This is a genomic window from Herbaspirillum sp. GW821-FHT09A12 (assembly GCF_059418325.1).
In genome coordinates this window covers 403,352-458,832 of the sequence record NZ_JBWKPR010000003.1, presented here as the reverse complement: position 1 = coordinate 458,832, position 55,481 = coordinate 403,352, and the positions used below count along the sequence as shown (strand labels likewise).

Below are 55,481 nucleotides of genomic sequence, written 5' to 3'. Positions count from 1 at the left end.
AGGCAGAGTCGCTTCGCTCCGACTGCCTTGCTGATCCATTTTTTCGGCGACTCCAGCGGCTGGTCAGAAGCGGACTTCTTGTCCGGCTCGCCTTCGGCTTTGCCTTGTCTCATGCTCGCCTTCGGCCTCGCGGTGCTTGCTGCTCGCCTGCGGCTTCGGTGCGGTGTATCGCTATCGCTGCCGTCTTGGCCAAAGTCTGGCTCCTGTGTCGTTCAGCGGCTTACATGATTCCATTCGGAATTTCGCGTATTCTCCATCGCTCTGTTCTCAATCGTTCTATGGATTCTGCATGACCCATCCTCGCATCTACATGGCCGGCCCCGACGTCTTCCAGCGCGACTATGCGCAGCACAAGGAACGTATCCGGCAGTGGTGCGCCGAACTCGGTTTGGCGGCGCTGTGTCCGGGGGATGATGAAGTTACGGGGCAGAGCAAGGCGGAGGTGTCGCGCGCTATCTTCGATCTCAACATGGCGTTGATCGATTCGGCGGATTATGTGGTGGCGAACGTGTCCAATTTTCGCGGCCATGAGCCGGATTCGGGAACCGTGTTCGAGATCGGTTATGCCGTCGGCCGTGGCAAGAAGGTGTGGTGCTACAACACGCCGCAGGCCGATCTGTTGAGCCAGATACCGCATGCCGAGCCCGGTTATTGCCGTGACGGCATGTTGATCGAGGACTTCGGCTTGCCGCGCAATTTGATGCTGGCGCATGCCTGCGAGCTGGTGCATGGCGATTTGCGCGAGTGCCTGGCGCTGGTGGCGCGCTGGCATGGCGGCGTGCGCTGACAGGCCTTATTGCACCGGTACCCGTCCCAGCAGGTAGAACTCGTCGTTGGGCCGCATGCTGGTGACGTTGGCCAGGCGGTTGGACATGCCGAAGAAGGCTGCGATGGCGGCGATGTCCCAAGCCTCTTCTTCTCCGAATCCGTGCCGTTTGAGTTCGGTGAAATCCTCGTCGTTGACGGCCCAGGCGCTGGCTGAGACCTTCATGGCGAAGTCCAGCATGGCTTTTTGCTTGTCCGTGATGTCGGCCTTGCGGTAGTTGATGGCGACCTGGTCGGCCAGCAGCGGGTCTTTGGCGCGGATACGCAGGATCGCGCCGTGGGCGACGACGCAATATTGGCATTGGTTGGCGTTGCTGGTGGCGACCACGATCATCTCGCGCTCGGCTTTGGTCAGTTTGCCGGGTTTGTCCATCAACGCATCGTGGTAGGCGAAGAAGGCGCGGAATTCGTCGGGACGGTGCGCCAGCACCAGGAAGACGTTGGGGATGAAGCCGGACTTTTCCTGCACGGCCAGGATGCGCGCACGGATATCTTCGGGCAGGTCTTTCAGTTCAGGAACGGGAAAGCGGCCAATGGGCGGTTGGGGCATGGTGGTCTCCTTGTCGATGTCTTTTTTTGCCGGGTGCGTGTGCGCCCGATACGCGCCAACTTACCACTTCTGGCGGGGAGCAAGTGTCGCCGGACTGACGATGGGGCATTCCCTGTTTTGATATTTCCTTTTCGATAATAAAAAATATTATTAAGATATATCTTGATTTTGGTATTTCTAAGATATATCTTATGTTCATCGATCGATAAGGGCTTCAAGCAAGCCCGTCCCCGGGCGCCATTCAGGCGCAACACCAGATGAACACGACAGATGAAAAGGAAACACCATGTTCAGACATTTGATGGCACGTGCAGGCCACGGCCCCAAGCATCACCGTTTTGACCGTCCGCATCATGGCGCAGGCGGCATGTTCGATGAGGGCGGCCCGCGCGGCCGCGAAGGCGGCGGCCGCGGCGCGCGCATGTTCGAGCAGGGCGCATTGCGCATCGTGATGCTGCACCTGCTGCAGGAGAAGCCGCGCCACGGCTATGAAATCATCAAGGCCATCGAGCAGATGGTCGGCGGCGGCTACAGCCCGAGCCCGGGCGTGGTCTATCCCACGCTGACGTTGCTGGAAGAGATGGGTTGTGCCACGGTGGAGGCGGAAGAGGGCGGCAAGAAACTGTATCGCATCAGCGCCGCAGGCGAGGCCGAGCTCAAGCAAAATGAAGCCTTGCTGCAGCAGGTGTTGCGCAAGTTCGAGATGCGCCGGCAGGAGCGTCCGGATGCCGACTCGCCCGAACTGCGCCGCGCGGTGCAGAACTTTCGCATGGCGCTGCATACGCGCCTGGCCAAGGGGGCGTTGAGCAAGGAAGAACTGCACGCGGTGGTCGATATCATCGACCAGGCTGCGGTGGCGGTGGAGCGGGTTTGAGCGGATCGGCCGCGCTGAGCGGCCGGTTCGCCTCTTAGCCGTTGGCGGGCGCGATCATCTCCGCATAGTCGTACAGTGCGCCGAGGATATCCTGGGCGCGTTCGTCGTCGGCCTGCTCTTGCAGCGTGTCGATCTGTTCGAACAGTTGGGCGATGGTGCGGGCTCCGCCTTTGCCTTCGAACAGGCGCGCCGCGCGGTGTTCTTCCCAGTGCTGGGTTTCTTCGGCGCTGAGCGTCTCGGGGAAATTGCGCGCGCGGTAGCGGAACAGGATCTCGTCCAGGCGCGCGTCGTCGAAGGAGACGCTGGCGCGCGCCAGCTCCTGCGGCGGCATGGCGCGCAACAGCGCCAGTTGGCGCCGGTCGCCATTGCCGATGAAGCCGCCGTAGAGGTCTTCGTCGACATCGGGCGCGCCATCGCTTTCGCGGTGGAAGACGTCCTGCCACAGTGCCCCCAGGTCGGGGAGCGCGGCGGCGCTATCGGCATTGCGCAGGGCGGCGTCGATGTCGATGCCCAGTTCGGCCGCGCGGGCCGGGGCGAGCGTCTTGAGGCTGCCGACCACCATCGGCGACTTGTTCAGGTGGATGCTCTTGATCGGCAGGCGCGTGACGCCTTCGGGCAAGGCGTCGGCCTTGCTGAACATGCGTTCGCGCACGGTGGCCGCGTCCAGCGTGGACAGTTCGGCCGGGTCGCTGGCCAGGTCCCAGGCGATCACTTCATTCTTGTTGGTCGGATGCATGCCGAGCGGCCACATCAGCGCCAGGCAGCCGCGCGTCGCCGGGAACATGCCCGACACGTGCAGGAAGGGCTTGTTCTGCGGCAGGCCGATCTCGGCCGCGGCCTTGTCCTTCTTGTGCAGCGCCAGCGCGAAGTCGAACAGGCGCGGGTTCTTCTCACGGATCAGGCGCGCCAGCGCGATGGTGGCGCGCACGTCGGACAGCGCGTCGTGCGCCGCTTCGTGCAGCAGGCCGTTGGCCTTGGAGAGATGTTCCAGCTTGAAGCTGATGCTGCCGTCTTCCCTGGTCGGCCAGACGATGCCGTCCGGGCGCAGCGCGTAGCACAGGCGCACCACGTCCAGCAGGTCCCAGCGGCCGCAGCCGTTTTGCCATTCGCGCGCATAGGGATCGATCAGGTTGCGCCAGAACATGAAGCGCGTGACCTCGTCGTCGAAGCGGATGGTGTTGTAGCCCACGCCGATGGTGCCGGGTTCGGCCAGTGCGCGTTCAATCTGCGCGGCGAACTCGTGCTCGGGCAGGCCGCGTTCCAGGCAGGTCTGCGGCGTGATGCCGGTGATCAGGCAGGAGACCGGATCGGGCAAATAGTCCGGCGCCGGTTTGCAGTAGACCATGAGCGGTTCGCCGATCTCGTTGAGTTCGGCGTCGGTGCGCACGGCGGCGAACTGCGCCGGGCGGTCGCGGCGCGGGACTACGCCGAAGGTTTCATAGTCGTGCCAGAGGAAGGTGTGGTTGGACATCGCGGTATTAGAACTCATTTCATCAATAGGCGTGAGTGCGAGCTTACCCCGTTTGGGATGAAGTGCAAGGCGCGAACTTGGGGCAAGACTGGGTGTCTTGCCCCAAGTTCGTAACGCGGCAATTCGCCCAAACGGGCCGCTCCCTCCGGGTTCTGCTCAGAAAGGGCGCTGGCCGCGTTGCACTCCTTGCGTGTGGCACCGCCACACGACGCGTCGCGCGCCTTGCCAGCGCCCTTTCTGAGCAGAACGCATCTCACGCCTATTGATGAAATGAGTTCTAAAGTCGATCGCGCGATTATAGAGGGTGTTGGGGGGGGCTGACGCGCCGCAATGGCGCGTCAGCTGGAAGATTGGAGACTTTTCGAGTGATTGCGGCAGAGTTATTGCAGCGGTGCCGTGTCGCGCTTGAGCAGTTTGCGCAGCGTGTCTTGCAGGTTGCCGTTGCGCATGGGCGCCTGGCCGCCGGCGTATTGGATGTTGTCGATGATCCAGCCGCGCGCGTCGCGCGTGAGCAGTACCGTGTCGGTCCACTTGGAGGGCGCCTTGAGCTTGGCGTCGCTGTAGATCAGCTCGACCGAACATTCGCTTTCGCGCTCCCGCATGTCGCACTGGATGATGCGGAACGTGGAAGCGCCGCCGGGATTGGCGGTGAAGATATCGCCCTCGACCAGCGGCGACAACGGGGCGGCGGCAGACTGTGCGGTGCGCGCCTCTTCGGCGACCGAGACATCTTTGAGCAGGTCGAACAGCGGCACCGACAAGAAGTGGCGGAAGGTAATCAGTTCGTTCAGGGTAAGCGCGCCGGAGGGGCGGGCCGACTGGTGCATCTGGTAGAAGCTCGATACCAGTTCCTTGGCCTTGCTCTCGTCATTGCCCGTGCATGCGCCAAGCAAGAGGCTGGCTGCAACGATACATATTTTCCCGATCCGCTTCACGTTCCAATTCTCCCCTTGTGCCGCTTGTCCACGGTTCTGTTCTTGCGCGGCGGTACTGAGCCGGTGGCAAAACGACAAGTATTCTTGCAGGCAAGCTTACGCCTTTTCCGAACGGCCGGAGACCGAGAACACATCGTCAAAATGCCGCCAATTCCCGGCCATGTCTGACCGTTTCTGGTCAATTATCGGCACTTATATCGGCACTTATTCGGCTTCCTTGATGGCGTCGGCCAGGGTGTCGCTCAGGTATTCGCGTTGCGAGGACTGGTCATTGCCGATGAATTCGATATCGTCGATGCGCCAGCGCTGGTCTTCGCGCACCAGCAGGATCTTGTCGTTCCATGCTTCTGCGGCGCCGTCTTTCTTGTATTGGAAGGCGACCTGGCAGGAGGAGCGCCGGTCGTCGGTATCGCAGGACTTCACCGAGAACGATGTGGCGCCTTCATACAGCGAGGTGAACAGGTCGCCCTCGATGATAGGCGGCGCCTGGTTGCCGGCCATCGCATGGTAGCGGACGTCGGCCGCTTCGGCCTGGGTCAGCAGGGCGTACAGCTCGCGGCTCACCAGCGGCTGGTATTGCCGCAGCTCATCGGGCGGGGGCAGGCCGGGCGCGTTGGCCTTGAGGTGGAGGGTATAGAAAGCGCGGATGACTTCGGCTTGCCGCTGTTCTTCGCCGCTGAAGTTGTTGCAGCCGCCCAGCGCCAGCGCCGCGGCCAGGGCGGAGGCGCCTGCGAGAAAGCGGGACCGGCGGCGGGTGTGGACGGAAGGGAAATTCAAACGGGGTAATCTGGTCATCCGGCGGTTCCTGGCGCACGGGAAGCCGCGCGCCGGTCTTGTCATGGCAGTGTGTTGGCAGGCGGTGGCGGCCTGCCCGCGGTTTTTAGTCAGGTTTTGCGCGTAATCGTTCCGCAAACTGCCGGCGCATGGCCAACAGCGGGAACGGCTGCTTATGCCGATGCGCTCAGCAGCGAGAAGTGCTCGACTTGCGGCGGGCCGGCGAAGAATGGGCCGACGATGCCGCGCCATTCAGTAAAGGCGGGCGACTCGCGGAAGTCCACGGTATGGTTTTCCAGCGTGGCCCACTGCACCATCAGGAGGTAGCGCTCGGGCGACTCGACGCCTTTTTGCACCTGGTGGCCGAGATAGCCCTTGGCCTTGGCGATGGTCTGCGCCACGCCGCGCGCGATGGCTTCGTCGAATTCGGCTTGCTTGCCGGGTTGGATGCGGATGTCCGCCAGTTCCAGGATCATGTGGGTCTCCATAGTCGAATAGTCGAGCAAGTGGCGCCGGCGCAGGCCGTGGCAGCCTGGCGCGGCGCCAAGAACCCGTTTCATTGTGAAACGGGTTCTAAAGGATTATCACATCTTCCGACGGCGGGCGCGTTCAACAAAATTCGCGCGGCCGGTGAATTCGCTTCACGCGGCGGGTTTCTCATCGGCGATGGCGGCGCGCCGCGCGGCGGCCTGGCGCAGCTTCTGCTCCATGTCTTCCAGGCCGATCTCGATGGCGCGCGTGCTGATCATGATTTCCCACAGCGATACCAGCAGCGACAACACCAGCAAGAACAGGCTGATGCCGAAGAAGGCTTCGGCCAGGTGGCCGTGTTCGACAAAGATCAGGAACATCGAGACGGCGCACATGATGAAGCTGGACACGCCCAGCGCCTGCATGTAGCGGGTCAGCACGATGCGCTTGCGCAGGTTGAGGATCTGGCGGATCACCAGGTCGCGGCCGTCGTCCTTGTGCTGGGTCTGCAGGTTGCGGATCAGTTGCGCCAGCACCAGGAAGCGGTTGGTATAGGCCAGCAGCAGCAGCGAGGTGGCCGGAAACAGCAAGGCGGGCGTGGTCAGGTTCATCATGGACATCGGGAATAGGGCGGGCGGCGCCTGCGGGAGCGCGACGCTATCGTTACTTGTTTCGCAAGAAACATGCCCATGAGCAGGCGGCGGCCAGCCGCATCGGCATTCCCGCGCCAAGGCGTGTCGCCCTCGCCGTTTTGGGGCAGGCGGATGCACCACTGCCGGTTTTCTGCACCGCTGTGCGGCAGCATCTTCCGTCGCGCAAATCTTTTTGCATTTTTTATCGCGCCCGGCCTTGTAGCCAATTGTTATTTGAAGCGCCCCTCAATACACTACCCCACGATCCAATAACCCATAACGAAAGGATATCCATGTCGGGCTCTTATTTTCCCCAATGGCGGCTGCGCAGCGGCACCCATGACGGCCAGGGAGCCGTCATCGCCGCCGATGAACGCTTGCCCGCGCCGCAGACCGTGGCCATGGGCGTGCAGCACGTGGTGGCGATGTTCGGCTCCACGGTATTGGCGCCGCTGTTGATGGGGTTCGATCCCAACCTGGCGATCCTGATGTCGGGCGTGGGTACCTTGCTGTTTTTCCTGCTGGTGGGCGGCCGCGTGCCGAGTTACCTGGGTTCCAGTTTTTCCTTCATCGGCCTGGTGATCGCGGTGACCGGCTACGCCGGTTCCGGCCCCAATCCCAACCTCGGCGTGGCGCTGGGCGGCATCATCGCCTGCGGCGCGCTGTACATCGTGATCGGCCTGGTGGTGGGCTGGGTCGGCACGCGCTGGATCGAGAACCTGATGCCGCCGGTGGTGACCGGTTCGGTGGTGGCGGTGATCGGCCTGAACCTGGCGCCGATCGCGGTCAAGGGCGTATCGGGCAACAGCTTCGACTCCTGGATGGCGTTGGTCACAGTGCTGTGCGTGGGCTTCGTCGCGGTATTTACGCGCGGCATGCTGCAGCGCCTGCTGATCCTGGTCGGCCTGCTGCTGGCCTATGTCATCTACGCCATCCTGACCAATGGCGCCGGCCTGGGCAAGCCGATCGATTTTGCCAGCGTGGTCAATGCCGCCTGGTTCGGCGTGCCGCACTTCGCGACCCCGGTGTTCCAGGCCGGCGCGATGGCGCTACTGGCGCCGGTGGCCATCATCCTGGTGGCCGAGAACCTGGGCCATATCAAGGCGGTGTCGGCCATGACCGGCCAGAACCTGGACCGCTACATGGGCCGCGCCTTCGTCGGCGACGGCCTGGCGACCATGCTCTCGGGCAGCGTCGGCGGCACCGGCGTGACCACCTATGCCGAGAACATCGGCGTGATGGCGGTCACCAAGATCTATTCGACGCTGGTGTTCGTGGTGGCGGCGGCGATCGCCATCCTGCTGGGTTTCTCGCCCAAGTTCGGCGCGGTCATCCTGACCATTCCCGGCGCGGTGCTGGGCGGCGTGTCGATCGTGGTGTTCGGCCTGATCACCGTGTCCGGCGCGCGCATCTGGGTGGAGAACAAGGTCGACTTTTCCAGCAACACCAACCTGATCGTGGCCGCCGTGACGCTGGTGCTGGGCGCGGGCGACTTCACGTTGAAACTGGGCGGTTTCGCATTGGGCGGCATCGGTACCGCCACCTTCGGCGCCATCATCCTGTACGCATTGCTGAAGCGTCGCGGATGAGTTGGACAAGGCGGCGTGGGCGGCGCGGCGAAGGCCGCGCTTGCCGGAAATGAAACGGGCCGGTCAGGGCGACCGGCCCGTTTTTTGTGTCTCTTTCAAGTTTCATGGCGTGTTTGCCAATGATCCGTGGGCAATTTCGGGAGCGGGTGTCGCGTCGCATCAAATCGGCAAAAGATTTCCATTGAGCAATCCAATTTTGCTGTCTATACTTTGCGGCGTTGCAGCGCGATACGACTAGAACGCATTTCTATAATGCCGGCCCCGGGGAGGGCGCCGGACGCGGGCGACACCGGAGACGATCCGGGCAAGACGTCCACGCAGGGGCGAACGGTTTCATCAGATCCTGCGTTTTACAAGGGGAATTCCAATGAGCACCACCATCCGTCTGTCCGCACTGCTGTGCGTCATGTTGCCTTTGCTGTCGGCGTGCGATGCTTTCGCCGGCAAGAAGGACTACACCTATTTCCGCCAGCATCTGGACGAAGCCAAGTCGGTCGCCGACCAGTGTTCGATGAACGGCACCTCGGGCATGAACGCGGCCCAGATCAAAGTGTGCGACATCGCGCGCGAAGCCTACGCCAATCGCAACTTCAATTACTGATTGAGGCTCGCCGGCCGGTCATTTCCACTGGCGGATCGCGTGCGGGGCCCTGGGATGTGCAGGACAACAGGGCTGGTGCGGCTACGGCGATACGCAATCGCATGCCCCCTCAGTTCGCGTCGACGGTAGTCACCGGTCTGTCACAAATTTGTCAAAGTCGGCTTGTAGAATGCCTCGACTTTCACGCCGCCCAGCCCATCCATGCACAATCCGCCGGAAACACCGCAAGCCTTGCATCTGCTCTATGAGCCGGCCGGTTTCATTTGCGCCTTCCGCTTCGAAGACCGCTGCGCGCGCCAGATGAAGTGGAACGAGGTGATCGGCCATCGCCCCGTGGCGCCGGAGTTCACCTGGCTGCATGTCAAGACGGCCGATGTGAAGATCCAGCAATGGATGGAGCACCATAGCGGCGTGCCTGAACACATCTCCGAATTCCTCCTCAGCAACGATACCCATCCCGGCTTGCACATGACGGCCGACAGCGTCTACGGCACGCTTACCGACATGAAGATGGAGATCGGCGACACCGGCACCGAGAAGGGGGCGCTGCATTTCTACCTCGACTCCACACGCTTGCTGACGTTGCGCACGCAGCCGCTGTGCTCGACCAACCTGCTGCGCCAGACGGTGCTCGACGGCACCGGTTTCGACAACACCATGGACTTGTTCGCGGAGCTGTTGCGTTGCCTGGCCGACGGCTTCAATGCGCGGCTCGACGGCCTCAACGACAAGGTGGACGACATCGAGTTTTCGGTGCTCTCCGACCGCCGCTCGGAAGACCGCGCCGAACTGGGCAGCATACGGCGCCAGTTGGCCGAACTGCGCCGCTTCATCGCGCCGGAGCGCCGCATCCTGAGCCAGTTCAACCGCCTGCGGCCCTCCTGGGTCGCGCCGGAAGCGCTGGAGGACCTGACCCATGCGCTGGACGAACTCAATGAATTGCATTCGACCGTGGAGGCCGTGTACGAGCGCGCCAAGCTGCTGCAGGAAGAAATCGCGTCGCAGATGTCGGAGCAGATGAACCGCAACCTGATGGCGCTGTCGGTCCTGACCGCGCTGCTGATGCCGGCCACGCTGGTGTCGGGGATTTTCGGGATGAACGTGGCGGGTTTGCCGGGCCTGCATGACGAGGCTTCGTTCTGGATGGTGATGTCGGTGATGGTCGGCCTCGGCGTGGCCACCGTGGCCTTCCTCAAATGGATGAAGATCTGGTAAACGGGTTGCGGCAATCGGGTTCCGATCGCCAGCCGGCGACGGCCGGTCAGTCGCGTTCGGCCATGGCTTCTTCGTTCTCGCGGATCAGGCGGTCGATGTCGAGGTTGTCGACCGGTTCCACGCGCAGCGACAGCGGGCGCCACAGCGAATACAGCCATAGCCCGATGGTGCACAGCGTGCCCAGGAACAGGGTGATGAAGCCCGACAGGAACAGGCCGATGAAGGGCGAGGCGACCAGGCCGTCATAACCGATCAGGTGCTTGCCGTCCCAGGTGATGGTCTGCGCGCCGAACAGCGAGAGCACGCCCATCAGCACCGAAAACGGCACCAGCGAAAACGTGGTGCCGATAGCCAGCAGCTTGTAGATGGTGCCCATCGACATGCGCTGGATCTTGATCTGCTCGAACATGAGCTTGTTCCCCTCTTGCTTGCCCGGCCCGTGTGGTCGCCGGTGTGCCTGTGATGCCGCGCCGCGCGCCCCCGGAATCGATTGCGCGGCCCGCGTGCGGCGGGTGCTGGTGCACCCGCCTTCTTTGCTTCTTTGCTTACTTGCCCCAGCTGTCCTTGAGCGTCACGGCGCGGTTGAATACCGGCTTGCCTTCGGTGGAATCGACCCGGTCCGCGACGAAATAACCGTGGCGTTCGAACTGGTAGATGGCGCCCGGCAGGGCGCCCTTGAGCGTCGGTTCCAGGTAGGCGGTGATCACTTCCTTGGAGTTGGGGTTCAGCGCGGTCAGGAAATCCTTGCCGCCGGCGTCCGGATGAGGGTCGCTGAACAGGCGGTCGTACAGGCGCACTTCGGTGGCCAGCGCGTGCTCGGCGCTGACCCAGTGCAGGTTGCCCTTGACCTTGTAGTTGGAGCTGCCTTCGGTGCCGCTCTTGCTGTCTTCAAAGTAGTTGCAGTGCACGGCGATGACGTTGCCGTTCTCGTCCTTGTCGCAGCCGGTGCATTCGACCACGTAGCCGTAGCGCAGGCGCACCTTGTTGCCGGGGAACAGGCGGAAGTAGCCCTTGGTCGGCTCTTCCATGAAGTCCTCGCGCTCGATCCACAATTCACGGGTGATCGGGAAATGGCGGTGCTCGGTATCGTGCAGCGGATGGGCCGGCGGATAGACCGGCGCGCTGCAGGCGATGCTTTGGCCTTCGGGGAAGTTGTCGATGATCAGTTTGAGTGGACGCAGCACGGCCACGGCGCGCGGCGCCTTGGGGTCGAGGTCGTCGCGCAGCGCGCCTTCCAGGATGCTGTAGTCGATCCAGCTGTTGTTCTTGGAGGCGCCGGTGCGGTCGCACATCAGGCGGATCGCCTCGGGCGTATAGCCGCGGCGGCGCAGGCCGACGATGGTGGGCAGGCGCGGGTCGTCCCAGCCGGAGACGATCTTTTCGTCCACCAGCTGGCGCAGCTTGCGCTTGCTGGTGATGATGTAGGTCAGGTTCAGGCGCGCGAATTCGTACTGGCGCGGCAACGGCCGCGTGAAAAAGCCTTCCTCGGCCAGGCGCTCCAGCAGCCAGTCGTAGAACGGGCGCTGGTCTTCGAACTCCAGCGTGCAGATCGAGTGCGAGACGTTTTCCAGCGCATCTTCGATCGGGTGCGCATAGGTGTACATCGGGTACACGCACCATTTGTCGCCGGTGTTGTGGTGGGTGGCGTGGCGGATGCGGTAGATGGCCGGATCGCGCAGGTTCATGTTGGGGCTGGCCATGTCGATCCTGGCGCGCAGGATCAGCGAACCGTCGGCATGCTTGCCGTCGCGCATTTCCTCGAACAGGCGCAGCGATTCTTCGGCCGGTCGGTCGCGCCAGGGCGAGTTCTTGCCCGGCTCGGTGAGCGTGCCGCGGTTTTCGCGCATCTGCTCGGCGTTCTGCTCGTCCACGTAGGCCAGGCCGCGGCGGATCAGCGCCTGGGCGCCGGCGTACATCACGTCGAAATAGTTGCTGGCGTAGTACAGGTGCTGCTTGCCGTCATGCTCCCACGAGAAGCCCAGCCACTTGACCGAGTCGAGGATGGTGTCGACGTATTCCTGTTCTTCCTTCTCCGGGTTGGTGTCGTCGAAGCGCATGTGGCAGCGGCCGGCGTAATCGCGCGCCAGGCCGAAGTTCAGGCAGATCGACTTGGCGTGGCCGATGTGCAGGTAGCCGTTGGGTTCGGGCGGAAAACGGGTGATCACCTGGGGCAGCGCCTCGCCTTCCTTGCTGCTGCGCTCGGCATAGGTGCCGGAGACCAGGTCGGATTCGATGATGCCGCGCAGGAAATTGGTGGAAGGTGCCGCTGAATGTCCGTTTTTCAGTTCGTTGCTCATGGGATGAATCGGGAGAATGCCTATTTATGCAGATCAAGCATTCTACCGCAGCGCGCCTGCTTGCATCGGGCTTTGCGCCGGAGCAACGGTGAAATTTGCCGGCCCTGGACGAATCGGCCGCCGCTTTCTTGTTACAGATGATACGGCTGCGAATTACCTGTGACCGGCATCGGGTGGCAATCTGCCCGCATGGCCCGCACCGTTGCCGGGCCCGTTACGGGACAAAGGAGAGGGCATCATGAAACGACTCATCAAATTGCTGGTGGTCGCTGGCGTGGCGGCGGCCACCTTGTCGGCCTGCGTGGTGGTGCCGGTCGGCCCGCCGCAGCCGCATTACTACCGGCCGTATTACGGGCCGGGGTATTACTACGGGCGGTAAGCGGCCTGATCGGGATGGGGATGTCCGCCAGGCAATACAGGGCGGATTTGTCCCAATCCATTTGCATGACTGCGCATGGCGGCAGCCGGTATTCCGGTCGCCGCCATGTGTTTTTCACTGCTCGCTCATGACGCTTCGTCGCATGGCGCTGGCGCGGCGCCGGTTATGACGCGATATTGGCGCATTTCGATTTCTACGGACGAAAGTGAAACCGCCATGTCGCCGACAACCTTGAAGGCCATCCATCTGCTGGGGGCCGTGCTCTTCCTTGGAAACATCATCGTCACCGCCTTCTGGAAAACGCTGGCCGAGCGCACTGGCGAGCTGGCCGTGATCCGCTTCGCGGTGAAGGCGACCAACTGGGCGGATGTGGTTTTCACGCTGGGCGGCATCGTCTTGCTGGCTGCGGCGGGCCATATGATGGCGCCGGCGTTTGGCGGCGTCGCGGCCAGCTTCTGGCTGAAAACCGCTTATGCGCTGTTCGTCGCCACCGGCGTGCTGTGGCTGACGGTGCTCATTCCCGTGCAATGGAAGCAGGCGCGCCTGCTCAATGCCTTGCCGGCGGGGGCTGCGGTTCCGGCCGCCTATCGCGGGCTGGCGCGGGTATGGGCGGCGGCCGGATCGCTTGCGACCTTGATGCCGTTGGCGGCGGCCTGGCTGATGGTGGCCAAGCCGGGCTGAAAACCTGTTTACATTTGCTTGAAGAGGTGGGCGAACAGCCGGCTGACCGCCAGTTTTTCGGGGCGGTTGCGCAGCAGCAGCGATAACTTGCCGGTCTCGTCGCGCACCGCGGCCTGCACATGGCGCACCTGCACCACCGTGCCCCGGTGGACTTGCCAGAACCGCTGCGCATCGAGCTGGGGGATCAGTTCGCGCAGGCTGCTGCGGATCAGCGCTTCGCCGTCGGCGGTCACGACATTGACGTATTTGTCGGTGGCTTCGAAATACAGCACATCGTCGACCGGGATCATGCGCACCTGGTTGCCGACCGCGGCGCGGATGATGTCCAGGCGCGGCGCCGGCGGCGGTTCTTCCGCGTCGTGCGCAACCAGGCGCCGCAATTGCGCCAGCGCGCGCTCCAGGTGCTCGTCCGGGGCGCTGGCGGCGCGCTGTTGCAGCAAGGATTGCAGGCGCTGCACCGTGGTCGCCAGGCGCGCATCGTTGACCGGTTTCAGGAGGTAATCCACCGCGGCTTGCTCGAAGGCTTGCAGCGCATAGCTGTCGTAGGCGGTGACGAACACGATCAGCGGAAACGGGGTCGCCGGCGGCCAGGCGTCGGCCAGCTCGCGCGCCACCTCCAGCCCGCTGCGGCCCGGCATGCGGATATCCAGGAACAGTACATCCGGCAGCAGGGCCAGCGCCTGCTCCAGCGCCGCGATGCCATTGGCGGCGACCGGCACCGTGCCCAGTTCCGGCCAGGCGCGCGCCAGCGCCTGTTGCAGCGCCGCGGCCAGCAGCGGTTCGTCTTCGGCGATGAGGGCGGAGATGGATGGCATGGCGCTCGTCTTCAATGGCCGGCGATGCGCATGCCCTTGGCGGGGCGGTGCACCGCCTTGAGCGCCCTGAGCGGGATCGTGATTTGCGCCATGGTGCCGGCCGGCACGTTGTGGGTGAGGATCAGCTCGGCCAGCGGGCCGTAGAGCGTGGACAGGCGTTCGCGGATGTTGTCCAGGCCGAAGTGCAGGCCGATCTCCGGTTCTTTCCTGCCGGTCAGCGCCGCCAGCTCGGATTTGGGGGAAGGGCTGTTGAAGCTGATGCCGGTGGCCAGCCCGACGCCGGTGTCGAGCACGCTCAGCACCAGCATATCCTGGTGCAGGGCGGCGCGCACCGTGCAGTTGCCGCCCTCGATCTTGGGCTCCAGGCCGTGCTTGATGGCGTTTTCCACCAGCGGCTGCAGCAGCATCGGCGCCAGGCGCAGGCGCCCCAGTTCTTCCGGCAGTTGCAGCGTATAGGACAGGCGCATGCCCATGCGCAGCGACATCAGCCCGAGATAGGCCTTGATCAGGTCGAATTCCTTCTTCAGCGAAGTGCTGTCGGCGCGCGATGCCGATAGCGTGGTGCGCAGGTAGTGGATCAACTGGTCCAGCATCTGCTGCGCGCGCAATGGTTCGGAGCCGATCAGGGTTTGCAGCGTGGCCAGGGTGTTGAACAGCATGTGCGGTTCGATCTGCGCCTGCAGCATCTGCAATTGCGCCTGTACCGCCTGTTTTTCGACCTGGCTGGCATGGGCTTGCAGCGCGGTCATTTTTCCGCGATTCCAGAAGAAGATGGTCGCGCCGAAGCAGGCCAGGAAGGTCAGCACGATCACGCCGATGATGTTGTCGCTGCGCTCGGGCAGGAGGGACAGCACCGGTTGCCCAATCAGGTAGCTGGCCAGCAGGCGTCCCAGCAGCACCGACAGCGGCGCCAGCACGAGCAGCGAGAGGGCGAAGCCGAGCTTGTGCGGTTCGCCGGCGCCCCAGATCGCCAGCCGCGTGCCGTTGATCAGCAGCATCGCCAGGATGCCGATGCACATCGCCACTTGCAGGTTTTCGTAGAAACCGCCGCCGATGCGCATGAGATAAGTCACGGCCAGCGCGCACATCAGGTTGATGACGAGCGTGGGCACAAGCGATTTCACCAGTTCGCGCAATAGCAGGACCAGGCGGGGCGGGACGGAAGTGTCTTGTTGATTCATTCGTTCAGGCGGTTCGGGTAAGGCCGGTAAAGCGCGACGCCATCAGCCCCCGGGCAAGGATGTCAGCGATGGCGGCGCAATTCGCGCTCCACCATCGCCTGCTTCCAGCGGGCGGGGAAATCGGCGAAAACGCTCAGGGCGTGAAATAGTACCCCGATTCCCCATCCGAGTAGCGGTCCGAGGCTCCACAAGACGTGGCGCGAGGTGCCCAGGTTGAGTATGATCCGGGTCGCAGGCGCCAAGATGCGCCCGTGGCCGCGCCGGCGCCAGCGGCCGGCGACGAAATGCCGGAGCGATGGCGCAAAGCGCGGCCAGCGCGGCGCCATCTGCGCCATGCGCCGTATCGATAACGGAGAACGATCATGTGGCCCTATCCCAAGGTACTCGCCCATCGCGGCGGCGGCACGCTGGCGCCGGAAAACACGCTGGCCGGTTTTCGCGCCGGCCTGCAGTTCGGCTATCGGGCGGCGGAGTTCGATGTCATGCTGACCCGCGATGAAGTGCCGATCCTGATGCACGACCCCCAGCGCGGCCGCACGCTGCCGGGCGTCGGGCAGATCGCCGAGACCGACTGGGCGCAACTGCGCGAGCTCGACGCCGGCGCCTGGCATGGCGCGGCCTTCGTCGGCGAGCGCATCTGCACGCTGGAGCAGGGGCTGGATTTCTGCATCGGGCATGGTATCTGGATGAACGTCGAGATCAAGCCCGGCGCCCCGGCGCAGGCGGCGCGCACCGGTGAGCTGGCCGCGCTGGCGGTGGGGCGGCGCTTCAGCGCGGCGCTGGCAGCCTGGCGCGACGACCCGGCGTCGGCCCGGGCGGCCGCGTTGCCGGTGCTGTCTTCGTTTTCTTTCGACGCGCTGATGGCGGCCAAGGAGGCCGTGCCCGACCTGCCGCGCGGTTTTCTGGTGGACGCGATTGCCGACGACTGGCAAGCGCGCCTGCAGCAATTGCAGGCGATCGCCCTGCACACCAACCATCGCAACCTCACTCCGGACCTGGCGCGCCAGGTCAAGGAAGCCGGCTATGCCTTGTTCTGCTACACGGTCAATGACGCGGCGCGGGCGACGCAGATTCTGGGCTGGGGCGTGGATGCCTTCTGCACGGATCGTATCGACCTGATCCGCGCGGAGCCGGGGTGAAATGGACGGCAAATCCTGTTCTTACCGGAGGACTGGATGCGGGATGGGCTGGTTATGATCATCCTGCAGTTCGCATCAGGACGGAAGGGATGCCGACGTTGTCAACGTCCCGAAAAGAAAGTGCGTTAAGGGGACACAAGGCCGGCTAAAGAGCGCGCCGGTGGACTTGTGGAGAACATAACACTGAGATGAGGAAAACGATGAAGATCAATAAACTGCTGGCTGCCGTACTCGTTGCCGCCTTCGCCCTGCCGGTCATGGCACAGCCTGCACCGGCCCCGGTTCCAGCGCCGGCGGCCGAAGCGCCGGCAGCCAAACCTGCGCCGAAGCACAAGAAGCACGCGAAAAAGCACAAAAAGCATAAAAAGCACGCCAAGAAGGCGCAACCGGCGCTGCCCATCAACAAGGGCGCCTGATCGCGGCTTGGTCGCATTGATGCCGCACGGCCGGTATGCCGGCGGCAAGCAAGGATAGAAGGAAGGGGAAGGCTGGCTGTTAAGGATCCGGGTGGCGCAATGCAGCGCACCGTCCGGAGAGGCCGAACCTGTGACCCGCCGGGATTTTCCGGCGGGTTTTTTTTCGCCGGCGTGCTGCCCGGCATCCTTGCCTGGTGGCCCGGATCGTCCGCAGCCGTCGGCCGGGCAGTGTCTGGCGGGCAATGCCCCTGAGGGGCGGCGCGCTTGCCTGTTGCGTGCGGTATCGCGCGCAGTATCACGTATAATCGCCGATTCGCAATCACTTTTTGCACCGTTTTTTACCAGCCTTCGAACCATGAACTCAGCCGAAATTCGCGACAAGTTTCTGAAATTCTTTGAATCCCAAGGACACACCATCGTCCGCTCGTCCAGCCTGGTCCCGGGCAACGACCCGACCCTGCTGTTCACCAATTCCGGCATGGTTCAGTTCAAGGATGTGTTCCTCGGCACCGACAAGCGCAACTACGTGCGCGCCGTCTCGGTGCAGCGCTGCCTGCGCGCCGGCGGCAAGCACAACGACCTGGAAAACGTCGGCTATACCGCGCGCCACCATACTTTCTTCGAAATGCTGGGCAACTGGTCCTTCGGCGACTACTTCAAGCGCGAATCGCTGAAGTGGGCCTGGGAACTGCTGACCAAGGTCTACGGCCTGCCGGCCGACAAGCTGTGGGCTACCGTCTACGAGACCGACGACGAAGCCTACGACATCTGGACCAAGGAAATCGGCGTGCCGCCCGAGCGCGTGGTGCGCATCGGCGACAACAAGGGCGCGCCGTATGCCTCCGACAACTTCTGGCAGATGGCCGAGACCGGCCCCTGCGGCCCCTGCTCGGAAATCTTCTACGACCACGGCCCGGACATCTGGGGCGGCCCCCCGGGTAGCCCGGACGCCGACGGCGACCGCTACATCGAGATCTGGAACAACGTGTTCATGCAGTTCGACCGCCAGATCGATCCCAAGACCGGCGAATACGTGCTGACCCCGCTGCCGGCGCCTTGCGTCGACACCGGCATGGGCCTGGAGCGCCTCGCTGCGATCCTGCAGCATGTGCACAGCAACTATGAGATCGACCTGTTCCAGGCGCTGATCAAGGCTGCCGCGCGCGAGACCAATACCTCCGACCTGGCCAACAATTCGCTCAAGGTCATCGCCGACCACATCCGTGCGACTTCCTTCCTGATCGTCGATGGCGTCATTCCTGGCAACGAAGGCCGCGGCTACGTCCTGCGCCGCATCATCCGCCGCGCGCTGCGCCACGGTCACAAGCTGGGCCAGACCAAGCCGTTCTTCTACAAGCTGGTCAAGGACCTGGTGGCGCAGATGGGCGCGGCCTATCCGGAATTGCCGGAAGCCGCCGCGCGCGTCGAACAGGTCTTGCAGCAGGAAGAAGAACGTTTCGGCGAAACGCTGGAACACGGCATGAAGATCCTGGAAGCCGCGCTGGCCGCCAACACCGGCAAGCTGGACGGCGAGACCGCCTTCACCCTGTACGACACCTACGGTTTCCCGCTGGACCTGACCGCCGACATCTGCCGCGAGCGCGATGTCGCGCTGGACGAGGCCGGCTTCACGGCCGCCATGGAGCGCCAGAAGAGCACCGCGCGCGCGGCCGGCAAGTTCAAGATGGCGGCCGCCATCGACTACAGCGGCGACAAGACCAGGTTCGTCGGCTATGAGTCGCTGGCGCAACAAGCCAAGGTGATTGCGCTGTATGTGGCCGGCAGCCCGGTGCAGAAGCTCGAGGCCGGCCAGGACGCCATCGTGGTGCTTGATGCCACGCCGTTCTATGCCGAGTCCGGCGGCCAGAGCGGCGACGCCGGCGTGCTGGAAGCGTCGGGCGGCGCCCTGTTCGCCGTGGCCGATACGCAAAAGATCCAGGCCGACGTGTTCGGCCACCACGGCCAACTGGTCAAGGGCAGCCTGGCCGTGGGCGACACCGTCGCCGCCAGGGTCGACGCCGACCAGCGCGCGCGCACCATGCGCAACCACTCGGCCACTCACCTGATGCACAAGGCCTTGCGCGAAGTGCTGGGCAGCCATGTGTCGCAGAAGGGTTCGCTGGTCGATGCCGACAAGACCCGTTTCGACTTCAGCCACAACGCGCCGATGAGCGCCGAGGAAATCCGCCGGGTCGAAGAGATCGTCAACCGCGAGGTGCTGGCCAACGCCGCTACCAGCGCCAGGCTGATGGGCTATGACGACGCCATCGCCGCCGGCGCCATGGCGCTGTTCGGCGAGAAGTACGGCGACGAAGTGCGGGTGCTGTCCATCGGCACCTCCACCGAACTGTGCGGCGGCACCCACGTGGCGCGCACTGGCGATATCGGCCTGTTCAAGATCGTTTCCGAAGGCGGCGTCGCCGCCGGCATCCGCCGGGTCGAAGCCGTCACCGGCGAAGGCGCGCTGGCGCTGGTGCAGTCGCTGTCGAACCGCGTGGCCGAAGCCGCCGCGGCCCTGAAGACCCAGCCGGAAGAACTGCTGCCGCGCATCGGCCAGGTGCAGGACCAGGTCAAGGCGCTGGAAAAGGAACTGGCCGCGTTGAAATCCAAGCTGGCCTCCAGCCAGGGTGACGAACTGGTGAGCCAGGCCGTCGACATCAAGGGCATCAAGGTGCTGGCCGCGACGCTGGAAGGCGCCGATGTCGCCACCCTGCGCGAGGCGATGGACAAGTTGAAGGACAAGCTCAAGACCGCCGCCATCGTGCTGGCTTCGGTCAAGGACGGCAAGGTCAGCCTGATCGCCGGCGTCACCGCCGACGCCACCGCCAAGGTCAAGGCCGGCGAGCTGGTCAACTTCGTCGCCCAGCAGGTCGGCGGCAAGGGCGGCGGCCGTCCCGACATGGCGCAAGCCGGCGGCACCGATCCGTCCGGCCTGCCCGGCGCGCTCAAGGGCGTGGCCGACTGGGTCGGCGCCAAGCTTTGATCGATCACGGGGTGCGCGCATGAGCGATTTCAAATTCTGTCCGGTCTGCGCTGCCGACCTGGTGCTGCGCGCCGATGAGGGCGAAGCCGGCAAGGTGAGGTTGGGTTGCCCGCAGGGGCATTGGACCCATTGGGACAATCCCCTGCCGGTGCTGGCCGGGCTGGTTGAAATCGACGGCAAGATGCTCACCGCCCGCAATGCGGCCTGGGCCGAAGGGCGCTTCGCGCTGATCACCGGCTTCATGGAGCGCGGCGAGACGCCGGAAGAAGGCATCGCGCGCGAGATCAAGGAAGAGACCGATCTCGACGCCCGGGAGATCAGCCTGATCGGCGTCTATGAATTCATCCGCAAGAATGAGTTGATCATCGCCTATTACGTCAAGGCGACCGGGGTCATCAAGCTGTCGCCGGAACTGCTCGAATACCGCTTGTCGGATCCGGCCGATTTGCGCCCCTGGCCGGCCGGGACCGGGCATGCGGTGGCGGACTGGATGCGAGCGCGCCAGCTGCCGGTGCAATATGTGGAATTCGCCGGTTCGACGACGCCGATCGCTACGCCGGAAGTCTCGCACTGACGCGGTTTAGTTGCTTTTGCACAAGCTTAGTGCGGCGAATACAACAGTTCTTGTGCGATGCATCAACTCGGCGCATCTTTGCAGTAGAATCGCTTTCGTTGTGTTCCATATTGAGTCGCTGTAATGACCATAGAATTTCACCGGGAATTGGATGCGCGCGGTCTGAACTGTCCGCTGCCGATACTCAAGACCAAGAAGGCGCTGGCTGACATGTGCAGTGGCCAGGTATTGAGGGTTACCGCCACCGATACCGGTTCAGTGCGGGATTTCCAGGCCTTTGCCAAGCAAACGGGCAACGACCTGTTGTCGCAAGTGCAGAACGAAGACCACGAGTTCATCTTCTTCATGAAACGCAAGTGAGAGGCGGGCCGCTGGCTCGCCGGTGCGCTTGGCGTGGCTGATTTGAAAATGCCGCCCGATGCAGATCGGGCGGCATTTTTGTTTGTTGTCGCGAGTGCGCCAAACAGTTGCAATTCATCGCCGTCGCTTGCACGGCGACGCTAGCCAGGCGAACTACCTTCCGGGGCTTCAAAACTCCGGATGGAAGCTCTCCGCCCTGGCGATCGGCCAGAATTTCTCATACACCTGATACCGGTAGTTGCCATCCAGCAGATCGTTGGGTTGCAGGTACTTCAGCACGGTCGACATCAGCTGGACCTCGTGGTCGTTGATGCGCCGTACGATATGGTGCGGGCGCAGCGCCGAGGTATGCGGCAGGCCGGCGGCCTGCACCAGTTCCTGCAGCGCATGCAGTGTGCTCTGGTGGAAACGGTAGACGCGTTCGGCCTTGTCCGGCACCACCAGGGCGCGGGCGCGCGTGGCGTTTTGCGTGGCCACGCCGGTCGGGCAGCGGTCGGTGTGGCAGCTTTGCGACTGGATGCAGCCCAGGGCGAACATGAAGCCGCGCGCCGAATTGCACCAGTCCGCCCCCAGCGCCAGCGTGCGCGCCAGGTCGAAGGCGGTGATGATCTTGCCGGATGCGCCGATCTTCACCTGGTCGCGCAGGCCGATGCCCACCAGCGTGTTGTGCACCATCAGCAGGCCTTCCTGCAGCGGCATGCCGACGTGGTCGACGAACTCCAGGGGCGCGGCGCCGGTGCCGCCTTCGGAGCCGTCGACGGTGATGAAGTCGGGGACGATGCCGGTCTTGACCATGGCCTTGGCGATGCCGAAGAATTCCCAGGGATGGCCGATGCACAACTTGATGCCGACCGGCTTGCCGCCGCTGCGCAGGCGCAGCTTTTCGATGAATTGCAGCAGGCCGATGGGGGTGGAGAACGATGAATGGGTGGCCGGCGAGATGCAATCCACGCCCATCGGAATGCCGCGGGTGGCGGAGATTTCCGGGGTGATCTTGGCGGCCGGCAAGACGCCGCCGTGGCCGGGTTTGGCGCCCTGGGACAGCTTCACTTCGATCATCTTGATCTGCGGCGCCTGTGCCTGGGCCGCGAATTTCTCTTCGTCGAAGCTGCCATCGGCGTTGCGGCAGCCGAAGTAGCCGGAGGCGATCTGCCACACCAGGTCGCCGCCGAACTCGCGGTGGTAGGCCGAGACCGAACCTTCGCCGGTGTCGTGCGCGAAGTTGCCTTTCCTGGCGCCGTGGTTGAGCGCGCGGATGGCGTTGGCCGAGAGCGAGCCGAAACTCATGGCGGAAACGTTGAACACCGACATCGAATACGGTTGCGCGCGTCCGGCTCCGACCGTCACGCGGAAGTCGTGGCTGGCGATCTGCGTGGGTGACAGCGAATGGCCTATCCACTCGTGGCCGCCTTGCTGCATGTCGAGCTCGGTGCCGAAGGGGCGGCTGTCGACATCGGCCTTGGCGCGCTGGTAGACGATGCTGCGTTTCTTGCGCGAGAACGGCCGGCCGTCCATTTCGCCTTCAAAGAAGTACTGGCGAATCTCCGGCCGGATCGATTCGAATATGAAGCGGAAATGCCCGATCAGCGGATAGTTGCGCAAGACCGCGTGCTTGCGCTGGAGCAGGTCGCGGATGCCGATCCCGGAGAAAACCAGGGGCAGCAGCATCCAGCCCCAGCTGATGTACTGGCCCGCGGCCAGCAGCGCCAGGGCGGTGGTCAGGAGGATGGCCAGCCAGAATACGAAATAACGATTTGCCCACATGATGAAAGTCCGCTCGTTGTTGTCGTTGAGCCGATGCCGCCGGCGATGTTTGCAGGATTCTAACGCCGCTGCAGAGCTCCCGCTTGCCTCGAATTGAGGGGTCTTTCCGGCCGACTTGCCCAAGCGGTGGCGTTGAATGCCGCTGCCGCGCGGTGTTCAGGCTAATGGCATCTTTATTGCTTGGGTGAACCAGTACAACGAAGCCGCCTGGGGAAGGTGGGCAATTGATAACTTTTACTTGCGCTGCGGGATGAGACACGCAATGTTTTTATGAAAACAGCAGCTTCACCGGTTATTTCCGACCACGACAACACGCCTGTCCAATCGATTCCACGCTCACCGCGCCTGTTGGAGACCCTGCTCGCCAATCTGGACGGCGTGGTTTACCGCTGCCGCGACGATGCGCAATGGACCGTGGAATTCGTCAGCGAAGGCAGCCTGCCATTGACCGGGTATTTGCCTGAAGAGCTGTTGCTGAACCAGCGCATTTCCTTCTTTGAGCTGGTTCATCCCGATGACCGCCAGATGGTGCGCGCGCATGTCGACGATTGCGTGCGCTTGCGCCGTCGCTTCGATGTCGAGTACCGCATCGTGCATGCCGAAGGCGCCATCCGCTGGGTGTGGGGGCGCGGGGTCGGCATCTACAATGCCGCCGGCGAGGTCGAGGCCCTGGAGGGCTTCATGCAGGATGTGACCGAGCGCAAGGAGGCGGCGCAGGCGTTGCAGGAGGCCGAGCGGCGCTATCGCAGCATCTTCGAAAACGCCATCGAAGGCGTTTTCCAGACCACGCCCGATGGCACCTATATCGCCGTCAACCCGGCATTGGCGCGCATTTACGGCTATCGGTCGCCGGAAGACCTGATCGTCAGCCTGCGCGATATACGCCACCAGCTCTACGTCGAGCCCGATCGCCGCAGCGAGTTCATGCGCTTGATGGAAGAGCATGGTTCGGTCTCCAATTTCGAATCGCGGGTCTACCGGCGCGACGGCGACATTATCTGGATCTCCGAAAACGCCCGGGCCGTCTATGGCGACGCCGGCGCCCTGGTGTTCTACGAAGGCACGGTGGAAGCCATCACCGAGCGCAAGTTGTACGAGGCCGAGATGCGCCACCAGGCCACGCACGATGCGCTGACCGGGTTGCCCAACCGCAATATGCTGCATGACCACCTGCAGCGCGCCATCCAGAGCGCGCGCCAGAAGGGCGGCCTGACCGCGGTGGCGTTCGTCGACCTCGACCAGTTCAAGTACATCAACGACAGCCTGGGGCACCAGGTCGGCGACGAGTTGCTCAAGACGGTGGCGCAGCGCCTGCTGTCATGCCTGCGCGACAGCGATATGGTGGCGCGCCAGGGCGGCGATGAGTTCGTGCTGGTCTTGCAGAACCAGACCGAGGGCGAAGCGGGCATTGCCGAGGTCATGCAGCGCATCCTGGCGGCGGTGTCGCGCCCCTGGCAGGCGGGAGACCGCGAGTTCCACATCACCTCCAGTATTGGCGTGAGCCGCTATCCGGCCGACGGCAGGGATGTCGAAACGCTGCTCAAGAAGGCGGATTCGGCGATGTACAAGGCCAAGGAGCAGGGGCGCAACAACTTCCAGTTCTTTGCGCCATGGATGGATACCCAGGTCAGCAATCGCCTGGAAATGCTGATCAGCCTGCGCCGCGCACTGGACCAGCAGGAATTCAAGCTGTTCTACCAGCCCAAGTTGAGCCTGAAGGATGGCCGCATCATCGGCGCCGAGGCGCTGATCCGCTGGGAGTCGCCGGAGCAGGGCATGGTGGCGCCCGACCGCTTTATCCCGTTCGCCGAAGAGGCCGGGCTGATCGTGCCGATCGGGGAATGGGTGCTGCGCACGGCTTGCCGCCAGAACAAGGCCTGGCAGGACGCCGGCCTGCCGCCGATTCCGGTGGCGGTGAACCTGTCGCCGCGCCAGATGAACCACGCCTTGCCCGAATTCGTGGCCAACGTGCTGGCCGAGAGCGGCCTGTCGGCCTCCTGGCTGGAGCTGGAAATCACGGAAAACGTGGTCATGAAGGATGCCGAGAAGACCGTGGCCACCTTGAACACGCTCAAACGCCTTGGCCTGCAGATATCGGTGGACGATTTCGGCACCGGCTATTCCAGCTTGAGTTACCTGCGCCGTTTCCCGGTCGACGCCTTGAAGATCGACAAGTCCTTCGTGCGCGACATCGCCCGCGATGCCGATAGCGCGGCCATCGTCAAGGCGGTGATTTCGCTGGCGCATATCCTCAACCTGAGGGTGATCGCCGAAGGGGTGGAGGATGAGGAGCAGCATGCATTCCTGCGCGAGAACGGGTGCGACGAAGTGCAGGGTTATTACTTTGGCAAGCCGATGGCGGTAGCGGACTTCACCGAGCGCCTGCGCCAGGAAGCGTTGCGGCGGAGTGAAGGCGGCGATGCTGACGAAGCCCTGACGGGAGGCTGCAAATAATTGTGTAGGCGCAGCAACAAGCGCCATGCCCGGAAATCTTTGTGCTACACTCCACGCAGTACTTTTTCAACTTTGCGCCAGACCGCCGCAACCTGTGCGGCCAATAATGGCACCATGACGCAAAGTCGATAGTTGAAATGGCGCAGATCGGCCGTCAGCAATCAGCGACATGACGGCTTGGCAAAAGCGTGATACCCCCGCGATGCCGATTTGCCCGGGTCTTAATTTCCAGCTCATTCAATCTCCTATAAGTCGGGCACCGGAAAGCAGCACCAACAGCATCAAGCACAGCGCAGCAGGTTTGCGAGTGACGGTTCCTTGGGCGGCGCCGCGGATTGGCGCAACCATGCCGCCGGGCTCGGTGCAAGCCAAACTTTTGTTTAACAAGACGCACAAGAGTCGTACATGAATATTGCAGAGGCGAAGAAAGTCCTCGAAACCGCATTGCTTTGCACGCATGAGCCTTTATCGATCAATGACCTGAAAAAGCTGTACGCCGACCCGGATAGCGACCAAGCCAGCGAGATCACTGCTGATGTCATCCGGCAATTGCTCGAAGAGCTGCGTGCGGACTGGGCGGACAAAGGGGTGGAAGTGGCCGGCCTGTCGACCGGCTGGCGCTTCCAGAGCCGTCCGGAGATGAAGGTCTATCTGGAGCGACTGAATCCGGAAAAACCGCCGAAATACACGCGCGCCACGCTGGAAACGCTGGCCATCATCGCCTACCGCCAGCCGGTGACGCGCGGTGACATTGAAGAGATCCGTGGTGTCGCTGTCAATTCGCAAACCATCAAGATGCTGGAAGACCGCGGCTGGATCGAGTCGATCGGCCATCGCGACGTGCCGGGACGCCCGGCCCTGTTTGCCACGACCCGCAAGTTCCTGGACGACCTGGGATTGACTTCGCTGGAAGAGTTGCCGCCGTTGCAGTCGGTCGGCGGCGAAGCGGCGGTCCAGGGGGCGCTGCTGGAATTGCAGGCCTTGGAAGGCAGCGGGGCGGCCGCGCTGGAAAGCGCGGAAGAAAGCGCAGCGGGTGCGCTGGAGCAGGATGGTCAGCTGGAGCTGGGCGAGCAGTTGCCTGCCGAGGATGCCATCGACGCCGTCGCTGTCGCGCAGCCCGAAGCAAACGCCGAAGCCGTGCCGGAGGATGGGGAAATGGCCGGCCAGGCGTCGCATATGGAACAAACGGAACAAACGCAAGAACCTTTTGGACAAGACGTTGCCGTAACAGGCACAGACGCCCTCGAGACCGCCGATGAAGCGGCCGGCGTGCACATCGACACCACTGACCAGGCCGCTGAGCGGGAAGATAAAGCCGAGCCGGGTCTGCACAATCAAGATTCGAAGAATGAAACCAATTAGTCCCAAAGACGAGCAAAGCGCTGAGCTTGCCGCGGCTGATGCTGCCGCGACCGAAAAGCCGGTGAAAAAACGCACCCGCAAGGCTGCAGTCGCGGCGCCTGCCGAAGCCGGCGCGCCTGTGGCGGCGGTCGAAGCCGAGGCGCCGGCGCCCAAGAAGCGCGCTCCCCGAGCCAAGAAGGTCGTGAGTGAAGAGGCTGCTGCTCCGGCTGAGGTTGTTGCGGCGCCTGCCGACACGGCAGCGCCGGAGAAAAAGCCGCGCGCCGCCAAGCCGCGCGCGAAGAAGGCCGACAAGGCCGAAGAGCCGGCGCCGGCCAAGCCTGCCAAGCAACTGAGTCTGGCGATGGACGTGCCGGCCCAGGAGCCGCCCAAGGTCATCGTCACCGTCGGCGAAGAAGTCGTGGCGCCGCCGGTGTTGCTGGATGCCCCGACTGATCCGAACCGGACCAAGCCGGCCCGCCGCGGCGTGCGCGGTCCGCGCGCCCTGCGCAATAATCGTGCGGCCCAGCGTGCCGAAGCCAGTGCCCAGCAAAAAGGCGGCGTGCCCGAGGCAGGCGCTGTCCAGGAGCCGCGCGGCCAGTTCAAGGGGCCGAACCCAAACCACGGGCAGCAGCCAGGCAAGAAGGTTTTCGACAAAGGGCACAAGAAGCCCAAGGCGCCGCAGCTGGGCCTGCGCGCGGCCGAGCCGTCGGACGACATTTTTTCCTTCGTTACCTCGGAAGCCTACGACCGGGAAGACGGCGGCAAGAACCAGAACCGTCATCCGCACCAGTTGCGCGGCAAGAATGGCCGCCGCGACCTGACCGCCGAGGACGATGCGCCCAAGCTGCACAAGGTGCTGGCCGACGCCGGCCTCGGTTCCCGCCGCGACATGGAAGAGCTGATCGTCGCCGGCCGCGTATCGGTCAATGGCGAACCGGCCCATATCGGCCAGCGCATCCTGCCGACCGACCAGGTCCGCATCAATGGCAAGCTGCTGCAGCGCAAGGTCTCCAAGCGTCCGCCGCGCGTGCTGGTCTATCACAAGCCGGCCGGTGAAATCGTCAGCCATTCCGATCCGGAAGGCCGCAATTCGGTCTTCGACCGCCTGCCCACGATGAAGGCGGGCAAGTGGCTGGCCGTGGGCCGACTTGACTTCAATACCGAAGGCCTGCTGCTGTTTACAACCTCCGGCGATCTGGCCAACCGCCTGATGCACCCGCGCTACAACATCGAGCGCGAATACGCGGTGCGTACGCTGGGCGAGCTGGAAGAGGGCATGCGCCAGAAGCTGCTGCACGGCGTTGAGCTCGACGATGGCCTGGCGCAGTTCTCGCGCATCGCCGATGGCGGTGGCGAAGGCGTCAACAAGTGGTATCGGGTGACCATCGGCGAAGGCCGCAACCGTGAAGTGCGCCGCATGTTCGAAGCGGTCGGCCTGACCGTGTCGCGCCTGATCCGTACCCGTTACGGCGCGATGACGCTGCCGCAGACCTTGAAGCGCGGCCGCTGGGAAGAGCTGGAAGAAAACGCCGTGCGCGGTATGCTGGCCGCCTGTGGCCTGGAAAAGCCGGGCGGCGGCGAACAGCGGGCGGGCGGCAATCCCAAGAACGCCGGCCCGCGCGGTAACCAGATGCAAGGCAACAAGGGCGGCCCGCAACAGCGCGGCCGTGGCAATGGCGGTAACGGCAATGGCAATAGCAATAGCGGCAATGGTGGTAATGGCAACAGCGGCGGCGGCAACAAGGGCGGGCAGCAGAAGAGCCGCCAGCCTGATCCGCTGCAAACCGCGCTGGGTTTCCCGGACATCGGTGGCCAGCGTCGCCATAATCGTCCGCAGCGTGGCGGCGCCGGTAACTTCGCGTCGCCAGGCTTGTCTGGCATGGCGCGTCGCCGTACGCGCTGATGATCCTGTTCCGGGCGTTTTTGATTGCCGCAAGGTAATCGAGGCGCCTGGCGGGTTTGCGAGGCACCTTTTTCGGGCGTTTTTGTCGCGCCCGGCGCATTTCATCCCAATCTTGAATTGCTGCGCATACCGTAATCGAGTATAATGCGCAAGTTAAACGCAACCGCCGCGAATCGCATATGTGCTAATTCATTGAAAGATCCGCCTTTGCCATGAGTTAGATGGATGTAGGGACGGTTCGCGTGATGTGATCTCAGTGTTGCGTGAGAGATAACAAAAGATGGGCGGATGCCCATTTTTTTTTTGCTGAACAGATTCGACATCGGCGCCGCAGGGCGGATTGCGCCGGCGTCTACTACGGAGAAATAGTCTTGCAATTGCTGGAGTTGATTGAATCCACCCTGTCGGGTATGGGCTACGAGCTGGTCGAGTTCGAGAAGGCGGCGCGCGGTCTCGTGCGCGTCTATATCGACTTCCCGTTCGACCCCGCGGCCGAAGAGGCGCGTTCGATCACCGTCGAGGATTGCGAGAAGGTGACGCATCAGCTGGTGCACGTCTTCACTGTGGAGAACGTGGCCTATGAGCGTCTGGAGGTTTCCTCGCCAGGGCTGGACCGGCCCCTGAACAAGCAGGCGGACTTTGTCCGCTTTGTCGATTGCGAAGCGATCGTCAAGTTGCGTGTGCCGATGCCGGGCACGGCCAACCGCAAGAGCTACCAGGGCATGCTGCGCGAGCCCGAGGGCGGGAACCTGATGCTGGAATTTGAAGCAAACGATGGGTCGGCAGCCGTATTGAGTTTTACGCTGGCTGATGTGGATAAGGCACACCTGGTGCCACAGGTCGATTTTAGGAGTCGCAAAGGATGAGTCGCGAAATTTTGTTGTTGGTCGATGCACTGGCACGCGAAAAGAACGTCGATAAGGAAGTGGTCTTCGGAGCGCTGGAACACGCGCTGGCCCAGGCCACCAAGAAGCGCTATGAAGGCGAAGTCGACATTCGCGTATCGATCGATCGCGAGAGCGGTGAGTTCGAGTCGTTCCGCCGCTGGCACGTGGTGCCCGACGAGGCCGGCCTGCAACTGCCCGACCAGGAAGTGCTGCTGTTCGAAGCCAAGGACCAGTTCCCGGATATCGAAGTCGATGAATACATCGAAGACCCGATCGAATCGGTCGAGTTCGGCCGCCGCTTCGCGCAGGATACCAAGCAGGTGGTCTTGCAGCGTATCCGCGACGCCGAGCGCGAGCAGATCCTGGCCGATTTCCTGGCCCGCGGCGATGCCCTGGTGACCGGCACCATCAAGCGCATGGAGCGCGGCGATGCCATCATCGAATCGGGCAAGATCGAAGCGCGCCTGCCGCGCGACCAGATGATCCCGAAGGAAAACCTGCGTATCGGCGACCGTGTGCGCGCCTTCATCCTGCGCATCGACCGCAGCGCCCGCGGCCCGCAGGTGATCCTGTCGCGCACCGCGCCTGAATTCATCATGAAGCTGTTCGAGCTGGAAGTGCCGGAAATCGAACAAGGCTCGCTGGAAATCAAGTCCGCCGCGCGCGATGCCGGCGTGCGCGCCAAGATCGCGGTGTTTACCGCCGACAAGCGCATCGACCCGATCGGCACCTGCGTGGGCATGCGCGGTTCGCGCGTGCAGGCCGTGACCGGCGAACTGGGCGGCGAGCGCGTGGACATCGTGCTGTGGTCGGAAGACCCGGCGCAATTCGTCATCGGCGCACTGGCCCCGGCCAACGTCACCTCGATCGTGGTGGATGAAGAGAAGCACGCCATGGACGTGGTGGTCGACGAGGAAAACCTGGCCATCGCCATCGGCCGCGGCGGCCAGAACGTGCGCCTGGCGGCGGAACTGACCGGCTGGCAGATCAACATCATGACCGCCGAGGAATCGGCCGACAAGTCGGCGCTGGAAACCGCGTCGATCCGCGCGTTGTTCATGGAAAAGCTGGACGTCGACCAGGAAGTGGCCGACATCCTGGTCGAGGAAGGCTTCTCGACCCTGGAAGAAATCGCCTACGTGCCGATCAACGAGATGCTCGAGATCGAATCGTTCGACGAAGAAACCGTCAACGAACTGCGCAACCGCTCCCGCGATGCCCTGGTAACCGAAGCGATCGCTTCCGAAGAAGGCCTGGAAGGCATGGACGAGGAACTGATCAATTTCGACGGTCTGGACCGTGTGCTGGCCGGCAAGCTGGGCCTGGCCGGCGTGAAGACGCTGGCGGCCTTCGCCGGCCTGGCGTATGACGAGTTCGGCGCGATCCTGGCCCTGCCGTCCGAGCGCGCGCGCCAACTGATTGAAAATGCATTTGAAGATGTGACCGACGATGAAATGAAGCTCATCGATGCCAAATACGATGAGCGCGCCAAGGCGTTGCAGGCCAAGGCATGGAGTGCGACCGAAGCCAATTGAGGCTTCGCATCACTTCACATCATCTGCCGAGCCACATAGAAAAGAGGACTGAATGGCGAGTACCAACGTTGCCCAATTTGCCACCGAGCTGAAAATGCCCGCTGATCTGCTGTTGACCCAGCTGCGTTCGGCCGGGGTCGAAAAGAGCTCCGAATCCGACGCCCTGTCGAAGGAAGACAAGGACCGCCTGCTTGAACACCTGCGCCGTTCGCGTGGCGCCTCGCCGGAAGGCGAGAAGAAAAAGATCACGCTGACCCGCAAGGAAACGACCGAGATCAAGCAGGCCGATGCGACCGGCAAATCGCGCACGATCCAGGTGGAAGTGCGCAAGAAGCGCACCTTCATCAAACGCGACGAACCGACGCCGGAAGAAACTTCGGCGCGCGCCGCGGCGGTTCCGCACGAGCAGGCTGAAACCCCGGCCGAGGTGCAGGCGCGGCAGGAAGAGGAAGCTCGCCGTCAGGTCGAATTGAAGGCCCAGGAAGAGCGCCTGGCGCAACTGGAGGCCGAACGCGCCGCCCAGGCCCAGGCTGCCGAATTGGAGCAGCAGCGCGCGCGCGAAGCCGCCGAGGCGGAAGCCGCCCGTGCGGCCGCTGAGGCTGCGGTTGAAGCCGAGAAAGCCAAGGCTGGCGCGCAGGCCGCGCAGGCCGCGCCGAATCCGGCCGAGGAAGAAAAGAAGCGCGCCGCGGCCGAAGAAGCCAAGAAGAAGGCGGCCGAAGCCGCCAAGGTAGCCGCCGAACGCGTTGCCGCCGCCGAGCGCGCGCGCAAGGCGGTGGAAGACGAAGTGGCGCAGATCAAGGCCATGATGAATGCGCCGCGCCGGGTCGTGAAGGCGCCGGAACCGGCGCCGGCTGCGGCCAAGACCTCGGAAGGCACCTTGCACAAGCCGGCCGACAAGAAACCGGGCGACAAGCCGGCGGACAAGAAGCCGGCAGTCGTGGCGGACAAGAAGTCGATCAAGTCGGCCAATGTCTCCTCGACCTGGCAGGACGACGCCAAGAAGCGCGGCACCGGCATGAAGGCCCGCGGCGCGACTGGCGCCGGCGGTGGCCGCGACGGCTGGCGCTCGGGCCCCAAGGGCCGTCGCCATTCGCATAATGACGACCAGCGCGAAAGCAATTTCCAGGTGCCCACCGAAGCCGTGGTGCACGACGTGTACGTGCCGGAAACCATCACCGTGGCCGAAGTGGCGCACAAGATGGCGGTCAAGGCATCCGAGGTCATCAAGCACCTGATGAAGCTGGGCCAGATGGTCACCATCAACCAGGTGCTGGACCAGGAAACCGCGATGATCGTGGTCGAGGAAATGGGCCACCGCGCGCATGCCGCCAAGCTGGACGACCCGGAAGCATTGCTGGTCGAAGGCGAAGAGCATACCGACGCGGAAGCGCTGCCGCGCGCGCCGGTGGTGACCGTGATGGGCCACGTCGACCACGGCAAGACCTCGCTGCTGGACTACATCCGCCGCACCAAGGTGGCGTCGGGCGAAGCCGGCGGCATTACCCAGCACATCGGCGCATACCACGTGGAAACCCCGCGCGGCATGATCACCTTCCTGGATACCCCGGGCCACGAAGCGTTTACCGCGATGCGTGCCCGCGGCGCCAAGGCGACCGACATCGTCATCCTGGTGGTGGCGGCCGACGACGGCGTGATGCCGCAGACCAAGGAAGCGATTGCCCACGCCAAGGCCGGCGGCGTGCCGCTGGTGGTGGCGATCAACAAGATCGACAAGCCGGGCGCCAACCCCGACCGCGTCAAGCAGGAACTGATTGCCGAAGAAGTGGTGCCGGAAGAATACGGCGGCGACGCCCCGTTCATCACGGTATCGGCCAAGACCGGCGAAGGCATTGACTCGCTGCTGGAAAACGTCCTGCTGCAAGCCGAAGTGCTGGAACTGACCGCGCCGACCGACGTGCCGGCCCGTGGCCTGGTGATCGAAGCCAAGCTGGACAAGGGCCGCGGCCCGGTGGCGACGATCCTGGTGCAGTCCGGCACCTTGAAGCGCGGCGATGTCGTGCTGGCCGGTTCCGCCTATGGCCGCGTGCGCGCCATGCTGGACGAGAACGGCAAGAACATCAGCGAAGCCGGCCCGTCGATTCCGGTCGAGATCCAGGGCCTGACGGAAGTGCCGTCGGCCGGTGAAGAAGTGCTGGTCATGACCGACGAGCGCAAGGCGCGCGAAATCGGCCTGTTCCGCCAGGGCAAGTTCCGCGACGTCAAGCTGGCCAAGCAGCAGGCCGCCAAGCTGGAAAACATGTTCGAACAGATGAGCGAAGGCGAGGTCAAGAACCTGCCGATGATCATCAAGACCGACGTGCAAGGTTCGCAGGAAGCGCTGGTGCAATCGCTGCAGAAACTGTCGAACGCCGAAGTGCGCGTCCAGGTGGTGCATGCGGCAGTCGGCGGCATCACCGAAAACGACGTCAACCTCGCGGTGGCATCGAAGGCGGTCATCATCGGCTTCAACACCCGTGCCGATGCATCCGCACGCAAGCTGGCCGAAGCCAACGGCGTCGACATCCGCTACTACAACATCATTTACGATGCGGTGGACGAGGTGAAGGCGGCGATGTCGGGCATGCTGGCGCCGGAAAAGCGCGAACAGGCGCTGGGCCTGGTGGAAATCCGCCAGGTGTTCGTGGTCAGCAAGGTCGGCTCGATCGCCGGCTGCTACGTGCTGGAAGGCCTGGTCAAGCGCGGTTCCCAAGTCCGCCTGCTGCGCAACAACGTGGTGGTGTGGACCGGCGAACTGGATTCGCTCAAGCGCTTCAAGGACGACGTCAAGGAAGTCAAGTCGGGCTTCGAGTGCGGTCTCTCGCTCAAGGGCTACAACGACATCGAAGTGGGCGACCAGCTCGAAATCTTCGAAGTGCAGGAAGTGGCGCGTACGCTGTAATTCCGGGGCCGCCGGCGGGACAATCCCGTCGGCGGCCGCGCCAGCAACGCGCTTCCACAAGCAACAGCAACATCCGTCGCAGCAATGCGGGAGAGTTTCCCGTGCAGCCACCGGCGGATTGTTTTTTTGAACAATGGCAAAACACAGCAAATCCATCCCCGGGCGCGGCTTGCGCGTCGCCGACCAGATCCAGCGCGATCTGGCGGAATTGATCGCCTTCGAATTGAAGGATCCGCGCGTAGGGATGATCACCATTACCGAAGTGCAGGTCACGCCTGACTATGCGCACGCCAAGATCTTCTTCACCACGCTGGTGGACAATCCCGAGGCGGTGAAGAACACGCTGGCCGGCCTGCACAAGGCGGCGGGGTTCCTGCGTACCCAATTGGGCCGCAGGCTGACTATCCATACCTTGCCGGAACTGCATTTCGTGCACGACAACTCGACCGCGCGCGGCATTGAAATGTCGCGCCTGATCGACCAAGCCAATGCCACGCGCGCCAAGGATGCGGACGACGAAGCCTGAGGCTTGGCGTCCCATGCCGCGCGCGGTCAAGTACCGCGGCATTCATTGACATATCAATTGGCCGGCCCGGCCGCGAACGCCCAGCATCGTGTGGCGCTCGACGTAGCTCACAGGCCGGCCGCCCATCACATGGCAGACAATATACCGGCGGACGCATCGTCCTCCATCCAGGCAACGCAAGAGCAGGAGGGCGAGCGCAGGAAACGCCCGGCTCAGGCGGCGCGCCCGCCACGACCGCCGCGTGTGCCGGTGCACGGCGTGCTGCTGCTGGACAAGCCGGCAGGCCTCTCCAGCAACGACGCGCTGATCCGCGCCAAGCGCATGCTCAATGCGCCCAAGGCCGGGCATACCGGCACCCTCGATCCGTTCGCCACCGGCTTGTTGCCGCTGTGCTTCGGCGAGGCCACCAAGTTCTCGCAAGATTTGCTGGAAGCCGACAAGACCTACGAGGCCGTGGTTCATCTGGGCATCAAGACCGATACCGGCGATACCGAAGGGCAAGTCATCGGCGAGCATGCCGTCGAGGTCGAGGCCGGACAGATTGAAGCGGCGCTGGCGCGGTATCGCGGCGACATCCTTCAGGTGCCGCCCATGCATTCGGCCCTGAAACGCGACGGCAAGCCCTTGTACGAATACGCGCGCGCCGGCATCACGCTGGAGCGCGAGGCGCGCGCGGTCACCATCCATCATCTGGAGATGCTGGCCTACCAGGCGCCGATGCTGACCATCCGCGTCACCTGCAGCAAGGGGACGTATATTCGCGTGCTGGGCGAGGACATCGGCGAAGCGCTGGGTTGCGGCGCGCACCTGAATGCATTGCGCCGCACCGGTGTCGGCCCGCTGACGCTGGAGGGCGCGGTGACGCTGGAGCAACTCGACGCGCTTGGCGAACTGCAGCAACGCAAGGACATGTTGTTGCCGGTGGACGGCTTGCTGCGCAGTTTCGCGGCCGTGCAACTGCCGGATGAGCTGGCGCGCCGCTTCCTGCATGGCCAGCGGCTGGCCTTGGGCAAGGAAGGCGTGGCGGCGCCGGAGCAAGCCGGCCGGGTGCGGGTCTACCGCGCTTCCGATGGTTGCCTGCTGGGCACCGGCTGGTTGCAGGAATACGCCATCCTGGCGCCGGAACGATTGGTGTCCACCGCCTGAGCAAGCGCTCCGGCGGTGGATGCAGATGGGCAGTAAAGCGGTTTTTGCCGCGCCCTTCGCACTTGTCGCGAAGAGGTGGCAAGCCGTTGAAAATACAGGTCTTTTTAAATTTCATGCGGCGCAGCATGCTATAATGCGCGCCTTCCAAGAATCGGCATCAACCTACATTCACCATGTCAAACAATATCCGCGCAATTCGCAACATCGCCATCATTGCCCACGTTGACCACGGCAAAACCACCCTGGTCGACCAACTGCTGCGCCAGTCCGGCACTTTCCGCGACAACCAGCAGGTCGACAACCGCGTGATGGATTCGAACGACATCGAAAAGGAACGCGGCATCACCATCCTGTCGAAGAACTGCGCGGTGGAGTACAAGGGCACCCACATCAACATCGTCGACACCCCGGGCCACGCCGACTTCGGCGGCGAGGTCGAGCGCGTGCTGTCGATGGTCGACAGCGTGCTGCTGCTGGTGGATGCCCAGGAAGGCCCGATGCCACAGACCCGTTTCGTCACCCGCAAGGCGCTGGCGCTGGGCCTGAAGCCCATCGTGGTCCTCAACAAGATCGACCGTCCGGGCGCGCGCGCCGAGTGGGCCATCAACGCCACCTTCGAACTGTTCGACAAGCTGGGCGCGACCGAAGAGCAACTGGACTTCCCGGTGATCTACGCATCGGGCCTGAACGGTTACGCCGGCCTCACCCCGGACGTGCGCGAAGGCTCGATGGAGCCGCTGTTCGACGCCATCCTGAAATACGTGCCGGCCCGCAAAGACGATCCGGACGCGCCGCTGCAACTGCAGATCACCTCGCTGGAATACTCGTCCTACGTCGGCAAGATCGGCGTCGGCCGTATCCTCGCCGGGCGCGTCAAGGGCGGCCAGGACGTAGTCTGGATGAACGGTCCGGAAGACAAGCCGACCAAGGCCCGCATCAACCAGGTGCTGACTTTCAAGGGCCTGGAGCGCGTGCTGGTCGATGAAGCGCTGGCCGGCGACATCGTGCTGATCAACGGTATCGAAGAAATCGGCATCGGCTCCACCATCTGTGCGCCGGACGCGCCCAACGGCCTGCCGATGCTGAAGGTCGACGAGCCGACCCTGACCATGAACTTCATGGTCAACACTTCGCCGCTGGCCGGCCGCGAAGGCAAGTTCGTCACCACCCGCCAGATCCGCGACCGCCTGGAAAAGGAACTGAAGTCCAACATGGCGCTGCGCGTGGTGCAAGCCGAGAATGATGACTCGACCTACGAAGTGTCGGGCCGCGGCGAACTGCACCTGACCATCCTGATCGAAAACATGCGCCGCGAAGGCTTTGAACTGGCCGTCTCGCGTCCGCGCGTGGTGTTCAAGATGGTCGACGGCGTGCGCCAGGAGCCGTATGAGAACCTGACCGTCGACGTTGAAGAAACCCACCAGGGCGGCGTCATGGAAGAACTGGGCCGCCGCCGTGGCGACCTGCAGAACATGGAACCGGACGGCAAGGGCCGTGTGCGCCTGGAATACCACATCCCGGCGCGTGGCCTGATCGGCTTCCAGGGCGAATTCATGACCCTGACCCGCGGCACCGGCCTGATGAGCCACGTGTTCGACGACTACGCGGTGGTCGATACCTCCAAGGGCGAACTGGCCGGCCGTCGCAACGGCGTGCTGATCTCGCAGGACGACGGCGCCGCCGTGGCCTATGCACTGTGGAAGCTGCAGGATCGCGGCCGCATGTTCGTCAGCCACAACGATCCGGTCTATGAAGGCATGATCATCGGTATCCACTCGCGCGACAACGACTTGGTGGTGAACCCGATCAAGGGCAAGCAGCTGACCAACGTGCGCGCCTCCGGTACCGACGAAGCGGTGCGCCTGGTGCCGCCGATCGAGCTGAACCTGGAATACGCCGTCGAATTCATCGAGGATGACGAGCTGGTGGAAGTGACACCGAAGAGCATTCGCCTGCGCAAGCGTCACCTGAAGGAACACGAGCGCAAGAAGGCGTCGCGCGAAGAATCGATTTGATGCGGGGAAACGGCGGCCGCGTGCGGTTGCCGTTGGAGCGGGGCGGGTCTGTGCTGATATCTTTTTTGTGAATACCTGATATCAGCATAATAAAGCAGACAGCTATGATGCGCTGCCATATAGTTACACCTGTCTCCTCCAATTTCCTCCTAAAGAATTGGATTCAAGCCCGCAACCTCGGTTGTGGGCTTTTTTTTTTGCCGTATTTGCCATGCTTGCCGGATGCCTGCCGAAACGCAGGGAGGCATAGCTGTCGGAGAGGCAGCTACCGGCGACAGGCTTGTCTTGTGATGGCCGGGAAGTCATTTCTGCTGGCGACATGGTTGTTTTTTTATTTCCATGGCACTATTTTTGTGCATTGCGAAATGACGGCTGTCGGTTTGTGGTGCAGAATCGTGTCCGCAGTATAAAAATCCTATCTCACAGAGGATAGAGGGGACACCAGCCCGCAACGCGCAAGCCTTGCGGGCTTTCTATTTGCCCACCGATTTTCTCCTGCTTGCGGCCCGCGATGCCATCGCGGACACTGGAGATGCGGCGGGCCGGAGCGCTCATCGGCAGCCGAAACGATTGACGGATTACGATTTCCCAGCACATGAAGAAACACTTGCCCCCACGCACTGTCAGCGTGGCCCCGATGATGGATTGGACCGACCGGCATTGCCGCGTCTTCCATCGCCAGATCACGCGCCACACCTGGTTGTATACCGAAATGGTGACCACCGGGGCGCTGCTGCATGGCGACGTGCCGCGCCACCTCGACTTCAACGAGGAAGAGCACCCGGTCGCCTTGCAACTGGGCGGCAGCGAGCCGGCCGACCTGGCGCACAGCGCGAAGCTGGGCGAGCAATGGGGCTATGACGAGATCAATTTGAATTGCGGTTGCCCGTCCGAGCGCGTGCAGAAGGGGGCGTTCGGCGCTTGCCTGATGGGCGAGCCGGCGCTGGTGGCCGATTGCGTCAAGGCCATGCGCGACGCGGTGTCGATCGATGTCACCGTGAAGCACCGCATCGGCATCGACGACGTGCAATCCTATGATTTCGTGCGCGATTTCGTCGGCGCCATCGCCGAGGCGGGTTGCAAGACATTCATCGTGCATGCGCGCAACGCCATCCTGAAGGGCCTGAGCCCCAAGGAAAACCGTGAAATCCCACCGCTCAGGTATGAATACGCATACCAGCTCAAGCGCGATTTCCCGGCGCTGGAGATCCTGATCAATGGCGGCATCAAGACCCTCCCCGAAATCGACGAGCATTTGAAGCATGTGGACGGCGTCATGCTGGGCCGCGAGGCTTACCATAACCCTTACCTGATGGCGGGTTTCGACGCGCGTTATTACCCGGCCCTGGACGGCGGCCGCCAGCCGAGCCGCGAACAGGTGATCGCTGCCATGCTGCCTTACATGCAACGCCAGCTCGAATTGCACGGCGACAACGGCCGCGGCCTGCGCTTGAACAGCATGACCCGCCACATGCTGGGCTTGCTGGCCGGCGTGCCGGGCGCGCGGGCGTTCCGCCAGACCCTGTCGGACTCGAAGAGGCTGGCGTCGGGCGATCCGGCGCTGCTGCAGGAAGCGCTGGCGCACACCCGGACTGTTGCACATCAATGAATCGCGCCGCAGGCGCGGCCGGCAGGGCGGGAGAGCCCGTAAATCCTTTAAAATAGCGGGTTCAATTGGGAAGAGGACTATGCTACTCGCAACAACAGAAGAAATCGTCGCGGAACTGCGTGCCGGACGCATGGTGATCCTGGTCGACGAGGAAGATCGCGAAAACGAAGGCGATCTGATCCTGGCGACCGATTTCGTCACGCCGGAAGCCATCAATTTCATGGTCACGCATGCGCGCGGCCTGGTGTGCCTGACGCTCACCGAAGAACATTGCGACCAGCTCGACCTGCCGATGATGGCCAGCCGCAACGGTACCCAGTTCGGCACCAACTTCACCGTCTCGATCGAAGCGGCCGAAGGCGTGACCACCGGTATTTCCGCCGCCGACCGTGCGCGCACCATCCAGGTGGCCGCGGCCAAGCACGCCAAGCCGTCGGATCTGGTGAACCCGGGCCATATCTTTCCGCTGCGCGCGCAAAAGGGCGGCGTGCTGATGCGCGCCGGCCACACCGAAGCCGGGTGCGACCTGACCGCCCTGGCCGGGCTGACGCCGGCCGCCGTGATCTGCGAGATCCTGAAGGACGACGGCACCATGGCGCGCCTGCCGGACCTGATGGAATTCGCCGAGAAGCACGCCCTGAAGATCGGCACGATTGCCGACCTGATTCACTACCGCAGTCGCAACGAGAGCATCATCGAGCGCGTGGCCGAACGCGACATGCAGACCGTGCACGGCAACTTCAAGGCCATCGCCTACCGCGACACGCCGTCCGGCGGCGCGCATCTGGCGCTGGTGCATGGCGCTATCCAGCCTGGCCAGGAAACCCTGGTGCGGGTGCACCAGCCGGTGTCCATCCTCGATTTGCTGGAGTCCGAAGTCACCACCCACTCGTGGAACCTGGCGGCCGCCATGAAGGCGGTACAGGCCGCGCCGGGCGGCGTGGTGGTGCTGCTCAACTGCGAAGAGTCGGCCCAGCAGATGTTCGACCAGTTCGGCGCGCTCAACCAGGTGGGCGGCGCCAATGCCGCCAAGCCGCTGCGCGCCGACCGCCTGGATCTGCGCACCTATGGCATCGGCGCCCAGATCCTGAAGGATTTGGGCGTGTGCAAGATGAAGCTCCTGGCCAGTCCGCGCAAGATGCCGTCCATGGCGGGCTTCAAGCTTGAAGTGACCGGTTACCAGGCGCGCGAAGGCGTATAAGTACGGAACGTACCAAGATCAGCAATCACGCAAGTCAACAACCTATAAGGAAAAGCCATGACCATTGGAACTTTTGAAGCGGATTTGAATGGCGAAAGCTTGCGCATCGGCATCGTGCAGGCGCGCTTCAATGAAGACGTCTGCCATGGCCTGCTGGCGGCCTGCCTGGCCGAATTGAAGCATTTGGGCGTATCCGACGAGGATATCCTGCACGTCACCGTGCCGGGCGCGCTGGAAATCCCGCTGGCCCTGCAGAAGATGGCGGAGACCGAGCAGTTCGATGCGCTGATCGCATTGGGCGCGGTGATTCGCGGCGAAACCTACCACTTCGAGCTGGTTTCCAACGAGTCCGGCGCCGGCATTAGCCGCATCGCGCTGGATTTCGGCGTGCCCATCGCCAACGCCGTGCTGACCACCGAGAACGACGAACAGGCGGAGGTGCGCATGGCCGAGAAGGGCGCCGACGCGGCCCGCGTTGCGGTCGAAATGGCGAACCTGTCGATCGTCCTGGAAGAGCTGGGCCAGGCGACCGACGAAGAGGAATAAGCCGTTGCCGCGCCGCTGTCTGGATGGCGGTGCGGCGGTTTTTCCTTTCAGCAGTTTCAGGTATTCATTCAAGTAAAGCATTCACGGCTTCGCGCCGCACTCATCATGTCGAACAAATCTCAACACGCCAATTCGAACAAGAACCGCACACCGCGCCACCGGGCGCGCGAGTTCGCGTTGCAGGGCTTGTACCAGTGGCTGCTCAACCATGAGGACAGCGGCGCAATCGAAGCCCACATCCGCGAAGCGCACGGTTTCGACAAAGCCGATGCCGAACACTTCGACACGCTGCTCAACGGCGCCATCCGCGATGCCCAGGCGTTGCGCGCCGGCCTGGCGCCGCTGATCGACCGCTCCATCAAGGAGCTGTCACCGGTGGAACATGCCGCCTTGCTGATCGGCGCCTACGAACTGCAACATCACATCGAGATTCCCTACAAAGTGGTGATCAACGAGGCCGTGGAATTGACCAAGTCTTTCGGCGGCATCGATGGCCACAAGTATGTCAACGGCGTGCTAGATCGCTTCGCGGCGCAAGTCCGGGCCACCGAAGTCGGCGCCGGCCGCCGCTAAGACATTGTTCTCGGCGCCTCGGGCGGCTGGCGTCAAGCCTGGCCGCCGCCCGGCCGCATCATCCCTGTTGCATGCGTTGCCGCCCAGGCGCGCCGCCAGCTTCCCGGATTTCCCATGAGCCTGAACCAACTCGCTTCCCGCCTCAATAACATCGCCCCCTTCCACGTCATGGAGCTGGCCAAGAAGGCCGCCGTGCTGGAGCAGCAGGGGCGCCACATCATCCACATGGGCATCGGCGAACCCGACTTCACCGCGCCGCCGGCGGTGGTGGAGGCCGCCACGCGCGCCATGGCCGACGGCAAGATGCAGTACACCTCGGCGACCGGCCTGCCGCAATTGCGCCAGGCGATTTCCGACCACTATCGCAGCGTCTATGGGCTGGATGTCGCGCCGGAGCGCATCGTGGTCACGGCCGGCGCCTCGGCGGCCTTGTTGCTGGCCTGCGCCGCGCTGGTGGAGCCGGGCGCGCAAGTGCTGATGCCCGACCCCAGCTATCCTTGCAACCGTCATTTCGTCGCGGCTTTCGAAGGCCAGGCCAAGCTGATCGCCAGCGGCCCGGAACACCGCTTCCAGCTTTCCGCGCAGATGGTGCGCGAGCACTGGAACCAGGCCACCCGTGGCGTGCTGTTGGCCTCGCCATCCAATCCGACCGGCACTTCCATCCTGCCCGGGGAATTGCGCGCGATCGTGGCTGAAGTGCGCCAGCGTGGCGGCTTCACCATCGTCGATGAGATCTACCAGGGCCTGTCGTATGAGGGAGCGCCGTTCTCGGCGCTATCGCTGGGCGAGGACGTGGTGGTGATCAACAGCTTCTCCAAGTACTTCAACATGACCGGATGGCGCCTGGGCTGGCTGGTGTTGCCGCCGGCCCTGGTGCCGCAGATCGAGAAGCTGGCGCAGAACTTGTTCATCTGCGCCTCATCGATTGCCCAGCATGCCGGTGTGGCCTGCTTCTCCGCGGAGTCGATTGCCATCTATGAAGAGCGCAAGGCGGAGTTCAAGCGCCGCCGCGACTACATCGTGCCGGCGCTGGAAAGCCTGGGCTTCAAGGTGCCGGTGGTGCCGGACGGCGCGTTCTATGTCTACGCCGATTGCAGCGCGCTGTCCGACGATGCCGACCGGCTGACGCTCGACATGCTCAACGAAGCCGGCGTGGTACTGGTGCCGGGCCTGGATTTCGGCCCCTTTACCGCGCGCCGCTATATTCGCTTGTCGTATGCGACGTCGATGGAAAACCTGCAGGAGGCGGTGGCGCGCCTGAGAACCTTCTTCGCCAGCCGCAAGGCGGCCTGAGCATATCGAAGGCGTCGGTTGCCGACGCGTTGGAAGCCGGAAAGGAAAAAGGAGCCCGAAGGCTCCTTTTTTGCGTTTTGAATACCGGTAATATTCAAGCGCAACACGCTCATAAGGCAGCGAGTTGTTCTTCCGTCCTCGGCTTGGCGGCAGATGCCGAGGCTACGTTGTTTGCAGCTGCCGGCTTGGGCTCGGCACTGGCGGAGACCGCCGGGGCTGGCGGCGGCAGCTTCACGGTGGCGGTGGTGTAGATCGACACGTTCTTTCCCATCGCCACTTGTTTCAGGTTCTGGTATTCGGACAGCACCTTCACGCCGTAGCCGCCGTCATTGGCCATGTCAGCCGCGCCGACGTAGGTCTTCAGGCCGGCTTCGATGGAGCCGCCGCGGGTCACGTATTCCTTCAGGATCTGCGAGCCGACACGGATGTTGGCCACCGGATTCAGGGCTGCCTTGATGCCGCCCAGTTCCTGGAACTTGTCGTGGTGCACCTTGGACATCACCTGCATCAGGCCCTGCGCGCCCATCGGGCTTTCCGCGAAGGGATTGAAGCGCGACTCGATGGCGATCACCGACAGGATCAGCAGCGGGTCGAGCTTGATGTCGCGCGCCGTCAGGTAAGTGGCCGATACCAGCATGTCGGCCGCATCGCTGGCGACGCGGTAGCGTTTGGCCAGCCAGCTGGTCACCAGCTTCTGTTGGCGCGGCGTGCCCAGCAACTGGCTCTCTTCTGCCGACATCGCGGGTCCGCTTGCCGATGCTGCCGCGGCGGCGCCGGCGATCACCGGGATGGTGGGGATCGGCGCGGCCGGCGACATCAGCTCGGTCAGCGGCGGCGGCACTACTGCCTCGGCAGTCTGCACGTCGTCGGCCGAATCCGAGAAGGGCGACATGCTGATCAGCTTGTCGGCCAGGTCCGGATTGAAGAACATCAGCCCGAGTACGAACAGGGCGGCGATGCCGAGTACCGTGACTGCACGGTGGGCAACGCTGAAAAATTGACCAATGCGCGCGTTCAGGGATGCATTCCAGAGCGCGGCACGCTGAACCATCTGCGGGGCGCCTGCTAAAGGAACCTCGGTAGCTTGGTTAGACATTGAACCTCCTGCGTTATTGCGGCAAATACAGGGCTCGCCGGCCAAGAAGTGGAGACCGGATAGCTGGACTGGCGTTGCTGCAATCTATTACGTTACCGTCGCAAGGCGTTACGGCAAGTAGTCATCCGCGAGGCCTGCTGGCCGTGCCGTCGGATGACAATGTTTCGGGGGGTAAGGCTGACGCCTTGGATGACACTTCTTTGTGTTGCTGGGACCCCGGTCCCTGGATACCTTGCAAGCTTGTTATGATTATTTCAAGCCTGTTGAGCTACTTAGCTCACGCCCTTTCGTTTAGGCTGGGCGCATTGTAGAAGTCACTTTATATCGAGTCAATACTATAAAAACTGTTTTTTATAACTTTTGTGTCTCATTTTGAACGTGGCCTTTCTTCAAAAATCAATAGAATCAAGCGTTTGCCGGGGATACCTGAGCCGGCTGTCATGCAAAAAGAAATTTGTTAAAAAGTATGAAATACACGGATCTGCGCGATTTTATTTCTAAGTTGCAACAAAAAGGCGAATTAAAGCGCGTTTCCTTGCCTGTTTCCTCCCATTTGGAGATGACCGAGATCTGCGATCGCACTCTCCGGGCGGAAGGTCCAGCGCTCCTTTTTGAGCGTGTGGATGAGAAAAATATCCCAGTCTTAGCGAATCTTTTCGGTACCCCACGCCGGGTCGCCTTGGGCATGGGCGCTGAAGATATCGGGGAATTGCGTCGTATCGGCCACTTGCTGGCGCGCCTGAAAGAGCCGGAACCGCCCAAGGGTTTCAAGGATGTGCTGGGCCTGGGGACGCTGGTCAAGTCGCTATGGGACATGGCGCCCAAGGAGCGCAGTTCGGCGCCTTGCCAGGATGTGGTGTGGGAAGGCAAGGATGTCGACCTCGCGCGTCTGCCCATCCAGCATTGCTGGCCGGGCGACGTGGCGCCGCTGATTACCTGGGGCCTGGTGATCACCAAGGGGCCGCACAAGAAGCGCCAGAATCTGGGGATCTATCGCCAGCAGGTGCTGGGCCCGAACAAGGTGATCATGCGCTGGCTGGCGCATCGCGGCGGCGCGCTCGATTTCCGCGAGCATTGCATCGCCAACCCCGGCCAGCCTTATCCGGTGGCGGTTGCCCTGGGCGCCGACCCCGCCACTATATTAGGAGCGGTGACGCCGGTGCCGGACAGCCTGTCCGAATACCAGTTCGCAGGTCTGCTGCGCGGCAGCCGCACCGAGCTGGTCAAGGCCATGGGCAGCGAGTTGCGCGTGCCGGCCTCAGCCGAAATCGTGCTGGAAGGGCATATCTATCCGGATGCCAACCACCCCTCGGGCTACGAGCATGCGCTCGAAGGTCCCTATGGCGACCATACCGGTTACTACAACGAGCAGGACTGGTTCCCGGTCTTCACCATCGACCGCATCACCATGCGCAGCGATGCCATTTACCACTCGACCTATACCGGCAAGCCGCCCGATGAGCCGGCGGTGCTGGGCGTGGCCTTGAACGAGGTGTTCGTGCCGCTGCTGCAGAAGCAGTTCTCCGAAATTACCGATTTCTACTTGCCGCCCGAAGGCTGCAGCTACCGCATGGCGGTGGTGCAGATGAAGAAGTCGTACGCCGGCCATGCCAAGCGCGTGATGTTCGGCGTGTGGAGTTTCCTGCGCCAGTTCATGTACACCAAGTTCATCGTGGTGGTGGACGAGGATGTCGATATCCGCGACTGGAAGGAAGTGATCTGGGCCATCACCACGCGGGTCGATCCGGTGCGCGATACGGTGATGGTGGATAACACGCCGATCGACTATCTCGATTTCGCTTCGCCCATTAGCGGTTTGGGCAGCAAGATGGGCATCGATGCCACCAACAAATGGCCGGGCGAAACCAGCCGCGAGTGGGGCACGCCGATCGCCATGAGCGATGCGGTCAAGCGCCGCGTGGACGATATCTGGCAGCAGTTGGGAATCTGATCCGCCGGCATGGCCCTCGATTGAAGAAGCCGCGCAAATTGTTTATACAATTGCGCGGCTTTTCATTGTGGCGCTGGCCGGATGTTGAATTCGCTGGCCGGGGCAGCGCGAAATGGAGTACAATTCGCCCCGGCGGGCCCCTGCGCATTGTGGCATGGTCAACCTGGTCAGGTCGGGAACGAAGCAGCCACAGCCATTTCCCGCAAGTGCCGCAGACAAGGCTCGCCTCTTCTCTTTCTACTCTCCCGCCGTCTACACAATCTACATAGTCAATTAAGTGCCTGGAACGTCAGGCAACGTTGGTGTGCCGCTCATTCGGCTTGCCAGGTTCGGCTATGCATCACGCTTGTCGCGCAGCTTTTCGTCGAGGATGGTGGAGACGCCGATGAAGGCCGGATAGTCGGCGGTGATGACGAAGGTCGGGATCTTTCTTGTCAGCGCCGACATGCGCCCCTTGTTCTCGAAACGAGCGCGAAACGGCGAGCGCGCGAAATAATCGCCCAGATGCAGCACCACGCCGCCGCCGATGTAGATGCCGCCCAGCGCGCCCAGCGTGAGCGCCAGGTTGGCCGCCACGGTGCCGAGCATGCTGCAGAAAATATCGACGGTTTCCTTGCAGCGCGGATCGCCTTGCCGCAGGCCGCGTTCCACGATCTGTTCCGCCTTCAGATCTTGTGCCGGAAGGCTGTCGAGGTCGAGCAGCGCCCGGTGGATCAGTTCCAGCCCCGGCCCCGATACCAGCCGCTCGGCCGACAGATGCTCATAAGTACGCCAGCCATAGGCAAGAATTGCGGCCTCACGCGGATTGGCCGGCGAGAGGGACACATGCCCGCCTTCGCTGGCCAGCGGCAGCCAGCGCCCCCCGCCATACACCAAACCACCCACGCCCAAGCCGGTACCCGCGCCGACCAGGCCGATGGGGTTGCCTGCAGCAGCTTGACCGCCGCCTACCTGCCGCAAGTCGGATGCCTTCAACTGCGGCACGGCCATCGACAGCGCCGTGAAATCATTGACCAGCAGCAGCGTGTCGAAACGCAGCAACTGGCGCGCGGCCTCGATCGAGAACGCCCAGTCATGGTTGGTCATCTTGATCTGGTCGCCTTGCACCGGATTGGCGATGGCCACTACCGCATGCCGTACCGGTGGCTGGCCGGCTTGTTGCAAGTAGGCCTGTACGGCATCGGTGAATTCCTGGTAATCGGCAGCGGGCAGGGTCTTGATGGCTTCGATCCGGCCCGGTCCGGGTTCCAGGGCGAAGCGCGCATTGGTGCCGCCGATATCGGCTAGCAGGCGGGGGCCGTCGGCATGCTCGCCGTTGCCGGTATGGGTGGTGGCGCTGGGCTGTTGGCCAGTCTGCATTCCGGTGGTCCTTGTCGTTGCGGGACGGCGGTGGGCGCCGCCATCCATGTTGTATCAGATATGCGCAGGATAATGAATTTCCCTGCCTGTTATGAGGCCGCATGCCGGCACAGGTTCCGGTCGCATGCTTCGCCGATGGGCTGGCGTTGGTTACCGTTGGACGTGAAAAAGCCGGATTGCCTGTCGCAAGCAATCCGGCGCTTGGCTCGGCATGATGGGCGTTGGATGGGCGTTGGCGGGCGATTCGCCGGCTTATTCGCCGGCGAGGTGCTGCGCCAGCGCTTCCCGCATCTGCGCCACGACACTGCCCCAATCTCCTTGAGCGTCTTGGCGGAAGATGGTGAAATTCTGGTACCAGGGCGTATCCGTACGGTCGACCTGCCAGCGCCAGCAGCCGTTGAAACGGTCCAGCAACCAGACCGGCTTGCCCAATGCGCCGGCGAGATGGCAAACCGACGTGTCGACGCTGATCACCAGGTCGAGGTTGGCAACCAGTGCGGCGGTTTCGGAAAAATCGGTCAGCTGGGCGGAGAAGTCATGCACACGCTCGCGCAGCGGATGCGCTTGCAACTGCGCAACGGCAGCCTCGCCCACCTGGAGCGAGACGAACTCGACGCCGCCCTGGCTGCGCGCCAGCTCCACGATGGGCGCCAACTCCGCAAACGTAACCGAACGCATGGCATCGATGGCAACCGCGCTGGGATCGGTCGATTGCGAGCTGCCGGACCAGGCCAGCCCCACGCGCAAGGCGCGGTTGTGCGGCAGGCGCTGGTGCCAAGCGGCCCATTGGCCGGGATCGGTGCTCAGGTAAGGCGCGCGCGGGATGGCGTCTTCGGAAAAGGTTTTGCATGCCAGCGGCAAGCTCATCAGCGGGCAGTGGAAATCGAAAGCGCGATGCAACGCACCGCCGCGGGCAACCACCTCGCTCACGCCGGGCACATTGCGCATCAGCGGCAGCAGCGCCGGTTGCACTTCCAGGATGACCTTGGCGCCTTGGGCGGCGACCATGGGCACGTAGCGCGCAAACTGCAAGGTGTCGCCGAAGCCCTGTTCCGCGTGCAGCAGGATGGTTTTTCCTTGCAGGGATTCTTCGCCAAGCCACAGGGGCTGCTGGAAGCTGCGCCGTTGATCTTGCATCTGCCGGGTTTCCCAGCGGGCTTCGTACTGCTGCCAGCCGTTGCGGAAGTCGCCTTGGCGCAATTGCATCAAGGCCTCGTTCCAGCGTGCCGAGTTCGCGGCCGGATTGAGCATCTGGGCCCGGCGATAGCTTTCCTTGGCCTCGTCGAAGCGGCGCAGTTCTTCCAGCGTCGCTGCGCGGTTGAACCACAGGTCATGGGAGCTATCGTCAAGCGCCAGGGCGCGGTCATAGGCTTCCAGCGCCTCATGAGGGCGGTGCAGGCGAAACAGTACGTAACCCCTGTTGGTATGCGCCTGGGAAAAGTCGGGTGCGATGGCGAGCGCGCGGTCATAGGCCTCGAGCGCCTCGCTGAAACGATAGAAGTCCTTGTGGGCATTGCCCAGGTTGAACAGCGCTTCGATGAAATCCGGCCGCAGCGCCACCGCGCGCTTGTAGCTTTCCTGCGATTCGCGGAAGTTGAACTGGTCGTTCTGGCAGTTGCCGCGCTGGAACCAGGCATCGGCGTTGTCCGGCACGATCGCCACGGCCTTGTCGCAGTCGGCGAGGGCGTCGCGGCTGCGTCCAAGCCGTCGCAGCACCTGCGCGCGTTTGATCAAGGCATCGGCGAAATCGGGCTTGAGTTCAATGACGCGGTCGTAGCTCTGGACGGCATCCTGGTCGCGGCCGAGGTGTTCCAGCGCGCCGGCATGGTCGAAATAGGTATCCACGTGCCGCGGGTTGAGTTTGATCGCTTTTCCCAACTGCACTTCGGCGGCGTCCCAATCTTCCTGATGCAGCTTGAGCATGCCGTACAGGTAGTTGGCCTCGAAATGGCCGGGCGCTTTGGCCAGCGCTTTTTTGTAGAGCGCTTCGGCGGGCGCCATCTGGCCCTTCTGATGCAGCGCCAGCGCCTGTTGCAACAGGATGGTGGCGGCATTTGCTTGTTGACGCATAGGAATTATGGAGGTTGGGTCTACGGCAATGAAAAAGCGGCGTGGCCGGCATTGCCCGGCGCCGCGCGTTGTGTTGACGCAAGTGTCCCAAATTCGCCATCTTTTATCCAGAGGATTACAGCCGGAATTGCCGCCTATATCTTGGAACCTGTTCCCGAGCGAGATCGGGAACAGGTTCTTGGCCAGCGGCGTTGGCGGCAGGGCCGTGGGGGCAGTGCCAAGCAGCGTTGCGCCTTTTCTTTTACACTGGGCGCTGGCAAGGCGACGCCAGTGCGCCGCGCCGTAATAAGCTGAGAAATACAGAAATGGCCGCTCGACCGGCCACCATCCACTACGGAGTCTTCCCGATGAGTTTCGCCATCCCTGCGCCTGTCCAGCCCACTATTCCGGTGGTTGGCGGCGATCCTTTCCCGGTGCGCCGCATCTATTGCGTCGGCCGCAACTACGCCGCCCACGCCCGCGAGATGGGCCATGATCCGGACCGCGAACCGCCATTCTTCTTCATGAAGCCGGCCGACGCCATCGTGCCGACCGATTCGGTGGTGCCTTATCCGGCGGCCACCAGCGATTACCACCACGAGATCGAGATGGTGGTGGCATTGGGCCGGGGCGGGCGCGACGTGCCGGTGGAAAAGGCGCTGGAACTGGTGTTCGGCTACGCCGTCGGGCTCGACATGACCCGCCGCGATATCCAGGCCGCGGCCAAGAAGCTGGGCCGTCCCTGGGACATGGCCAAGGGCTTCGACCAGTCGGCGCCGTGCGCGCCACTGCTGCCGGTGTCCAAGGTCGGCCATCCCGACAAGGGCGCGGTCTGGCTCAAGGTCAATGGCGAAGTGCGCCAGCAGGGCGACCTGTCCGACCTGATCTGGAGCGTGGCTGAAACCATTTCCTACCTGTCCGGCCTGGTCGAGCTGTTCCCGGGCGACCTGATCTATACCGGCACGCCGGAAGGCGTGGGCGCGGTGGTCAAGGGCGACCGGCTGGAAGGCCATGTCGACGGTCTGCTCGATATCAACGTCACCATCGGTTGAGCCGGTCGGGTTTTCTTCCCCGCAGAATGAAACAGGTGCCGCAGCCTTGACGGGAGTGGCGCCTGGTCATTCGGATGGTAAGAAAATGTTGAAATGACAACGTTTCTCGCCGATTTGCCTCATCGGCGCAAAGGCGGACACCAAACTGTCATGAAGCCTGTTGCGATGCGGCGTATAATAGCGGTCTTCCGGGCAATATCGCCGACGCGCCTTCTGCGCGTTGGCACGCACAGATTCAGTGTGAACAGGTACTGGCCCGGTCAGCAGATGCATCATCCGAAGCGAGCCGCCGCGTTGATTTGGCCCGGCCTCGCGTAATACTCTCAACACTGAAAGCAATTGAACCCGTGCGCATGCACCCCATGCATCGGAGCCGTTGTACAGGCTGCCGCGGCGCTGTCGCACCGTTCGCAATAAACCATGTCCGACACCACGCCCGCGTCCGCAGCACCGACTGCACCCGCCGTCCGCTTTGAAGATTTCGGCCTTTCGCCGGATATCCTGAAGGCCTTGGCCGAACAAGGCTATGTCCATCCCACTCCGATCCAGGCACAGGCGATTCCCGTCGTGCTGCAGGGGCGCGATGTCATGGGCGCGGCGCAGACCGGCACCGGCAAGACCGCCGGGTTCTCGCTGCCCATCATCCAGCGCCTGTTGGCCCACGCCAGCACCAGCGCCTCGCCGGCGCGCCACCCGGTGCGCGCGCTGATCCTGACGCCCACCCGCGAGCTGGCCGACCAGGTGGCCGACAACGTCAAGGCCTATTCGCGCTTCACGCCGCTGCGCTCGACCGTGGTGTTCGGCGGCGTCGACATGGCGCCACAGACTGCCACGCTGCGCGCCGGCGTCGAGATCGTGATCGCCACCCCGGGCCGCCTGCTCGACCACGTGCAGCAAAAGACGGTGAACCTGTCGCAGACCCAGATCCTGGTGATGGACGAGGCCGACCGCATGCTCGACATGGGCTTCTTGCCCGACTTGCAGCGCATCATCAACCTGCTGCCCAAGCAGCGCCAGAACCTGATGTTCTCGGCGACCTTCTCGCCCGAAATCAAGAAGCTGGCCGCCAGCTTCCAGAACAACCCGGTCACCATCGAAGTCGCGCGCAGTAACGCCACCGCCGAGACCGTCACGCAAACCATCTACAAGGTGGATGAGAGCGCCAAGCTCGATGCCGTCACCCACATCATCCGCGAGCGCGGCTTGAAGCAGGTGATCGTGTTCTCCAATACCAAGATCGGCGCCTCGCGCCTGTCGCGCCAGCTGGAAAGCGATGGCATCAACGCCTCGGCCATCCACGGCGACAAGAGCCAGTCCGAGCGCATGGCTGCGCTGGAAGCCTTCAAGCAAGGCCAGATCGAAGTGCTGGTGGCGACCGACGTGGCCGCCCGCGGCCTCGATATCGCCGAACTGCCGTGCGTGATCAACTACGACCTGCCGTACAACGCCGAGGATTACGTCCACCGCATCGGCCGTACCGGCCGCGCCGGCGCATCGGGCGACGCCATCTCGCTGTTTTGCGATAAGGACGAGCGCCTGCTGGTCGATATCGAAAAGCTGATCAAGAAGAAATTCGAACGCGCGGAACTGGCCGGCTTTATCCCGCGTACGCGCGAGCGCCATGAGCGCGCGGAGCGCGGCGAACGCAGCGTTCGCGGTGAGCGCAGTGAACGCGCCGGCCGTCCCGAGCGGAGCGAGCGCAGCCGCGACGGCGGCGCTCCGGTGTCGCGCCGTGAAAAGGTGGACCCATGGTTCCTCAAGCCTTACGAGCCGACCGGTGTCGAAGAGGTATCCACCAAGCCGGAAATCCTGCCCAAGTCGAATCGCCCCAAGCCCAAGGTGGCGGCACTGCTGGGTGGCATGCCCAAGCGCTGAGCCGCTCCGGTTCAAGATCAAGGTTCACAAAGAGTCCGCAAAAAAGTCCGCATATATTGCGGACTTTTTTTGTGGCATCGCGACGGCGGCGATGATGCGCCCGGCCGCGTCATCCGGCGCCGAAGCGCGCATCCCAGGCCGCCAGCGCCAGGCGCCAGAAGCCCTCTCGGTCATGTGCCGTGGCCGTATCCAATCCAAGGAAGGCCGCGGCCCGTTGCAATTCCCACAGCGGCTGGCTGAGATCGATCGCCTGCGCGCCGTTCTGCTTGGAAAATTTTTCGCCCACGTCATTGGTCAGCAGCGGCACATGCAGGTAGCGCGGCGTCGGATAGCCCAGCAGGCCTTGCAGGTAGATCTGGCGTGCCGTCGAATCCAGCAGGTCGGCGCCGCGCACGATGTCGGTCACGCCCTGCTCGGCATCGTCCACCACCACCGCCAATTGATATGCCCAAAAGCCATCGGCGCGCTGCAGGATAAAGTCGCCCGCTTCCGTGGCCAGATGCTGTTGCTGCGGCCCCAGCCAGCGATCGTCGAAGCGCACCAGCTCGCCCGGCATGCCGGCGTCGGGGACGCGCAGGCGCAGGGTGCGCGCCGTCTTGCCGGGCGCCAGTCCGTGGCGGCAGGTGCCGGGATAGATGGCCGCGCCGTCGCTGGCGATGCCCACGCGCGAGTCGGCGATTTCCTTGCGGCTGCAGCCGCAAGGGTAGGCGTGTGTGCCCAACTGCTCGCGCGCGGCCTGGTAACGAGGCTTGCGCTGGCTTTGCACCAGCACCGGGCCGTCCGAATGCATGTCCAGCGCCGCCAGCGTCGCCAGGATGCCGTCGGCGGCGCCGGGCACGGTGCGGGTTTCATCGATGTCTTCAATACGCACCAGCCAGCGTCCGCTGTGGATGCGCGCATCCAGGAAGCTGGCCAGTGCGGCGACCAGCGAGCCCGCATGCAACGGGCCGGAGGGCGAGGGGGCGAAGCGGCCGACGTAAGTGTTGCCGCTCATGCGTTTCTTCCGGGCGCGACCGGGCCCAGCAGCGAGCGTTGCACCTCCGGCTGCGACAGATGCTGGATGAACCACTTGAGCGATTTGCCCTGTTCCGCCTTGGGCCAGGCGATCATGAAATTGTCGTTGGGTTTGGCCGCCAGCGTCTGCTTCTCGACCAGCGCACCGCTGGCCAGGTAAGGCGCGGCCCAGATGCGCGGCAGGTGGCCGCAGCCCAGGCCGGCCAATTGCGCTTCCAGCTTGTCGGCCACCGTGGCCACCGTCAGCGTCTCCTGGCCGGACAGCAGCCCCATGGTCAATGTCGGCAGCGACTGGCTGTTGTCGCCCACGGCCACGGCCCGGTGACTGCGCACCAGTTCGGCCGCCAGCGGCTCTGCGGCATGGGCCAGCGGATGGTGGGGCGCGACGGCAAAGACCCAATCCACCGTACCCAGTTCATGCATCTGGAAGCGTCCGCTGGTGCGTACGATTTCCGGCCCATCCAGCGTCACCCCGATGACCAGGTTGGCGCGGCCTTCGATCAGCTTCTCCCAGGCGCCGGTCAGCACCCCCGGCGTGAAGCGCAGCCGGGTGCCGGACTGTTCGCGGTCGAAGGCCTCGATGATCGGCCGCATCTTGCCGAACGGGATCAGGCTGTTGAGCACGATGTGCAATTCGGTTTCGCGCCCGGTGGCGGTGCGCTTGACGCGCTGCTCGAGATCGTTGGCGGCCAGCAGCAGGTGGCGGCCTTCCTGCAACAATTGCTGGCCGGCCGGGGTCAACTGGGCGCGGTGGCCGCGGCGGTCGAACAGCAGGACATCCAGGTCGTCTTCCAGCTTGCGCACGCTGTAGGTGAGCGCCGAGGGGACGCGGTCCAGGGCCAGCGCGGCGGCGGCGAAGCTGCCTTTGCGGTCGATCATGTCGAGGATCAGCAGGGATTCCAGGGTCAGGTTCAAGAGGGCGCCTCGGTGGGTTCTGTCTTGTTTAAATTATTTGAATGAGCCGTATGAATTTTAGGCCTTATGCCGGAAAAAGATAGTGTCTATAGTGGCTACATCGACAAACAATTTGTATGAATCAGCCTGAGACATACAGAACTCACTGAAAGGGGTGTTGTCATGATGCAACTGCGCAAAGCAAATGATCGTGGACACGCCAACCACGGTTGGCTGGATTCGTATCACAGCTTTTCCTTCGCCGACTATTACGACCCGCAACACATGGGCTTCGGCCCGCTGCGGGTGATCAACGAAGACCGCGTGGCCGCCGGCCAGGGTTTCGGCACTCACGGCCACCGCGACATGGAGATCATCTCCTACGTGCTGGAAGGCGAACTGGCCCACAAGGACAGCATGGGCAACGGCAGCGTGATCCGCCCCGGGGACGTGCAGCGCATGAGCGCCGGCACCGGCGTGCGCCACTCCGAGTACAACCACTCGCAGGTTGGCGGCGCGCACTTCCTGCAAATCTGGATCATGCCGGACCGTGACGGCGCCGAGCCCGGCTATCAGGAAGCGCATTTCTCGGCCGCCGACAAGGATGGCAAGCTGCGCCTGGTGGCTTCCAAGGATGGGCGCGACGGTTCGGTCAGCATGAACCAGGATGCGCTGCTGTACGCCGGCCTGTTCGACGGCGACCAGCATGCCAGCTATTCGCTGCCGCAAGGGCGCCTCGGTTATGTGCACGTGGCGCGCGGCAAGGTGAGCGTCAACGGCCAGGCGCTGGAAGCCGGGGATGCGCTCAAGCTGGCTGAAGTCGACAAGCTGGAGATCAACGGTGGCGACAAGGCCGAAGTGCTACTGTTCGACCTGCCGCGTTAAACCTTGTTGTTGCAGTACCCGCCGGAGCCGATCACCCGGCGGTTTTTTTAAGAACCTGTTCATGATCTCGCCGGGAGTCGGTCAAATGTCATTTCAGGATGGGCTGCAAGGCGCAAAACGCAGCCGGGCCGGTGGCCCGGCGAGGCTTTGCAACGCTGCAGACCGCCTGAAAGGGCATTTGAACGGCCCCGGATGAGATCGTGAACAGGTTCTAAGTAAGCAAACTCCCACTCGAGAAGGAAACATCATGACTAAAGTCGCCATCGTCTACCATTCCGGCTACGGCCATACCAAGAAGCAGGCCGAAGCAGTCCATGCCGGCGCCGCGGCGGTTGCCGGCGCCAGCGTCGAGCTGATCGCCATCAATGCCGAAGGCAACATCACCGACGCCGACTGGGCGACGCTGGATGCGGCCGATGCCATCGTCTTCGGTTCGCCGACCTACATGGGCAGCGTTTCGTGGCAATTCAAGAAATTTGCCGATGCCTCCTCCAAGCCCTGGTTCAGCCAGAAGTGGAAAGACAAGGTCGGCGCCGCTTTCACCAACTCGGCCACCATGAACGGCGACAAGCTGTCGACCCTGCACTACCTGTTCACGCTGGGCATGCAACACAGCATGATCTGGGTCGGCACCGGCCTGATGCCGGCCAACAGCAAAGCGGCGCAGCGCAACGACATCAACTTCGTCGGCTCCTTCTCGGGCCTGATGGCGCAAAGCCCATCCGATTCCTCGCCGGAAGAGGGCCCGCTGCCGGGTGACTTGGAAACCGCCAAGCTGTTCGGTGCACGTGTGGTTGAGACGGCCGCCAAGTTCAAGAAGTAATCGGGCCTCCGCCCAGCAAAAAGCCCATC

Annotated in this window: 49 protein-coding genes and 1 other RNA gene; 32 read left to right on the top strand and 18 right to left on the bottom strand. The window is 63.3% G+C overall.

Translation table 11 applies throughout. The annotated features are described in order from the left end of the window. Nucleotides 1-289 precede the first annotated feature (289 nt). A complete protein-coding gene (locus tag AC07N6_RS12165; protein ID WP_494782582.1) occupies nt 290-787 on the top strand; it encodes a nucleoside 2-deoxyribosyltransferase in 498 nt (165 codons plus the stop codon). Nucleotides 788-793: 6 nt separating this feature from the next. On the opposite strand, the gene AC07N6_RS12160 is transcribed toward AC07N6_RS12165, so the two are convergent. Then, nucleotides 794-1,375 (bottom strand): peroxidase-related enzyme, encoded by a 582-nt coding sequence (locus tag AC07N6_RS12160; protein ID WP_494782583.1) that lies wholly within the window; start codon nt 1,373-1,375, stop codon nt 794-796. 286 nt (nt 1,376-1,661) lie between these two features. On the opposite strand from AC07N6_RS12160, the gene AC07N6_RS12155 reads away from it, so the two are divergent. After that, nucleotides 1,662-2,249, top strand: a complete 588-nt coding sequence (locus AC07N6_RS12155; protein WP_494782584.1) for a PadR family transcriptional regulator — start codon at nt 1,662-1,664, stop codon at nt 2,247-2,249. Nucleotides 2,250-2,283: 34 nt separating this feature from the next. On the opposite strand, the gene sbcB is transcribed toward AC07N6_RS12155, so the two are convergent. The 5 genes from sbcB to AC07N6_RS12130 form a co-directional block, all read right to left on the bottom strand. Continuing rightward, nucleotides 2,284-3,720: an exodeoxyribonuclease I gene (gene sbcB, locus AC07N6_RS12150; RefSeq protein WP_494782722.1), complete on the bottom strand. Its 1,437-nt coding sequence runs from the start codon at nt 3,718-3,720 to the stop codon at nt 2,284-2,286. 380 nt (nt 3,721-4,100) lie between these two features. Next, the gene (locus AC07N6_RS12145) at nt 4,101-4,613 is read right to left on the bottom strand and encodes a YqhG/Tai3 family protein (RefSeq protein ID WP_494783202.1); all 513 of its coding nucleotides are present in this window, start codon (nt 4,611-4,613) and stop codon (nt 4,101-4,103) included. Nucleotides 4,614-4,859: 246 nt separating this feature from the next. Beyond that, nucleotides 4,860-5,450: a DUF3828 domain-containing protein gene (locus AC07N6_RS12140; protein WP_494783203.1), complete on the bottom strand. Its 591-nt coding sequence runs from the start codon at nt 5,448-5,450 to the stop codon at nt 4,860-4,862. Between the two features lie 152 nt (nt 5,451-5,602). Further along, nucleotides 5,603-5,905 carry an antibiotic biosynthesis monooxygenase family protein gene (locus AC07N6_RS12135; protein WP_494783314.1) on the bottom strand — a complete coding sequence of 101 codons (303 nt, stop codon included), beginning with the start codon at nt 5,903-5,905 and terminating at the stop codon, nt 5,603-5,605. Nucleotides 5,906-6,070: 165 nt separating this feature from the next. After that, nucleotides 6,071-6,514, bottom strand: a complete 444-nt coding sequence (locus AC07N6_RS12130; RefSeq protein WP_494783204.1) for a DUF2721 domain-containing protein — start codon at nt 6,512-6,514, stop codon at nt 6,071-6,073. A gap of 311 nt (nt 6,515-6,825) precedes the next feature. On the opposite strand from AC07N6_RS12130, the gene AC07N6_RS12125 reads away from it, so the two are divergent. The 3 genes from AC07N6_RS12125 to AC07N6_RS12115 all read left to right on the top strand — a co-directional run bounded on the left by AC07N6_RS12125 (nt 6,826) and on the right by AC07N6_RS12115 (nt 9,937). Next, nucleotides 6,826-8,121, top strand: coding sequence for a solute carrier family 23 protein (locus AC07N6_RS12125; RefSeq protein WP_494783205.1), 1,296 nt, complete (start codon nt 6,826-6,828; stop codon nt 8,119-8,121). A 367-nt stretch (nt 8,122-8,488) separates the two neighbouring features. Continuing rightward, a complete protein-coding gene (locus AC07N6_RS12120) occupies nt 8,489-8,722 on the top strand; it encodes a hypothetical protein (protein ID WP_494783206.1) in 234 nt (77 codons plus the stop codon). 201 nt (nt 8,723-8,923) lie between these two features. After that, a complete protein-coding gene (locus AC07N6_RS12115; RefSeq protein ID WP_494783207.1) occupies nt 8,924-9,937 on the top strand; it encodes a transporter in 1,014 nt (337 codons plus the stop codon). 46 nt (nt 9,938-9,983) lie between these two features. Here the strand turns inward: AC07N6_RS12115 and AC07N6_RS12110 are convergent, their stop codons facing one another. Together AC07N6_RS12110 and AC07N6_RS12105 are read right to left on the bottom strand one after the other, a co-directional pair. Continuing rightward, nucleotides 9,984-10,346, bottom strand: a complete 363-nt coding sequence (locus AC07N6_RS12110; RefSeq protein ID WP_494783208.1) for a hypothetical protein — start codon at nt 10,344-10,346, stop codon at nt 9,984-9,986. Between the two features lie 136 nt (nt 10,347-10,482). Next, nucleotides 10,483-12,234, bottom strand: a complete 1,752-nt coding sequence (locus AC07N6_RS12105) for a glutamine--tRNA ligase/YqeY domain fusion protein (protein ID WP_494783209.1) — start codon at nt 12,232-12,234, stop codon at nt 10,483-10,485. Between the two features lie 238 nt (nt 12,235-12,472). Between AC07N6_RS12105 and AC07N6_RS12100 the strand changes: the two genes are divergently transcribed. Next, nucleotides 12,473-12,613 carry a hypothetical protein gene (locus AC07N6_RS12100; RefSeq protein WP_494783210.1) on the top strand — a complete coding sequence of 47 codons (141 nt, stop codon included), beginning with the start codon at nt 12,473-12,475 and terminating at the stop codon, nt 12,611-12,613. A gap of 216 nt (nt 12,614-12,829) precedes the next feature. Continuing rightward, nucleotides 12,830-13,294 (top strand): DUF2269 family protein, encoded by a 465-nt coding sequence (locus AC07N6_RS12095; protein WP_494783211.1) that lies wholly within the window; start codon nt 12,830-12,832, stop codon nt 13,292-13,294. Between the two features lie 8 nt (nt 13,295-13,302). Here AC07N6_RS12095 and AC07N6_RS12090 read toward each other — a convergent pair whose 3' ends face one another. The 3 genes from AC07N6_RS12090 to AC07N6_RS12080 form a co-directional block, all read right to left on the bottom strand. Next, on the bottom strand, nt 13,303-14,109 hold the full coding sequence (locus tag AC07N6_RS12090; protein WP_494783212.1) for a LytR/AlgR family response regulator transcription factor: 807 nt from the start codon (nt 14,107-14,109) through the stop codon (nt 13,303-13,305). A gap of 11 nt (nt 14,110-14,120) precedes the next feature. Next, nucleotides 14,121-15,290, bottom strand: coding sequence for a sensor histidine kinase (locus AC07N6_RS12085; protein WP_494783213.1), 1,170 nt, complete (start codon nt 15,288-15,290; stop codon nt 14,121-14,123). A gap of 62 nt (nt 15,291-15,352) precedes the next feature. Then, a complete protein-coding gene (locus AC07N6_RS12080) occupies nt 15,353-15,625 on the bottom strand; it encodes a 2TM domain-containing protein (RefSeq protein WP_494783214.1) in 273 nt (90 codons plus the stop codon). Between the two features lie 27 nt (nt 15,626-15,652). Here AC07N6_RS12080 and ugpQ point away from each other — a divergent pair, with 27 nt between their 5' ends. The 5 genes from ugpQ (at nt 15,653) to AC07N6_RS12055 (ending at nt 20,762) form a co-directional block, all read left to right on the top strand. Further along, the gene (gene ugpQ, locus AC07N6_RS12075; protein WP_494783215.1) at nt 15,653-16,429 is read left to right on the top strand and encodes a glycerophosphodiester phosphodiesterase; all 777 of its coding nucleotides are present in this window, start codon (nt 15,653-15,655) and stop codon (nt 16,427-16,429) included. Between the two features lie 200 nt (nt 16,430-16,629). Further along, nucleotides 16,630-16,845: a hypothetical protein gene (locus AC07N6_RS12070; protein WP_494783216.1), complete on the top strand. Its 216-nt coding sequence runs from the start codon at nt 16,630-16,632 to the stop codon at nt 16,843-16,845. Between the two features lie 355 nt (nt 16,846-17,200). After that, complete coding sequence (gene alaS / locus AC07N6_RS12065) at nt 17,201-19,828, top strand: alanine--tRNA ligase (protein WP_494783217.1); 2,628 nt, start codon at nt 17,201-17,203, stop codon at nt 19,826-19,828. Nucleotides 19,829-19,847: 19 nt separating this feature from the next. Beyond that, nucleotides 19,848-20,402 carry an NUDIX domain-containing protein gene (locus tag AC07N6_RS12060; protein WP_494783218.1) on the top strand — a complete coding sequence of 185 codons (555 nt, stop codon included), beginning with the start codon at nt 19,848-19,850 and terminating at the stop codon, nt 20,400-20,402. A gap of 123 nt (nt 20,403-20,525) precedes the next feature. Further along, nucleotides 20,526-20,762 (top strand): sulfurtransferase TusA family protein, encoded by a 237-nt coding sequence (locus AC07N6_RS12055; RefSeq protein ID WP_050469046.1) that lies wholly within the window; start codon nt 20,526-20,528, stop codon nt 20,760-20,762. A gap of 168 nt (nt 20,763-20,930) precedes the next feature. On the opposite strand, the gene AC07N6_RS12050 is transcribed toward AC07N6_RS12055, so the two are convergent. Further along, nucleotides 20,931-22,526, bottom strand: a complete 1,596-nt coding sequence (locus AC07N6_RS12050) for an FMN-binding glutamate synthase family protein (protein WP_494783219.1) — start codon at nt 22,524-22,526, stop codon at nt 20,931-20,933. 270 nt (nt 22,527-22,796) lie between these two features. Between AC07N6_RS12050 and AC07N6_RS12045 the strand changes: the two genes are divergently transcribed. Then, complete coding sequence (locus AC07N6_RS12045; protein ID WP_494783220.1) at nt 22,797-24,980, top strand: putative bifunctional diguanylate cyclase/phosphodiesterase; 2,184 nt, start codon at nt 22,797-22,799, stop codon at nt 24,978-24,980. A 66-nt stretch (nt 24,981-25,046) separates the two neighbouring features. On the opposite strand, the gene AC07N6_RS12040 is transcribed toward AC07N6_RS12045, so the two are convergent. Next, a complete protein-coding gene (locus AC07N6_RS12040) occupies nt 25,047-25,217 on the bottom strand; it encodes a hypothetical protein (protein WP_494783221.1) in 171 nt (56 codons plus the stop codon). Between the two features lie 168 nt (nt 25,218-25,385). On the opposite strand from AC07N6_RS12040, the gene scpB reads away from it, so the two are divergent. The 13 genes from scpB (at nt 25,386) to AC07N6_RS11975 (ending at nt 42,454) form a co-directional block, all read left to right on the top strand. Beyond that, a complete protein-coding gene (gene scpB, locus AC07N6_RS12035; protein ID WP_494783222.1) occupies nt 25,386-26,342 on the top strand; it encodes an SMC-Scp complex subunit ScpB in 957 nt (318 codons plus the stop codon). Further along, entirely contained in the window at nt 26,329-28,224 is a 1,896-nt protein-coding gene (gene rluB, locus AC07N6_RS12030) for a 23S rRNA pseudouridine(2605) synthase RluB (RefSeq protein WP_494783223.1), read from the top strand. Before scpB ends, rluB begins: the two co-directional genes overlap by 14 nt. 371 nt (nt 28,225-28,595) lie before the next feature. Continuing rightward, on the top strand, nt 28,596-29,090 hold the full coding sequence (rimP, locus tag AC07N6_RS12025) for a ribosome maturation factor RimP (RefSeq protein ID WP_494783224.1): 495 nt from the start codon (nt 28,596-28,598) through the stop codon (nt 29,088-29,090). Then, the gene (nusA, locus tag AC07N6_RS12020) at nt 29,087-30,646 is read left to right on the top strand and encodes a transcription termination factor NusA (RefSeq protein ID WP_494783225.1); all 1,560 of its coding nucleotides are present in this window, start codon (nt 29,087-29,089) and stop codon (nt 30,644-30,646) included. The genes rimP and nusA overlap by 4 nt, the downstream gene beginning before the upstream one ends. A gap of 52 nt (nt 30,647-30,698) precedes the next feature. Then, on the top strand, nt 30,699-33,545 hold the full coding sequence (gene infB, locus AC07N6_RS12015; protein ID WP_494783226.1) for a translation initiation factor IF-2: 2,847 nt from the start codon (nt 30,699-30,701) through the stop codon (nt 33,543-33,545). 133 nt (nt 33,546-33,678) lie between these two features. After that, nucleotides 33,679-34,071, top strand: a complete 393-nt coding sequence (gene rbfA / locus AC07N6_RS12010; RefSeq protein ID WP_494783227.1) for a 30S ribosome-binding factor RbfA — start codon at nt 33,679-33,681, stop codon at nt 34,069-34,071. 129 nt (nt 34,072-34,200) lie between these two features. Then, on the top strand, nt 34,201-35,217 hold the full coding sequence (gene truB / locus AC07N6_RS12005; protein ID WP_494783228.1) for a tRNA pseudouridine(55) synthase TruB: 1,017 nt from the start codon (nt 34,201-34,203) through the stop codon (nt 35,215-35,217). 173 nt (nt 35,218-35,390) lie between these two features. Beyond that, on the top strand, nt 35,391-37,232 hold the full coding sequence (gene typA / locus AC07N6_RS12000; protein WP_494783229.1) for a translational GTPase TypA: 1,842 nt from the start codon (nt 35,391-35,393) through the stop codon (nt 37,230-37,232). Nucleotides 37,233-37,827: 595 nt separating this feature from the next. Next, on the top strand, nt 37,828-38,841 hold the full coding sequence (gene dusA / locus AC07N6_RS11995) for a tRNA dihydrouridine(20/20a) synthase DusA (RefSeq protein WP_494783230.1): 1,014 nt from the start codon (nt 37,828-37,830) through the stop codon (nt 38,839-38,841). A gap of 79 nt (nt 38,842-38,920) precedes the next feature. Continuing rightward, nucleotides 38,921-40,042, top strand: coding sequence for a bifunctional 3,4-dihydroxy-2-butanone-4-phosphate synthase/GTP cyclohydrolase II (gene ribBA, locus AC07N6_RS11990; protein ID WP_494783231.1), 1,122 nt, complete (start codon nt 38,921-38,923; stop codon nt 40,040-40,042). Nucleotides 40,043-40,099: 57 nt separating this feature from the next. Beyond that, entirely contained in the window at nt 40,100-40,588 is a 489-nt protein-coding gene (gene ribH, locus AC07N6_RS11985) for a 6,7-dimethyl-8-ribityllumazine synthase (RefSeq protein WP_494783232.1), read from the top strand. 105 nt (nt 40,589-40,693) lie between these two features. Continuing rightward, a complete protein-coding gene (gene nusB, locus AC07N6_RS11980; RefSeq protein ID WP_141911784.1) occupies nt 40,694-41,161 on the top strand; it encodes a transcription antitermination factor NusB in 468 nt (155 codons plus the stop codon). Between the two features lie 114 nt (nt 41,162-41,275). Continuing rightward, nucleotides 41,276-42,454: a pyridoxal phosphate-dependent aminotransferase gene (locus AC07N6_RS11975; RefSeq protein WP_494783233.1), complete on the top strand. Its 1,179-nt coding sequence runs from the start codon at nt 41,276-41,278 to the stop codon at nt 42,452-42,454. A gap of 109 nt (nt 42,455-42,563) precedes the next feature. Here the strand turns inward: AC07N6_RS11975 and AC07N6_RS11970 are convergent, their stop codons facing one another. Beyond that, the gene (locus AC07N6_RS11970) at nt 42,564-43,550 is read right to left on the bottom strand and encodes a transglycosylase SLT domain-containing protein (RefSeq protein ID WP_494783234.1); all 987 of its coding nucleotides are present in this window, start codon (nt 43,548-43,550) and stop codon (nt 42,564-42,566) included. A 466-nt stretch (nt 43,551-44,016) separates the two neighbouring features. Between AC07N6_RS11970 and ubiD the strand changes: the two genes are divergently transcribed. Both ubiD and ffs read left to right on the top strand, forming a co-directional pair. Continuing rightward, nucleotides 44,017-45,501: a 4-hydroxy-3-polyprenylbenzoate decarboxylase gene (gene ubiD, locus AC07N6_RS11965; RefSeq protein WP_494783235.1), complete on the top strand. Its 1,485-nt coding sequence runs from the start codon at nt 44,017-44,019 to the stop codon at nt 45,499-45,501. A 131-nt stretch (nt 45,502-45,632) separates the two neighbouring features. After that, nucleotides 45,633-45,731: signal recognition particle sRNA small type (gene ffs / locus AC07N6_RS11960), an RNA gene on the top strand. 103 nt (nt 45,732-45,834) lie between these two features. Here ffs and AC07N6_RS11955 read toward each other — a convergent pair. Both AC07N6_RS11955 and AC07N6_RS11950 read right to left on the bottom strand, forming a co-directional pair. Continuing rightward, nucleotides 45,835-46,860, bottom strand: a complete 1,026-nt coding sequence (locus tag AC07N6_RS11955) for a glucokinase (protein WP_494783236.1) — start codon at nt 46,858-46,860, stop codon at nt 45,835-45,837. A 252-nt stretch (nt 46,861-47,112) separates the two neighbouring features. Continuing rightward, nucleotides 47,113-48,930 carry a tetratricopeptide repeat protein gene (locus AC07N6_RS11950; RefSeq protein ID WP_494783237.1) on the bottom strand — a complete coding sequence of 606 codons (1,818 nt, stop codon included), beginning with the start codon at nt 48,928-48,930 and terminating at the stop codon, nt 47,113-47,115. A 347-nt stretch (nt 48,931-49,277) separates the two neighbouring features. On the opposite strand from AC07N6_RS11950, the gene AC07N6_RS11945 reads away from it, so the two are divergent. Together AC07N6_RS11945 and AC07N6_RS11940 are read left to right on the top strand one after the other, a co-directional pair. Continuing rightward, nucleotides 49,278-49,961: a fumarylacetoacetate hydrolase family protein gene (locus tag AC07N6_RS11945; RefSeq protein WP_494783239.1), complete on the top strand. Its 684-nt coding sequence runs from the start codon at nt 49,278-49,280 to the stop codon at nt 49,959-49,961. A 420-nt stretch (nt 49,962-50,381) separates the two neighbouring features. Continuing rightward, complete coding sequence (locus AC07N6_RS11940; RefSeq protein ID WP_494783240.1) at nt 50,382-51,836, top strand: DEAD/DEAH box helicase; 1,455 nt, start codon at nt 50,382-50,384, stop codon at nt 51,834-51,836. Nucleotides 51,837-51,945: 109 nt separating this feature from the next. Here the strand turns inward: AC07N6_RS11940 and gluQRS are convergent, their stop codons facing one another. Further along, nucleotides 51,946-52,830, bottom strand: coding sequence for a tRNA glutamyl-Q(34) synthetase GluQRS (gene gluQRS, locus AC07N6_RS11935; protein ID WP_494783241.1), 885 nt, complete (start codon nt 52,828-52,830; stop codon nt 51,946-51,948). Beyond that, the gene (locus AC07N6_RS11930; protein WP_494783242.1) at nt 52,827-53,765 is read right to left on the bottom strand and encodes a LysR family transcriptional regulator; all 939 of its coding nucleotides are present in this window, start codon (nt 53,763-53,765) and stop codon (nt 52,827-52,829) included. The genes gluQRS and AC07N6_RS11930 overlap by 4 nt, the downstream gene beginning before the upstream one ends. Before the next feature lie 162 nt (nt 53,766-53,927). On the opposite strand from AC07N6_RS11930, the gene AC07N6_RS11925 reads away from it, so the two are divergent. Beyond that, a complete protein-coding gene (locus AC07N6_RS11925) occupies nt 53,928-54,629 on the top strand; it encodes a pirin family protein (RefSeq protein ID WP_494783243.1) in 702 nt (233 codons plus the stop codon). A 247-nt stretch (nt 54,630-54,876) separates the two neighbouring features. Beyond that, nucleotides 54,877-55,452 (top strand): flavodoxin family protein, encoded by a 576-nt coding sequence (locus tag AC07N6_RS11920; RefSeq protein WP_494783244.1) that lies wholly within the window; start codon nt 54,877-54,879, stop codon nt 55,450-55,452. Nucleotides 55,453-55,481 lie beyond the last annotated feature (29 nt).

Excerpts from the sequence above, each read along its gene's own strand:
- AC07N6_RS12165 (WP_494782582.1), top strand. The coding sequence starts at position 290 with ATGACCCATCCTCGCATCTACATGGCCGGCCCCGACGTCTTCCAGCGC.
- AC07N6_RS12160 (WP_494782583.1), bottom strand. The coding sequence starts at position 1,375 with ATGCCCCAACCGCCCATTGGCCGCTTTCCCGTTCCTGAACTGAAAGAC.
- AC07N6_RS12155 (WP_494782584.1), top strand. The coding sequence starts at position 1,662 with ATGTTCAGACATTTGATGGCACGTGCAGGCCACGGCCCCAAGCATCAC.
- sbcB (WP_494782722.1), bottom strand. The coding sequence starts at position 3,720 with ATGTCCAACCACACCTTCCTCTGGCACGACTATGAAACCTTCGGCGTA.
- AC07N6_RS12140 (WP_494783203.1), bottom strand. The coding sequence starts at position 5,450 with ATGACCAGATTACCCCGTTTGAATTTCCCTTCCGTCCACACCCGCCGC.
- AC07N6_RS12135 (WP_494783314.1), bottom strand. The coding sequence starts at position 5,905 with ATGATCCTGGAACTGGCGGACATCCGCATCCAACCCGGCAAGCAAGCC.
- AC07N6_RS12130 (WP_494783204.1), bottom strand. The coding sequence starts at position 6,514 with ATGATGAACCTGACCACGCCCGCCTTGCTGTTTCCGGCCACCTCGCTG.
- AC07N6_RS12125 (WP_494783205.1), top strand. The coding sequence starts at position 6,826 with ATGTCGGGCTCTTATTTTCCCCAATGGCGGCTGCGCAGCGGCACCCAT.
- AC07N6_RS12120 (WP_494783206.1), top strand. The coding sequence starts at position 8,489 with ATGAGCACCACCATCCGTCTGTCCGCACTGCTGTGCGTCATGTTGCCT.
- AC07N6_RS12115 (WP_494783207.1), top strand. The coding sequence starts at position 8,924 with ATGCACAATCCGCCGGAAACACCGCAAGCCTTGCATCTGCTCTATGAG.
- AC07N6_RS12110 (WP_494783208.1), bottom strand. The coding sequence starts at position 10,346 with ATGTTCGAGCAGATCAAGATCCAGCGCATGTCGATGGGCACCATCTAC.
- AC07N6_RS12105 (WP_494783209.1), bottom strand. The coding sequence starts at position 12,234 with ATGAGCAACGAACTGAAAAACGGACATTCAGCGGCACCTTCCACCAAT.
- AC07N6_RS12100 (WP_494783210.1), top strand. The coding sequence starts at position 12,473 with ATGAAACGACTCATCAAATTGCTGGTGGTCGCTGGCGTGGCGGCGGCC.
- AC07N6_RS12095 (WP_494783211.1), top strand. The coding sequence starts at position 12,830 with ATGTCGCCGACAACCTTGAAGGCCATCCATCTGCTGGGGGCCGTGCTC.
- AC07N6_RS12090 (WP_494783212.1), bottom strand. The coding sequence starts at position 14,109 with ATGCCATCCATCTCCGCCCTCATCGCCGAAGACGAACCGCTGCTGGCC.
- AC07N6_RS12085 (WP_494783213.1), bottom strand. The coding sequence starts at position 15,290 with ATGAATCAACAAGACACTTCCGTCCCGCCCCGCCTGGTCCTGCTATTG.
- AC07N6_RS12080 (WP_494783214.1), bottom strand. The coding sequence starts at position 15,625 with ATGGCGCAGATGGCGCCGCGCTGGCCGCGCTTTGCGCCATCGCTCCGG.
- ugpQ (WP_494783215.1), top strand. The coding sequence starts at position 15,653 with ATGTGGCCCTATCCCAAGGTACTCGCCCATCGCGGCGGCGGCACGCTG.
- AC07N6_RS12070 (WP_494783216.1), top strand. The coding sequence starts at position 16,630 with ATGAAGATCAATAAACTGCTGGCTGCCGTACTCGTTGCCGCCTTCGCC.
- alaS (WP_494783217.1), top strand. The coding sequence starts at position 17,201 with ATGAACTCAGCCGAAATTCGCGACAAGTTTCTGAAATTCTTTGAATCC.
- AC07N6_RS12060 (WP_494783218.1), top strand. The coding sequence starts at position 19,848 with ATGAGCGATTTCAAATTCTGTCCGGTCTGCGCTGCCGACCTGGTGCTG.
- AC07N6_RS12055 (WP_050469046.1), top strand. The coding sequence starts at position 20,526 with ATGACCATAGAATTTCACCGGGAATTGGATGCGCGCGGTCTGAACTGT.
- AC07N6_RS12050 (WP_494783219.1), bottom strand. The coding sequence starts at position 22,526 with ATGTGGGCAAATCGTTATTTCGTATTCTGGCTGGCCATCCTCCTGACC.
- AC07N6_RS12045 (WP_494783220.1), top strand. The coding sequence starts at position 22,797 with ATGAAAACAGCAGCTTCACCGGTTATTTCCGACCACGACAACACGCCT.
- AC07N6_RS12040 (WP_494783221.1), bottom strand. The coding sequence starts at position 25,217 with ATGAGCTGGAAATTAAGACCCGGGCAAATCGGCATCGCGGGGGTATCA.
- scpB (WP_494783222.1), top strand. The coding sequence starts at position 25,386 with ATGAATATTGCAGAGGCGAAGAAAGTCCTCGAAACCGCATTGCTTTGC.
- rluB (WP_494783223.1), top strand. The coding sequence starts at position 26,329 with ATGAAACCAATTAGTCCCAAAGACGAGCAAAGCGCTGAGCTTGCCGCG.
- nusA (WP_494783225.1), top strand. The coding sequence starts at position 29,087 with ATGAGTCGCGAAATTTTGTTGTTGGTCGATGCACTGGCACGCGAAAAG.
- infB (WP_494783226.1), top strand. The coding sequence starts at position 30,699 with ATGGCGAGTACCAACGTTGCCCAATTTGCCACCGAGCTGAAAATGCCC.
- rbfA (WP_494783227.1), top strand. The coding sequence starts at position 33,679 with ATGGCAAAACACAGCAAATCCATCCCCGGGCGCGGCTTGCGCGTCGCC.
- truB (WP_494783228.1), top strand. The coding sequence starts at position 34,201 with ATGGCAGACAATATACCGGCGGACGCATCGTCCTCCATCCAGGCAACG.
- typA (WP_494783229.1), top strand. The coding sequence starts at position 35,391 with ATGTCAAACAATATCCGCGCAATTCGCAACATCGCCATCATTGCCCAC.
- dusA (WP_494783230.1), top strand. The coding sequence starts at position 37,828 with ATGAAGAAACACTTGCCCCCACGCACTGTCAGCGTGGCCCCGATGATG.
- ribBA (WP_494783231.1), top strand. The coding sequence starts at position 38,921 with ATGCTACTCGCAACAACAGAAGAAATCGTCGCGGAACTGCGTGCCGGA.
- ribH (WP_494783232.1), top strand. The coding sequence starts at position 40,100 with ATGACCATTGGAACTTTTGAAGCGGATTTGAATGGCGAAAGCTTGCGC.
- nusB (WP_141911784.1), top strand. The coding sequence starts at position 40,694 with ATGTCGAACAAATCTCAACACGCCAATTCGAACAAGAACCGCACACCG.
- AC07N6_RS11975 (WP_494783233.1), top strand. The coding sequence starts at position 41,276 with ATGAGCCTGAACCAACTCGCTTCCCGCCTCAATAACATCGCCCCCTTC.
- AC07N6_RS11970 (WP_494783234.1), bottom strand. The coding sequence starts at position 43,550 with ATGTCTAACCAAGCTACCGAGGTTCCTTTAGCAGGCGCCCCGCAGATG.
- ubiD (WP_494783235.1), top strand. The coding sequence starts at position 44,017 with ATGAAATACACGGATCTGCGCGATTTTATTTCTAAGTTGCAACAAAAA.
- AC07N6_RS11955 (WP_494783236.1), bottom strand. The coding sequence starts at position 46,860 with ATGCAGACTGGCCAACAGCCCAGCGCCACCACCCATACCGGCAACGGC.
- AC07N6_RS11950 (WP_494783237.1), bottom strand. The coding sequence starts at position 48,930 with ATGCGTCAACAAGCAAATGCCGCCACCATCCTGTTGCAACAGGCGCTG.
- AC07N6_RS11945 (WP_494783239.1), top strand. The coding sequence starts at position 49,278 with ATGAGTTTCGCCATCCCTGCGCCTGTCCAGCCCACTATTCCGGTGGTT.
- AC07N6_RS11940 (WP_494783240.1), top strand. The coding sequence starts at position 50,382 with ATGTCCGACACCACGCCCGCGTCCGCAGCACCGACTGCACCCGCCGTC.
- gluQRS (WP_494783241.1), bottom strand. The coding sequence starts at position 52,830 with ATGAGCGGCAACACTTACGTCGGCCGCTTCGCCCCCTCGCCCTCCGGC.
- AC07N6_RS11925 (WP_494783243.1), top strand. The coding sequence starts at position 53,928 with ATGATGCAACTGCGCAAAGCAAATGATCGTGGACACGCCAACCACGGT.
- AC07N6_RS11920 (WP_494783244.1), top strand. The coding sequence starts at position 54,877 with ATGACTAAAGTCGCCATCGTCTACCATTCCGGCTACGGCCATACCAAG.